Origin of the sequence: Phaeobacter sp. PT47_59 (genome assembly GCF_028890025.1) — a bacterium.
GTDB lineage: Bacteria > Pseudomonadota > Alphaproteobacteria > Rhodobacterales > Rhodobacteraceae > Phycobacter.
Map to the genome: position 1 here is coordinate 112,585 of NZ_JARCJL010000010.1, position 54,430 is coordinate 167,014.

60 protein-coding genes and 1 tRNA gene (2 of these 61 running past the window's edge) are annotated in these 54,430 nt (G+C 64.2%); 32 read left to right on the forward strand and 29 right to left on the reverse strand.

The genetic code is table 11. From position 1 onward, the window contains the following. The 4 genes from PXK01_RS11545 to soxR all read right to left on the reverse strand — a co-directional run. A protein-coding gene (locus tag PXK01_RS11545) for a 4-(cytidine 5'-diphospho)-2-C-methyl-D-erythritol kinase (protein WP_274860132.1) crosses the window boundary here: on the reverse strand, positions 1–28 show its 5' end (the start). Its footprint begins 818 nt before the window's first position; only the first 28 of its 846 coding nucleotides appear in the window; it begins with the start codon at positions 26–28; its stop codon lies off the left edge, out of view. After that, positions 18–1,757 (reverse strand): tetratricopeptide repeat protein, encoded by a 1,740-nt coding sequence (locus tag PXK01_RS11550; RefSeq protein WP_274849108.1) that lies wholly within the window; start codon positions 1,755–1,757, stop codon positions 18–20. The genes PXK01_RS11545 and PXK01_RS11550 overlap by 11 nt, the downstream gene beginning before the upstream one ends. Before the next feature lie 172 nt (positions 1,758–1,929). Next, positions 1,930–3,579, reverse strand: a complete 1,650-nt coding sequence (locus PXK01_RS11555) for an electron transfer flavoprotein-ubiquinone oxidoreductase (protein ID WP_274860133.1) — start codon at positions 3,577–3,579, stop codon at positions 1,930–1,932. Between the two features lie 173 nt (positions 3,580–3,752). Further along, positions 3,753–4,256, reverse strand: a complete 504-nt coding sequence (soxR, locus tag PXK01_RS11560) for a redox-sensitive transcriptional activator SoxR (RefSeq protein ID WP_274860134.1) — start codon at positions 4,254–4,256, stop codon at positions 3,753–3,755. 94 nt (positions 4,257–4,350) lie between these two features. On the opposite strand from soxR, the gene PXK01_RS11565 reads away from it, so the two are divergent. From PXK01_RS11565 to PXK01_RS11580, 4 genes are all read left to right on the forward strand, one after another. Then, positions 4,351–4,731, forward strand: coding sequence for a VOC family protein (locus PXK01_RS11565; RefSeq protein ID WP_274860135.1), 381 nt, complete (start codon positions 4,351–4,353; stop codon positions 4,729–4,731). Then, positions 4,709–4,864 (forward strand): hypothetical protein, encoded by a 156-nt coding sequence (locus tag PXK01_RS11570; RefSeq protein ID WP_274860136.1) that lies wholly within the window; start codon positions 4,709–4,711, stop codon positions 4,862–4,864. Before PXK01_RS11565 ends, PXK01_RS11570 begins: the two co-directional genes overlap by 23 nt. A 192-nt stretch (positions 4,865–5,056) precedes the next feature. Next, a complete protein-coding gene (gene greA, locus PXK01_RS11575) occupies positions 5,057–5,527 on the forward strand; it encodes a transcription elongation factor GreA (RefSeq protein WP_274849103.1) in 471 nt (156 codons plus the stop codon). A 20-nt stretch (positions 5,528–5,547) separates the two neighbouring features. After that, positions 5,548–6,570: a hypothetical protein gene (locus PXK01_RS11580; RefSeq protein ID WP_446728446.1), complete on the forward strand. Its 1,023-nt coding sequence runs from the start codon at positions 5,548–5,550 to the stop codon at positions 6,568–6,570. A 235-nt stretch (positions 6,571–6,805) separates the two neighbouring features. On the opposite strand, the gene PXK01_RS11585 is transcribed toward PXK01_RS11580, so the two are convergent. From PXK01_RS11585 to PXK01_RS11605, 5 genes are all read right to left on the reverse strand, one after another. Next, the gene (locus PXK01_RS11585) at positions 6,806–8,062 is read right to left on the reverse strand and encodes a molybdopterin-binding protein (RefSeq protein ID WP_274860137.1); all 1,257 of its coding nucleotides are present in this window, start codon (positions 8,060–8,062) and stop codon (positions 6,806–6,808) included. Next, positions 8,059–8,871: a molybdopterin guanine dinucleotide synthesis gene (locus PXK01_RS11590; protein WP_274860138.1), complete on the reverse strand. Its 813-nt coding sequence runs from the start codon at positions 8,869–8,871 to the stop codon at positions 8,059–8,061. Before PXK01_RS11590 ends, PXK01_RS11585 begins: the two co-directional genes overlap by 4 nt. Beyond that, positions 8,868–9,359: a molybdopterin-guanine dinucleotide biosynthesis protein B gene (gene mobB / locus PXK01_RS11595; protein WP_274849099.1), complete on the reverse strand. Its 492-nt coding sequence runs from the start codon at positions 9,357–9,359 to the stop codon at positions 8,868–8,870. The genes PXK01_RS11590 and mobB overlap by 4 nt, the downstream gene beginning before the upstream one ends. Then, positions 9,356–9,991, reverse strand: a complete 636-nt coding sequence (mobA, locus tag PXK01_RS11600; RefSeq protein WP_274860139.1) for a molybdenum cofactor guanylyltransferase MobA — start codon at positions 9,989–9,991, stop codon at positions 9,356–9,358. The genes mobB and mobA overlap by 4 nt, the downstream gene beginning before the upstream one ends. A 112-nt stretch (positions 9,992–10,103) precedes the next feature. Beyond that, complete coding sequence (locus PXK01_RS11605) at positions 10,104–11,009, reverse strand: formate dehydrogenase accessory sulfurtransferase FdhD (RefSeq protein WP_274860140.1); 906 nt, start codon at positions 11,007–11,009, stop codon at positions 10,104–10,106. A 63-nt stretch (positions 11,010–11,072) separates the two neighbouring features. Here PXK01_RS11605 and PXK01_RS11610 point away from each other — a divergent pair, with 63 nt between their 5' ends. Then, on the forward strand, positions 11,073–11,795 hold the full coding sequence (locus PXK01_RS11610; RefSeq protein ID WP_274860141.1) for an AzlC family ABC transporter permease: 723 nt from the start codon (positions 11,073–11,075) through the stop codon (positions 11,793–11,795). Further along, the gene (locus PXK01_RS11615) at positions 11,792–12,124 is read left to right on the forward strand and encodes an AzlD domain-containing protein (protein WP_274860142.1); all 333 of its coding nucleotides are present in this window, start codon (positions 11,792–11,794) and stop codon (positions 12,122–12,124) included. Before PXK01_RS11610 ends, PXK01_RS11615 begins: the two co-directional genes overlap by 4 nt. A 1-nt stretch (position 12,125) precedes the next feature. Here PXK01_RS11615 and PXK01_RS11620 read toward each other — a convergent pair whose 3' ends face one another. The 5 genes from PXK01_RS11620 to PXK01_RS11640 form a co-directional block, all read right to left on the reverse strand. Beyond that, positions 12,126–12,707, reverse strand: coding sequence for a hypothetical protein (locus tag PXK01_RS11620; protein ID WP_342456189.1), 582 nt, complete (start codon positions 12,705–12,707; stop codon positions 12,126–12,128). Positions 12,708–12,775: 68 nt separating this feature from the next. Continuing rightward, entirely contained in the window at positions 12,776–12,910 is a 135-nt protein-coding gene (locus tag PXK01_RS11625) for an aa3-type cytochrome c oxidase subunit IV (protein ID WP_274849093.1), read from the reverse strand. 189 nt (positions 12,911–13,099) lie between these two features. Beyond that, positions 13,100–13,585 carry a DUF6173 family protein gene (locus PXK01_RS11630; RefSeq protein ID WP_274860193.1) on the reverse strand — a complete coding sequence of 162 codons (486 nt, stop codon included), beginning with the start codon at positions 13,583–13,585 and terminating at the stop codon, positions 13,100–13,102. A 33-nt stretch (positions 13,586–13,618) separates the two neighbouring features. Further along, complete coding sequence (locus tag PXK01_RS11635) at positions 13,619–14,665, reverse strand: MBL fold metallo-hydrolase (protein WP_274849092.1); 1,047 nt, start codon at positions 14,663–14,665, stop codon at positions 13,619–13,621. After that, positions 14,665–16,368, reverse strand: coding sequence for an acyl-CoA dehydrogenase (locus PXK01_RS11640; RefSeq protein WP_274860144.1), 1,704 nt, complete (start codon positions 16,366–16,368; stop codon positions 14,665–14,667). The genes PXK01_RS11635 and PXK01_RS11640 overlap by 1 nt, the downstream gene beginning before the upstream one ends. Before the next feature lie 154 nt (positions 16,369–16,522). Between PXK01_RS11640 and PXK01_RS11645 the strand changes: the two genes are divergently transcribed. Beyond that, a complete protein-coding gene (locus PXK01_RS11645; RefSeq protein ID WP_274860145.1) occupies positions 16,523–17,473 on the forward strand; it encodes an L-threonylcarbamoyladenylate synthase in 951 nt (316 codons plus the stop codon). Between the two features lie 220 nt (positions 17,474–17,693). Then, the gene (locus PXK01_RS11650; RefSeq protein WP_274860147.1) at positions 17,694–18,140 is read left to right on the forward strand and encodes a DsrE family protein; all 447 of its coding nucleotides are present in this window, start codon (positions 17,694–17,696) and stop codon (positions 18,138–18,140) included. Between the two features lie 214 nt (positions 18,141–18,354). On the opposite strand, the gene PXK01_RS11655 is transcribed toward PXK01_RS11650, so the two are convergent. Next, positions 18,355–18,978, reverse strand: coding sequence for a YqgE/AlgH family protein (locus PXK01_RS11655; protein ID WP_274860149.1), 624 nt, complete (start codon positions 18,976–18,978; stop codon positions 18,355–18,357). Between the two features lie 238 nt (positions 18,979–19,216). On the opposite strand from PXK01_RS11655, the gene PXK01_RS11660 reads away from it, so the two are divergent. Both PXK01_RS11660 and PXK01_RS11665 read left to right on the forward strand, forming a co-directional pair. Then, positions 19,217–20,017 carry a protein-disulfide reductase DsbD domain-containing protein gene (locus tag PXK01_RS11660; RefSeq protein ID WP_446728447.1) on the forward strand — a complete coding sequence of 267 codons (801 nt, stop codon included), beginning with the start codon at positions 19,217–19,219 and terminating at the stop codon, positions 20,015–20,017. Then, positions 20,014–20,466 (forward strand): NUDIX hydrolase, encoded by a 453-nt coding sequence (locus tag PXK01_RS11665; RefSeq protein WP_274849086.1) that lies wholly within the window; start codon positions 20,014–20,016, stop codon positions 20,464–20,466. Before PXK01_RS11660 ends, PXK01_RS11665 begins: the two co-directional genes overlap by 4 nt. Here PXK01_RS11665 and PXK01_RS11670 read toward each other — a convergent pair. The 6 genes from PXK01_RS11670 to PXK01_RS11695 all read right to left on the reverse strand — a co-directional run bounded on the left by PXK01_RS11670 (position 20,409) and on the right by PXK01_RS11695 (position 28,010). Continuing rightward, entirely contained in the window at positions 20,409–23,858 is a 3,450-nt protein-coding gene (locus PXK01_RS11670) for an efflux RND transporter permease subunit (protein WP_274860150.1), read from the reverse strand. The two genes, PXK01_RS11665 and PXK01_RS11670, sit on opposite strands and share 58 nt — an antisense overlap. Before the next feature lie 3 nt (positions 23,859–23,861). Further along, a complete protein-coding gene (locus PXK01_RS11675) occupies positions 23,862–25,325 on the reverse strand; it encodes an efflux RND transporter periplasmic adaptor subunit (protein ID WP_274860151.1) in 1,464 nt (487 codons plus the stop codon). 124 nt (positions 25,326–25,449) lie between these two features. Beyond that, complete coding sequence (moaB, locus tag PXK01_RS11680) at positions 25,450–25,992, reverse strand: molybdenum cofactor biosynthesis protein B (RefSeq protein WP_274849083.1); 543 nt, start codon at positions 25,990–25,992, stop codon at positions 25,450–25,452. A 12-nt stretch (positions 25,993–26,004) separates the two neighbouring features. Next, positions 26,005–26,625, reverse strand: coding sequence for a LysE family translocator (locus PXK01_RS11685; RefSeq protein WP_274860152.1), 621 nt, complete (start codon positions 26,623–26,625; stop codon positions 26,005–26,007). Beyond that, the gene (locus PXK01_RS11690) at positions 26,618–27,220 is read right to left on the reverse strand and encodes a metallophosphoesterase family protein (protein ID WP_274860153.1); all 603 of its coding nucleotides are present in this window, start codon (positions 27,218–27,220) and stop codon (positions 26,618–26,620) included. The genes PXK01_RS11685 and PXK01_RS11690 overlap by 8 nt, the downstream gene beginning before the upstream one ends. A gap of 13 nt (positions 27,221–27,233) precedes the next feature. Then, complete coding sequence (locus tag PXK01_RS11695) at positions 27,234–28,010, reverse strand: uracil-DNA glycosylase (protein WP_274849080.1); 777 nt, start codon at positions 28,008–28,010, stop codon at positions 27,234–27,236. Between the two features lie 156 nt (positions 28,011–28,166). Between PXK01_RS11695 and PXK01_RS11700 the strand changes: the two genes are divergently transcribed. The 5 genes from PXK01_RS11700 to plsY are packed head-to-tail and all read left to right on the forward strand — an operon-like array spanning position 28,167 to position 31,983. Beyond that, on the forward strand, positions 28,167–29,147 hold the full coding sequence (locus PXK01_RS11700; RefSeq protein WP_274860154.1) for an aspartate carbamoyltransferase catalytic subunit: 981 nt from the start codon (positions 28,167–28,169) through the stop codon (positions 29,145–29,147). A gap of 5 nt (positions 29,148–29,152) precedes the next feature. Continuing rightward, on the forward strand, positions 29,153–29,686 hold the full coding sequence (locus PXK01_RS11705) for a hypothetical protein (RefSeq protein ID WP_274860156.1): 534 nt from the start codon (positions 29,153–29,155) through the stop codon (positions 29,684–29,686). A 1-nt stretch (position 29,687) separates the two neighbouring features. Beyond that, complete coding sequence (locus PXK01_RS11710) at positions 29,688–30,071, forward strand: hypothetical protein (protein ID WP_274860157.1); 384 nt, start codon at positions 29,688–29,690, stop codon at positions 30,069–30,071. Continuing rightward, positions 30,068–31,378, forward strand: coding sequence for a dihydroorotase (gene pyrC / locus PXK01_RS11715; RefSeq protein ID WP_274860159.1), 1,311 nt, complete (start codon positions 30,068–30,070; stop codon positions 31,376–31,378). Before PXK01_RS11710 ends, pyrC begins: the two co-directional genes overlap by 4 nt. After that, positions 31,378–31,983, forward strand: coding sequence for a glycerol-3-phosphate 1-O-acyltransferase PlsY (gene plsY, locus PXK01_RS11720; RefSeq protein WP_274860160.1), 606 nt, complete (start codon positions 31,378–31,380; stop codon positions 31,981–31,983). The genes pyrC and plsY overlap by 1 nt, the downstream gene beginning before the upstream one ends. 3 nt (positions 31,984–31,986) lie before the next feature. Here plsY and PXK01_RS11725 read toward each other — a convergent pair whose 3' ends face one another. Beyond that, on the reverse strand, positions 31,987–32,703 hold the full coding sequence (locus PXK01_RS11725) for a GGDEF domain-containing protein (RefSeq protein ID WP_274860161.1): 717 nt from the start codon (positions 32,701–32,703) through the stop codon (positions 31,987–31,989). Between the two features lie 335 nt (positions 32,704–33,038). On the opposite strand from PXK01_RS11725, the gene PXK01_RS11730 reads away from it, so the two are divergent. From PXK01_RS11730 to PXK01_RS11750, 5 genes are all read left to right on the forward strand, one after another. Then, on the forward strand, positions 33,039–33,515 hold the full coding sequence (locus tag PXK01_RS11730) for a YHS domain-containing (seleno)protein (RefSeq protein ID WP_274849073.1): 477 nt from the start codon (positions 33,039–33,041) through the stop codon (positions 33,513–33,515). A gap of 138 nt (positions 33,516–33,653) precedes the next feature. Beyond that, a complete protein-coding gene (locus PXK01_RS11735; protein WP_274860162.1) occupies positions 33,654–34,187 on the forward strand; it encodes a GbsR/MarR family transcriptional regulator in 534 nt (177 codons plus the stop codon). 34 nt (positions 34,188–34,221) lie between these two features. Beyond that, entirely contained in the window at positions 34,222–34,656 is a 435-nt protein-coding gene (locus PXK01_RS11740; RefSeq protein ID WP_274860163.1) for a hypothetical protein, read from the forward strand. Between the two features lie 18 nt (positions 34,657–34,674). Further along, a complete protein-coding gene (locus PXK01_RS11745; RefSeq protein ID WP_274849070.1) occupies positions 34,675–35,076 on the forward strand; it encodes a hypothetical protein in 402 nt (133 codons plus the stop codon). 21 nt (positions 35,077–35,097) lie between these two features. Then, the gene (locus tag PXK01_RS11750) at positions 35,098–35,907 is read left to right on the forward strand and encodes a fatty acid desaturase (protein ID WP_274849069.1); all 810 of its coding nucleotides are present in this window, start codon (positions 35,098–35,100) and stop codon (positions 35,905–35,907) included. A gap of 113 nt (positions 35,908–36,020) precedes the next feature. On the opposite strand, the gene PXK01_RS11755 is transcribed toward PXK01_RS11750, so the two are convergent. The 3 genes from PXK01_RS11755 to PXK01_RS11765 all read right to left on the reverse strand — a co-directional run bounded on the left by PXK01_RS11755 (position 36,021) and on the right by PXK01_RS11765 (position 38,791). Then, complete coding sequence (locus PXK01_RS11755) at positions 36,021–37,391, reverse strand: glutamate--cysteine ligase (RefSeq protein WP_274860165.1); 1,371 nt, start codon at positions 37,389–37,391, stop codon at positions 36,021–36,023. A 67-nt stretch (positions 37,392–37,458) separates the two neighbouring features. After that, positions 37,459–37,986 carry a hypothetical protein gene (locus PXK01_RS11760; protein ID WP_274860167.1) on the reverse strand — a complete coding sequence of 176 codons (528 nt, stop codon included), beginning with the start codon at positions 37,984–37,986 and terminating at the stop codon, positions 37,459–37,461. A 79-nt stretch (positions 37,987–38,065) separates the two neighbouring features. Then, entirely contained in the window at positions 38,066–38,791 is a 726-nt protein-coding gene (locus PXK01_RS11765) for a 16S rRNA (uracil(1498)-N(3))-methyltransferase (protein WP_274860169.1), read from the reverse strand. Positions 38,792–38,803: 12 nt separating this feature from the next. Between PXK01_RS11765 and ubiA the strand changes: the two genes are divergently transcribed. The 3 genes from ubiA (at position 38,804) to PXK01_RS11780 (ending at position 42,142) form a co-directional block, all read left to right on the forward strand. Further along, positions 38,804–39,766 (forward strand): 4-hydroxybenzoate octaprenyltransferase, encoded by a 963-nt coding sequence (gene ubiA, locus PXK01_RS11770; protein ID WP_274860170.1) that lies wholly within the window; start codon positions 38,804–38,806, stop codon positions 39,764–39,766. Between the two features lie 61 nt (positions 39,767–39,827). Further along, on the forward strand, positions 39,828–41,831 hold the full coding sequence (locus PXK01_RS11775) for an OmpA family protein (RefSeq protein WP_274860172.1): 2,004 nt from the start codon (positions 39,828–39,830) through the stop codon (positions 41,829–41,831). Further along, positions 41,828–42,142 (forward strand): hypothetical protein, encoded by a 315-nt coding sequence (locus tag PXK01_RS11780; protein WP_274849063.1) that lies wholly within the window; start codon positions 41,828–41,830, stop codon positions 42,140–42,142. The genes PXK01_RS11775 and PXK01_RS11780 overlap by 4 nt, the downstream gene beginning before the upstream one ends. 92 nt (positions 42,143–42,234) lie before the next feature. Here PXK01_RS11780 and PXK01_RS11785 read toward each other — a convergent pair whose 3' ends face one another. The 3 genes from PXK01_RS11785 to cobG all read right to left on the reverse strand — a co-directional run bounded on the left by PXK01_RS11785 (position 42,235) and on the right by cobG (position 45,759). Beyond that, entirely contained in the window at positions 42,235–43,989 is a 1,755-nt protein-coding gene (locus PXK01_RS11785) for a diflavin oxidoreductase (RefSeq protein WP_274860173.1), read from the reverse strand. Positions 43,990–44,121: 132 nt separating this feature from the next. After that, entirely contained in the window at positions 44,122–44,349 is a 228-nt protein-coding gene (locus PXK01_RS11790) for a hypothetical protein (protein WP_274849061.1), read from the reverse strand. Positions 44,350–44,352: 3 nt separating this feature from the next. Beyond that, the gene (gene cobG, locus PXK01_RS11795; protein ID WP_274860174.1) at positions 44,353–45,759 is read right to left on the reverse strand and encodes a precorrin-3B synthase; all 1,407 of its coding nucleotides are present in this window, start codon (positions 45,757–45,759) and stop codon (positions 44,353–44,355) included. Between the two features lie 915 nt (positions 45,760–46,674). Between cobG and PXK01_RS11800 the strand changes: the two genes are divergently transcribed. The 3 genes from PXK01_RS11800 (at position 46,675) to cynS (ending at position 49,803) form a co-directional block, all read left to right on the forward strand. Next, the gene (locus PXK01_RS11800) at positions 46,675–47,502 is read left to right on the forward strand and encodes a formate/nitrite transporter family protein (protein ID WP_274860175.1); all 828 of its coding nucleotides are present in this window, start codon (positions 46,675–46,677) and stop codon (positions 47,500–47,502) included. 80 nt (positions 47,503–47,582) lie between these two features. Beyond that, positions 47,583–49,313, forward strand: coding sequence for a bifunctional protein-serine/threonine kinase/phosphatase (locus PXK01_RS11805; RefSeq protein WP_274860176.1), 1,731 nt, complete (start codon positions 47,583–47,585; stop codon positions 49,311–49,313). Positions 49,314–49,341: 28 nt separating this feature from the next. Next, the gene (cynS, locus tag PXK01_RS11810; RefSeq protein ID WP_274849057.1) at positions 49,342–49,803 is read left to right on the forward strand and encodes a cyanase; all 462 of its coding nucleotides are present in this window, start codon (positions 49,342–49,344) and stop codon (positions 49,801–49,803) included. A 381-nt stretch (positions 49,804–50,184) separates the two neighbouring features. On the opposite strand, the gene PXK01_RS11815 is transcribed toward cynS, so the two are convergent. Next, positions 50,185–50,259: transfer RNA gene (locus PXK01_RS11815), tRNA-Thr, on the reverse strand. A 34-nt stretch (positions 50,260–50,293) separates the two neighbouring features. Between PXK01_RS11815 and PXK01_RS11820 the strand changes: the two genes are divergently transcribed. The 6 genes from PXK01_RS11820 to PXK01_RS11845 form a co-directional block, all read left to right on the forward strand. Further along, the gene (locus PXK01_RS11820) at positions 50,294–50,500 is read left to right on the forward strand and encodes a hypothetical protein (RefSeq protein WP_274849143.1); all 207 of its coding nucleotides are present in this window, start codon (positions 50,294–50,296) and stop codon (positions 50,498–50,500) included. A gap of 5 nt (positions 50,501–50,505) precedes the next feature. Continuing rightward, entirely contained in the window at positions 50,506–51,774 is a 1,269-nt protein-coding gene (murA, locus tag PXK01_RS11825; protein ID WP_274860177.1) for a UDP-N-acetylglucosamine 1-carboxyvinyltransferase, read from the forward strand. After that, positions 51,774–52,253: a DUF2948 family protein gene (locus PXK01_RS11830; RefSeq protein ID WP_274860178.1), complete on the forward strand. Its 480-nt coding sequence runs from the start codon at positions 51,774–51,776 to the stop codon at positions 52,251–52,253. The genes murA and PXK01_RS11830 overlap by 1 nt, the downstream gene beginning before the upstream one ends. A 100-nt stretch (positions 52,254–52,353) precedes the next feature. After that, on the forward strand, positions 52,354–53,655 hold the full coding sequence (gene hisD / locus PXK01_RS11835; RefSeq protein WP_274860179.1) for a histidinol dehydrogenase: 1,302 nt from the start codon (positions 52,354–52,356) through the stop codon (positions 53,653–53,655). A gap of 110 nt (positions 53,656–53,765) precedes the next feature. Next, positions 53,766–54,245, forward strand: a complete 480-nt coding sequence (locus tag PXK01_RS11840; RefSeq protein ID WP_274849053.1) for a UPF0262 family protein — start codon at positions 53,766–53,768, stop codon at positions 54,243–54,245. A 3-nt stretch (positions 54,246–54,248) separates the two neighbouring features. Continuing rightward, on the forward strand, positions 54,249–54,430 hold the 5' end (the start) of the coding sequence (locus PXK01_RS11845; RefSeq protein WP_274849052.1) for an arsenate-mycothiol transferase ArsC. It continues 277 nt past the right edge of the window; 182 of the gene's 459 nt are visible here — the first part of the coding sequence; it begins with the start codon at positions 54,249–54,251; its stop codon lies off the right edge, out of view.

A 54,430-nucleotide genomic window follows, 5' to 3' on the forward strand; every position in this document is an offset into this window, starting at 1 on the left:
TGGCCGGGGCGAAAGCCTCAACCGCCATTGGCCACCTTCAAGGGCTCGGCGCCTTCTTCATGCAGCACCTGATCCAGCCCGACTTCCAGCTTGCGACGGATCCGGTCGGGATCGGCCTCACCATCGCCTTCGCCCGAGCGGATGAAGGACAGGGCGCGTTTCCACTGGAATTCCGCCTCCCGCTTGCGCCCCACCGCCCAGAAGACATCGCCCAGGTGATCGTTGACCACTGGATCCACCGGCATCAGCTCCACCGCGCGCTCCATATGGCCGACGGCCTCGTCGTAGCGGCCCAGACGGTAGAGGACCCAGCCCAGCGAATCGACGATATAGCCGGAGTCGGGCCGCGCCGCGACGGCGCGCTCGATCATGTCGAGGGCCTCATCCAGGTTCTTGCGCTTTTCCACCAGGGAATAGCCGAGATAGTTCAACACCTGCGGGCGATCCGGCTGCAGCGCGAGAGAGGCGCGGAAATCCGCTTCGGCCTTATCCCAGAGATCCAACCGTTCATGCGAGATGCCACGCGCATAATAGAGGAACCAGCGGCTGCTGGCCGCCTCGGGCGTCAGCGACAGGGCCTTGTCATAGGCGGCAACGGCGCCTGCATAATCCTCTTCCTGACGCAGCAGATCGCCGAGGCTGACATGAACCTGCGGCAGGTCCGGGTAGCTGTCGGTCAGCTGGGTCAGCACCTCTGCGGCGGCATCCGGCTTGGCCGAGCGGCGCAGCGCCTCAGCCCGCCCCATTTCCGCAGCATAGTAGTCGGGATGATCCCGCGGCACCTGTTTGTAGGTGGCAATCGACAGCGGGAAACGCCCCAGATCATCCAGCAGCTCCGCCGAAAGCAGTACCGCATCCACATGGGCCGGGTTCAGCGCCGCCGCCATGCGGGCATACATCAGCACATAGTCCCCGGGCTGCTGACCATTGAGCGCGGATCCCATGGTGAAAAACACCTCGGCAATCCCCTCCACCGGAGTGGCCGCCATGGTAAAGCCGAGGGGATCTCCGGCTTCCAACCGGGCGCGGATATCGGCCAGGGCGGGATCGAAGGCGGTGCCGAAGGCATCGTTCAAGACCTCCAGCGCCCTTGCGTTCTCTCCCAGTTGCGACAGGATCTGCAACCGCGCCAGAACCGATTGCCGCGACAGCCGGGTCAGTTGGCCATCATTGGCCGCGAACATCTCCTCGGCGCCCTTGTAATCCCCGACAGAGGCCAGGGCGAGCGCCTGATGATAGTGCACATAGGGGCGCAGGTTCTGATCCTCGGCCAAGGCGTCAAAGCTCTGCATCGCCGCCGAGACCGCGCCCTCTCCCATATGCGCCCAGGCGTTCAGCAGCCCATCCACCAGCGGGTGGATATCGCGGATCGCCAGATCCCGCGCCAGGATATCGACAAAGGCGCCCCGCTGGGCGAAATCCCCGACCATGACCATATTGGCGGCCTGGCTGCGCAGCTCCATCTGCCAGAGCCGCTGCGCCACCGGAATGGCTTGTTTCATATGCCCCTGCACCAGCTGGGCAAAGACAACATTCTCCATCAGCACCGGGTTCTGCGGATCGCGCACCAGGGCGCGGGTATAATACTCCGCCTGGGCCGAAAAATCGCTGTCATAAGTGGCAGCGCGCCCGGCAAGATAGGCGCCGGCCAGACCGTCCGCCTTGAGCGGTGCCGCAAGGGCCAATGGGGAGGTCAGCGTCACCGCAAGCGCGACCAGCGCTGTGGAGGACAGGGAACGAAGAGTGTGAACCGGCACCGGGATCTCCCCAAGAGTATTTGGTAGCAAAAGGCGTGTTGTTGAGAACAAAGCTAGTCCGCAGGGTCCCGACACGCAATGGGGCGCCCGTCAGGGCGCCCCAATTTTACGTTATTTCCAAGCAGAATGGAGCCTATTCCCGCATCCATGACCGGGTTGTCCCCATCCCGGCTTACATGTTCGGGTAATTCGGCCCGTCACCGCCCTGCGGCGTGGTCCAGGTGATGTTCTGGCTCGGGTCCTTGATATCGCAGGTCTTGCAATGCACGCAGTTCTGGAAGTTCACCACGAACTCGGGCTTGCCGTCCTTTTCCACCACCTCGTAGACGCCGGCCGGGCAATAGCGCTGCGCCGGTTCGTCGAACTTGGGCAGGTTGACCGAGATCGGCGTATCCGCATTGCCAAGACGCAGGTGGCAGGGCTGGCTTTCCTCGTGGTTGGTCATCGCAAAGGACACGTTGGTCAGACGATCAAACGACAGGGTGCCATCGGGTTTCGGGTAATCGATCGGCTTGTGCTTGCTGGCCTCTTCGGTCGCCTCGGCGTCATTCTTGCCATGGCTCAGGGTGCCGAACAGGGACAGGCCCAGAATGTTGTTGGTCCACATGTCCAAGCCACCGAGCATCAGCGAGGCGGTGAGGCCCCACTTCGACCACATCGGCTTGACGTTGCGCACCATCTTCAGGTCCTTGCCGATGGCGCCATTGCGCACCTCGGCCTCATAGGCGGTCAGTTCCTGATCGGTGGTCTCGGCCTTGATCATCTCATAGGCGGCTTCGGCGGCTGCCTTGCCCGAGAGCATGGCATTGTGGTTGCCCTTGATGCGCGGCACGTTGACCATGCCTGCGGAACACCCCAGCAGAGCGCCGCCGGGGAAGGTCAGTTTCGGCAGCGACTGGTAGCCGCCCTCGGTGATGGCACGGGCGCCATAGGCGACGCGCTTGCCGCCCTTCAAGAGCTCGGCCACCATCGGGTGATGCTTGAAGCGCTGGAACTCCATGTAGGGGTAGAGATGCGGATTCTTGTAGTTCAGGTGAACCACGAAACCGACGTAAACTTGGTTGTTGTCCAGGTGATAGATGAAGGAACCACCGCCCGCATTGGAGTTCAGCGGCCAGCCCATGGTGTGGGTGACGGTGCCTTGCTTGTGCTTGGCCGGGTCGATCTCCCAGATCTCTTTCATGCCGACGCCGTATTTCTGCGGATCCTTGCCGTCAGACAGGCCGTATTTGGCGATCACCTCTTTCGACAGCGACCCGCGCACACCTTCCGACAGGAAGACATACTTGCCGTGCAGCTCCATGCCCGGCTCGGTGTTGGGGCCATAGGAACCATCGGCTTCCAGCCCAAAGACACCGGCGACCACGCCTTTGACTTCACCCTTGTCGCCGTAGACCAGCTCGGAACAGGCCATGCCCGGGAAGATTTCGACGCCCAGCTCTTCGGCCTGTTCGGCCATCCAGCGGCAGACATTGCCCATGGAGACGATGTAATTGCCGTGGTTGTTCATCAGGGGCGGCATCGGGAAGTTGGGGATACGGACCTCGCCCGCCTCGCCCAGCATGTAGAAGTTGTCTTCCTCGACGGGCACGTTCAACGGTGCGCCCTTGTCCTTCCAGTCCGGGATCAGCGCATCCAGGCCACAGGGATCAAGCACGGCGCCGGACAGGATATGGGCGCCCACTTCGGAACCCTTTTCCAGCACCACGACATCCAGGTCGCTGTCCAGCTGTTTCAGACGGATCGCCGCCGACAGGCCAGCAGGGCCGGCCCCGACGATCACAACGTCGTATTCCATCGCTTCGCGTTCAATCTCGGCCATAGATGTATGCTCCTTGGCTATCGTTTTTGTCTGTCCCTGATGGACAGAGGGTCCTGGGCGCAATTTTCTTTCGCGGTTGCTTAGCGGCTGCAGAAAGGCAAGGTCAATGGATACTCTGCGTTACGTCCGCCAAGAACGGGATTTTCAGTGCAAATTGTGCCCGTTTCCAGGGTTCACCCCTCATTTTCCACCTCTGGCCCCGTCTCAGGCCCCGCTTCCGGCCCCGCTTCCGGCCTGTCTCCCATCAGGTAGCGCGGCCCAGAGCCCTTTTCTGCCGCCTGGTCCTGTGGATTATAGAGCGCGCACCGGGGCAGGGACAGGCAACCACAGCCGATACAGCCGTCCAAATTGTCGCGCAGCTTCATCAGCGTTTCGATTCTGCGGTCCAGATGATCACGAAATTCGGTGGAAATCGCTGCCCAGTCTTCCTGCGTGGGTGTGCGCCCTCCCGGCAGGCTTTTGAGAAAGCCGCGGATGTCGGGAAGGGAGAACCCGAACTGCTGCGCGATCATCACGAAGCTGAGCCGTCTCAGGTCGGAGCGATGAAACCGCCGCTGCCCGCCTGCGTTGCGCCAGGGTTCCACCAACCCCTGCGCCTCGTAGTAACGGATGGCGGAAACGGCGAGCCCGGTGCGCTCTGCCAGGTAGCCAATCGAAACACCCGCCGATTTTGCCATTTGGGATCCCTCCTGCCGGTTGCAAAAAATAGCTTGATCTAAAGTTAGGTTTAGAAATTACACCGGGATCACTGGATAGCAAAGGAGATTCGACATGACCGCCATTCTGGAACACGCCAACGTCTGCGTCGCCGACCCCCACGCCACTGCCGCCTGGATGGAAAAGGTCTTTGGCTGGCACATCCGCTGGGAGGGACCCGCGATCCATGGCGGCTATGCGGTCCACGTCGGATCCAAGGACAGCTACATGGCGCTCTATTCCCCGCCCGAAGATCTGAAAGAGCCGCTGCCCCGCTACGGCAACAAGGGCGCGCTCAACCACCTGGCCCTGACCGTCGATGATCTGGACCGTGCCGAGGAAGCCGTGAAGGAGGCGGGCTTCACCCCGATCAACCACGCCGATTACGAACCCGGTCGGCGCTTCTATTTCCTGGACAATGAAGGAGTGGAATATGAGCTTGTTCAATATGATTGAGTTGATGGACCTGGACGCGCGGCGCGCACCCACAGCCCGCGTAAAAGGGCACGAGGAAGCCCGTTTCTGGCGGATCGAAACCCATGTCCCGGTGCCGGACACGCTGCCGCACCGTCGCCTGCCGAAGCGCTGAATCAGGCGTCAAGTCTCGGTGCAGGCAGCAAAACATCGCCCGCTGCCCCTGGTCCCTCTTGCATTTGGTCCCGCGATTGGGTCAGGTAATTGCCAGCACGAGCCGATGCCCCGTCGCACCAGCGGCGGGGCTGCGACGTTCAAAAGACAAGAACCATAAACAACGAACGACCAGACGAAAGCGGACCAGACCATGGAAAAGATCCCGATGACGCCCAGGGGCTTTCAGGCCCTCGAAGCGGAATTGAAAAACCTGAAATCCGTCGAACGCCCGGCCATCATCCAGGCCATCGCCGAAGCCCGTGAACTGGGCGACCTGTCGGAGAATGCCGAATACCATTCGGCGCGCGAGAAACAGTCCTTCATCGAGGGTCGCATCAAGGAGTTGGAAGGGATCATCAGCCTTGCCGATGTGATCGACCCCGCGAAACTGTCGGGAGCGGTGAAATTCGGCGCCAAGGTCACCGTGGTGGACGAGGACACCGACGAAGAGAAGACCTGGCAGATCGTGGGCGAACATGAGGCCAATATCGAGGCAGGCCTCCTGAATATCAAATCCCCCATTGCCCGGGCCTTGATCGGCAAGGACGAAGGCGACAGTGTGGAGGTGCGCACTCCCGGTGGAGAGCGTGCCTATGAGATTTTGAGTATCGTCTATTCCTGACAAGGGAGCCCCTGCCCGCCATGACCGCACAGGATCCCAGCAAGAAACCCGTCACCGGCCAGTCTTTTGGCACGATGGAGCAATCGGCGCCCCCGGCCCTTGGCGGCGCCGAGACGATCGCCATCCTGCTGGCGGTGCTGTGGCTTCTGGCTGCACTGGCGGCCTACCTGCTGATCCCGCAAGATGGCGCGGGCATCGGCGCCTGGACCAACTGGGTGCTGGGCGCGCTGGCCGTGGTCCTGCCGGTGGCTCTTTTGTGGGTGGGCGCCATGCTGCTGCGCTCGGTGCGGATCATCCGCGCCGAGACCCAGCGCCTGCACTCGGCCATTGACGGGCTGCGCCACAGCTACCTGACCCACGCGCAACAGGCCTCGGCCGTGGCAGAGCCTTCGGTGGCCAAGAAGCTTGAGGAAATCGCCGAGGCGACGCGCAAGACCGAAAGCGCGCTGGCCACCTTCCAGAGCAGCCGCCGAAGCGCGCCGCGCCCGGCGATCCCCGCCGAAGCCGCTCAGATGGCCGCCGCCGATCAGGGCACGCTGGCGCTTGGCACGCCCTCGGACGAGATGAGCCCGCCGCTGGCCTTGGACCAATTCATCCGCGCGCTCAATTTCCCGGAAACCGCCGAGGACGAAGAAGGGTTCTCCGCCCTGCGCGCCGCGCTCAGGGATCGCAAGGCGGCCCAGGTCATTCAGGCCGCGCAGGACGTGCTGACCCTGCTCAGCCAGGACGGCATCTACATGGATGACCTGCGCCCCGACATGGCCCGCCCCGAGATCTGGCGCCAGTTCGCGCAGGGCGCCCGTGGCCGGGCAGTGGCGGCCCTTGGCGGCATCCGGGACCGGACCTCGCTGGCGCTGACAGCGGCCCGGATGAAGCAGGACCCGATTTTCCGCGATGCGGCGCATCACTTCCTGCGCCGCTTTGACCAGATGTTCACCGAGTTCGAGACCGAGGCCAGCGATAGCGAGATCTCGGCCCTTGGCGACACCCGCACCGCCCGCGCCTTCATGCTGGTGGGCCGTGTCGCGGGCACCTTCGACTGAACCTTTTCACCGCAATCGCCGACATAGGCGTCTTGCCGACAATCGGCAGGCTCCCGCCCGGATCGCAGCAATCAGGTGATTGCCGCTCTCCCGTTGGGCCCGGCGCCGCGCGATGCGCGGCGCGGCTGCAACCGTCCCACGCCCTGCACCGCAGGGCGCCCGGCCCAACCGTGAAGGTCATTGCCTGCAATGACGCTGAACGGGCGGGAGCGCCCCGCCAAACGGACACCGCTCTCTAGAGGGCAAAACTGCCATAGGGGAGGAAGCGCACCGGATCATCGGGCCGGATATGGGCCGCCCCATCGCCGATCTCCACCAGCCCCTCGGCCCAACTGAGACCGCTGATCCGTCCGGAACCTTCGGATTTGAACACCTCCGCGCGGCCATCGCGAATCCGGGCACGCAGGTACTCCCGCCGCCCCGGTTTCTTGCGCTTCTCAAAACCCGCAGGCACCTCGAAACCTTGCGGTTCCTGCCATCCGGCGCCCGCCAGCAGCCCCATGGCGGGGCGCGCAAAGATCAGCGTGCAGACCAGCGCCGCGACCGGATTGCCCGGCAGGCCGAAGACCGGCACCCCCTGCCACAGACCCAGCGCCAGCGGGCGGCCGGGCTTCAGGGCAATACGCCACTCCTGCATGGCGCCCGCCTCGCGCAGCAGCGCCGACACATGATCCTCATCCCCCGCCGAGGCCCCGCCACTGGTAAGGATCAGATCGACCCGATCCGAGGCCGCATCCAGGCGGACCCGCAGAGCGGCGCGATCATCGCCGACACGCCCCAGATCGACCGGCACCACTCCCATCTGCCCTAGCAGCGCCAAGAGCATGGGGCGGTTGGCATCATAGATCTGGCCCAGACCGGCGGCCTCCCCCGCCTCGCGCAGCTCATCCCCGGTGGAAAGAACGCCGACACGCAACGCCTTGCGCAGAGGCAGCTCCGCAAGGCCCGTCGCGGCCGCCAGAGCCAGATCGGCCGGTGTCACCACCCGACCCGCAGGCAGGATCACATCGCCCGCCGCCACATCCTCGCCAGCGCGGCGCGTGTTGGCGCCCCGCTTCAAGGGACCATGAAAGGCGACCTGCCGCCCGTCACTTGTGACATCCTCTTCCAGGATCACCGTATCGACCCCTTCGGGCAGGGCGGCGCCGGTTAGGATACGGATCGCCTGGCCTGCAGGAACCGCCCCCGCATAGGGCACGCCCGCGGCGGCCCGGCCATCCACGAGGTCCATCACCTGGGCGCCCTCGGGCACGGGGCCGGCAAATCCGTAGCCATCGACGGCCGTATTGGGTTGCGGCGGGTTCGAACGCCGCGCCACCACATCCTGCGCCAGTACCCGGCCCACCGCCTGATCCAGCGACAGGATCTCTTCGCCGGTGACCGGCTGCAACCGCTCGCGCAGCAGGGACAGCGCCTCGTCCACAGGGGTCCACTGCACCCCGGCCGGCAGGGCGAAGCAATCATCCCGCAAGGGGGGCGGTTTCAAGGTCATATCGGCTCCACTCCCAGGATCCAGCCCTCTTCGGGCGCTGTGACATCAAGCATCCGGTTCAGTTCTGCCACAGGGCGGCGGGCGAGTTCCAGTGCCACCTGCTGCACCTGCCAGGCATCCTTGATCCAATGATCCGGCGCCTTTGAAACCGTCAGGGATGGCCAGATCTCGACCAGGGCCACGGGGCTGTCCAAAGGCTCGAAAGGCCAGGCAGCGACATGGCCCGCAAAGCGGCGGCGCAGACGGGCCAGGACAGGCAGCCCCATCATCACCTGGCCACCCACGGATCCGGCCCCGGACATCTGCCAGCAGGTGGAGGTTCCCCGTGTCACCTGTTCCACCCGGCGCCGCTCGGCAAAGGGGTTTCGGTAGCTGCGCTTGGTGCGCGGCAGCCCGTCTATGTCGCGCTTGAGCCCATTGCCCCAGAACGGCCCCTGCCCGCCAAAGCGGCGATTGATCTCACCTGCGATATCAAAGCGGTTGTTGGCCCCCGGCGCATCCTCGATCCGCGCCTCGAACCAGTCCCACAGGGCCAGCGGATCCGTCTGCCCGGTCAGGGCCTTGGCAAAGCCCGCCGGATAGGCAAAGGGGAAATCAAAGCCCAGGCAGAGCCGCTCGTTGAGATGCAGTGCAGTTTCGATACGATCGCACAGCCAGTCCTCGACCAGCTGGCGGTTGCGAAAATACCGAGGGTCGTCAGCGCCCCCGGAATTGGCCGCACAGGCCCAGATGGCATCCTTGCCCGGGGCGGCTCCGGTATCGTTGCCGCCGGACCAATCCACCATCGCGAAGGTATCAAACCCCGTCACAAGCCCAGTTCACCGGCGATGAAATCGGCAATCGCGCCTGTGTCATCCAGGTCGAAGACAGGCCGGTCCAGATCAAGGGAGATATCAGCGGCCACAGCCCGGATCGTAGGATCACCGGGAGCGATCAGCGGGTTGCCCGCACTGGTGCGATAGGCTTCGATCTTGGGGTGCGGCTCGCGCTTGAAGCCTTCGACCAGCACCAGATCGACGGGGCGCATCCGGGACAAGAGCTCGGTGAACGAAGGTTCCGGCGCGCCGCGCAGCTCCTGCATGATCGCAACCCGGTTGGGCGAGGCCAAGAGCACCTCCGAGGCACCCGCTTCGCGGTGGCGGTGACTGTCGGTGCCGGGCCGGTCCACCTCGGTGCTGTGATGGGCATGTTTCAGGGTGGAAACCGTCAGGCCGCGGGCACAGAATTCGGCCACCAGGCGCTCCATCAGGCCTGTTTTTCCGGCGTTCTTCCAGCCGGTCACTCCGTAAATCTTCATGTCAGAAATCTTTCCGCACGCGCCAGATCCTCGGGCGTGTTCACGTTGAAAAAGGGATCAAAAGGGTCGGCGTCAAACAGCGCCTCGCGCCCGCCGTGGGCATCGGTCCACAAGACAACCTTGCGCAGACCATCCGTCAGCGCCGCGCGCAGATCATCGCGCAGGGCCACCGGCCAAAGGCCAAATGTGGGGTGGCGATTGACGCGGCTGCGCCCGCCGGATTTCAGCTCCTCCCCGGTGCGCGGCGTGGTCGCCAGCACCAGCGGATACGCCTGCCCCGCCGAGGCTGCAACCAGCCGCTCCACCAGATCGGTCGGGAAGAAGGGCGTATCGGCGGCAGCGGTCACGATGGCCTCGGCGCCTTGTTCGGCGGCCCAGTCGAGCCCCGCCAACACGCCCGCCAGTGGCCCGGCAAAGCCTTCGATGCTGTCGGCCACCACCGGCAGACCGAGATCGGCAAAGCGGTCCGGATCGCCATTGGCGTTGAGCGCGACGCCCGCCACCTGCGGCGACAGCCGGTCGATCACGCGGGACAGAAGGCTATGCCCGCCGATGTGCAAGAGCCCCTTGTCACCACCGCCCATACGGGTGGCCAGACCGCCTGCAAGGATTACGCCAAGAGGTTTGGTCATGCCGGTATCCTCTTCCATTTTGCTCGGCCGACAGGCCGGGCAGCGCCCGTCCGCCCCCCATGGGCGGGCGCTTCGCTTCCGCCCGCGGACGGTCCCTGCCCTCTCGTTGCCCTCATCCCGCGCTCTTCCTGCGATGTTTCCTGTCTTCCTGCGGCATGGATGCCGGGTCCACGTCGCGCTCCAGACGGTCCTCGCCCGACAGGCAGATGAACCGCTGCCCGCGCATCCGGCCAATGAGGGTGAGACCAACCTCGCGGGCGATCTCTACCCCCCAGGCGGTAAAGCCCGAGCGGGAGACCAGCACCGGAATGCCCATCATCGCCGTCTTGATCACCATCTCCGAGGTCAGCCGCCCGGTGGTGTAGAGGATCTTGTCCGACGGATCGCTGCCCGTCGACAGCATCCAGCCCGCGATCTTGTCCACCGCGTTGTGGCGGCCCACGTCCTCCATATAAACCAACGGGCGATCCTGGTGGCACAGCACCGTGCCGTGGATCGCGCCCGCCTCAAGGTACAGGGACGGCGTGCGGTTGATCTTATGGGCCAGCGCATAAAGCCAGGAGCTGCGCACGGGCGTGGCGGGCAGGCGCACCTCCTCGAGCCCCTCCATCATGTCGCCAAAGACAGTGCCCACCGCGCAGCCCGAGGTGCGAGTCTTCTTCTGCAGCTTTTCCTCGTAGGAGGTTTCCACCTCGGTGCGCACCACCACGGTTTCCAGCTCTTCATCGAAATCGACGCGGGTGATCACATCGTCGTCGCGCAGCATGCCCTGATTGCGCAGAAATCCCAGCGCCAGGTATTCCGGGTAGTCCCCGATGGTCATTGCGGTGACGATTTCCTGCCGGTTCAGGTAGATGGTGAGCGGGCGTTCCTCGACCACGGAAATCTCGCTGGTGGCGCCGGTGTGGTCAACGCCGGTCACGGCACGGGTCAGCCGCGCGTTCTGCGGCGCAGGCGCGATGATATAGTCTTCGTGTTCTTTGGCTTTTGCCAATTGCAAACCTCCCCGATCCCCCATAGGCCTGTGCGGCAGCCCATTGGTGCGGCGCACTTCAGGACGGCCACAAGTTAGGACGGGCACATGGCGACCACCACAGTGAAATCAGCCTTTTGGAGAGGTCTGCGCGATGGCGCGCCTTTTGTCCTGGTGTCGGGACCTTTTGGGCTATTGTTCGGGGTGCTGGCAGCCGAAGCGGGACTGATTGTCCCTGAGGCACTGACCTTCTCGCTGGCGGTCTTCGCCGGATCGGCCCAATTTACCGCCCTGCAGCTGATGCAGGAGAATGCACCGATTCTCATCGTGCTGATCTCGGCGCTGGCGGTGAACCTGCGGGTGGCGATGTATTCGGCCTCGCTCACGCCCTATCTGGGGTCGGCGCCGCTCTGGCAGCGCGCCATTGCCGCCTATTTCACGGTGGATCAATCCTATGCCCTGTCGATCGTGAAATTCGAGAGCGAACCGGAGATGTCGGTGCCTGAGCGGATGGCCTATTTCTTTGGCACCAACGGGCTGGTGGCGCCGGGCTGGATGGTGGCCACGATCATCGGCGCCCTGATCGGCGCGCAGGTGCCTGAAAGCTGGGGTTTGGATTTCGTGCTGCCGCTGGCCTTTCTGGCGATGATCGGGCCGATGCTGCGCACGCCTGCCCATCTGGCAGCCTGTTTCGTTGCCGTGGTGACCGCCCTGCCCGCCGCCGCCCTGCCCTATAACCTGGGCCTGATCGTTGCCGGCCTTGCGGGCATGATGGCTGGCGCTCAGGCCGAGCTGTGGCTGGAACGGCGCCTGAAAGAGGACCGCGCATGAACACCCTGGACCCGACAACGCTGTGGACCGTCATCATCGGGCTGGCCGTGGGCAGCTACCTGCTGCGCTTTGCCTTTATCGGGCTGGTCGGCGGTCGCGCCATGCCGGACTGGCTGATGCGGCACCTGCGCTATACCGCCGTGGCCATCATCCCGGCGCTGGTGACCCCGCTGGTGGCCTGGCCCGCGCCGACGGGCGGCACGCCCAGCCTGCCCCATGTGGCGGTGGCGGCGATCACATTGGCAGTGGGGTATTTCACCAAACACGTGCTCCTGGCGATGGGCACCGGAGCGGCATCTTTCGTTCTGCTGCTTTATTTCAGCGGCTGATCTAACCGCCGTTCAGGATCGCATTGTTGCGCGCAAGGCCCACCTGCAGGTCGGCGCTGTCGTTCTCATAGTAGCGGTTGGTTTCCACGCCGGGCAACCGGGCGATCTGATCGGCCAGTTTCACCGGGTAGAAGGTGACCTGAATATCCTCGAAGCCGGGGATCTTCTTCAGGACCGAGGCGGTCGCATTGGCGCAATAGGCACCGGGCACCCGACCATTGCTGACCACCAGATTGTAGGCCAGCTGCGCCTGCTCTGCCGTCACCGGGATCTCCTGCACCATCACGTGGTGGGTGCTGCGCGCGTGAGACCCGCGATAGGCCCGCTCCACCGCCGGGGTGATCCCGTAAAGCACATCGTTCCGCTCAGGCACGACATCGGCATAGAAGGATCCGGCGGGATCAAAAATCACCCGCTCGGAGGCATTGACCATCAAGGATGTATGCCCGCCTGCCCCGGTGCGATTGTTCACCATCGTATAAAGGGTCAACGAAGGCGGAGCAGGATGGCTATAGGCGACCCGCTGAAGGGTCGCATCGTCGGCATTGGGCTGGGGCTGCTCGGAGCAGCCCGCCAACATCATGCTACTTCCCGCGACTGACGCGAGACACGCCAGACGCAGCACCGATTTACGCATGAAACTGCCCTGGATCAGGTCGCAAAAACGGCCAGGAAGACCGCAAAGATTGCGAGAAAGATGCAGAAGCGGACCGTGAAGGTGATGAAGCCGGAGTAGGTCTGCTCCTGAACGGTGGTATCCATGGAACCGTGTTTGTGCTCAGCCATGTGTCGATGTCCTATTCGCGTATGTTTTGCCCGTGGATACTGGATTTCATTCGCCCTGTCACGACGTCAATCGGGCGCATCCCTGCGAAAATCATCGCCCCTGCGGCGCATTTGCCATGCAATCGCCTTGGCACGAGCCTGACAAAAGGCGGGCACAAGACCGAGATCCGGTGCCGTGGCAGGCTGGGTTCAGCCTTGCGAATCGCGCCCGTCTTCCGGATCGCGGTGCTCTTCCAGATCGCGGGCCAGCCGGAACCCGATGCGGGTGGCCGGGGTTTCGGGGCGTGCCTTGGGCAGGGCGCGCAGCATCACGTTCAGCTGCGTCACATGCTGCACCAGCTGGGTGCGGGTGCCCGCGCTGTCCGAACCGTAGAAGGTCACGATATCGGGGTCGAAATAGCCCATACCTTCGATCCGCATGACACCGGCCTCGCCGCCGGCAAAGCCCATGGCGACTTCCTGTTCGCTATCGAGCTGCTCCTCGAAGTTCTTGATATAGAGGATGATCCGCTCATAGGCCCAACGCGCCGGGCTTTTCGCCTCGGCCGGTTGCTGCATCGCCTTGGGCAGCTTCGGGCTGCTCTGTCCTGGCCTCGGGTCGCAATGGACCTCATGCACCTGCGGCAGGACCGCCGCCTCGGCCATCTCGGCGCTGGTCTCGATGCTGCTGTGGATCTTGCGTTCCATCAATGCCCGCCTTTTCTGGGCCTAGCCCTTACGCTGATAAAGCCAGGCGCCATCCTCGCGCTGGTCACGGCTCACCTGGCCCGTGTGGTAGAGATGGTTGACATGGGCCACCGCCTCGACCAGCGCAAGCCCGTATTCGCCCGCGCCGATTTTCCGCTTGAACAGCGGCGCAAAACATTCGGCGGCGGTGCGCGGCGTGTCGAGGTGATCCATCAAGCGCTCCAGCGCGCCATGGTGGTTGTCAATGAGCTGGCGCATGCGCAGCGGCAGGCGCGAGAACGGCAGCTTGTGCCCTCCCAGCGCCAGATGGTCGTGACGCGCCAGCGGCGCCAGCCGTTCGCAGGCCTCCAGCCATTCCCCCAAAGGATCGGCCATCGGTTCGGTGGCATAGACACCGATATTGGGGCTGATCGAGGACAGGATCTGATCGCCGGTGATCACCAGATTGTCGTCGCGGCTCCAGAAGGTGGCATGTTCGGGCGAGTGGCCATTGCCCATATGCACGTCCCAATCGCGCCCGCCCATGCGGAAGACATCGTCCTGCTTGATCCGGGTAAAGCCCAGTGGCATCGGATAGACCGTATCGGCAAAGTTGAAGGGCCGCTCGGCGACGCGCTGGTCGTAGATCTCCTGATCCATGCCTGCGCTGCGGTAATAGGCGAGGGTTTCCTCGGGCCAGGTTTCCTGCACGTCCAGGGTCAGCATGCGGGCGAACAGCCAGGCGGTGCGGGTGGTGACCAGCTCCGCGCCGTATTGCGACTGGAACCAGCCCGCCAGACCGATGTGATCAGGATGATGGTGGGTCGCCACCACGCGCGAAATCGGCTTGCCCTTCAAGGGACCCGCCATCAGGCTTTCCCAGATCCCGCGGCTTTTCTTCATGTTGAAACCGGTATCGACCACCGTCCAGCTGTCGCCCTCGTCGAAGGCGTAGACATTGACGTGATCCAGCTTCATCGGCAGCGGCTGGCGCATCCACAGGACACCCTCGGCCACTTCGATCGCCTCACCCAATGCGGGCGGCTCTTCCCAGGGGGTGCGCGGGCCGACTTCGGGAACCGAGGCCATCAGTTTGCCAACTCTTCAAGCGTGAGCGCCATGACACCTTCGATGCCTTCCTGTGCGTGTTGCAGCAGACCTGCATGCTCGGGCAGCATCCGCTTGACGTAGAAGCGCGCCAGTTTTTCGCGCGCGCCGCCCTGATCGGCCATCGCCGCCATCAGGTGGAAATGACCGCCCAGAACGCGGGCAAAGGCGCGCAGGTAGGGCACCGCCCCGGCAAAGCGGTTCTGCAGATCCTCCTGCGCCACCAGCCAGTCGGTCGCCTCGCGCAGGCTTTCGCAGGCCTGCCAGACGGCTTCGGCCATATTGGGATAGACCTGGCGGGCGCGTTCGGCCTGCTCTTCGATCTCGTCCATCAGGCGGTTGGCCATCTCGCCGCCATCCATCATCTTGCGCGCCACCAGATCCATGGCTTGGATGCCATTGGTGCCCTCGTAGATCGAGGTCACCCGCACATCGCGGCAGAACTGCGCCGCGCCGGTTTCCTCGATGAAGCCCATGCCGCCATGCACCTGCACCCCGGTTTCGGCAACCCGGATCCCGGTATCGGTGCCAAAGGCCTTGGCGATCGGCGTCAGGAAAGCGGCGCGGGCGGCGCACTCCGGCTCCTGTGTCGCCGCGGCCATGTCGATGGCCTGGGCGCAGGACAGCAGGATCGCGCGGGAGGCAAAGACATCCGCCTTCATCTCCATCAGCATCCGGCGCACATCGGCATGATCGGCGATGGTCCCCGAGGGCGTCTTGCCCTGCTTGCGCTCTGTCGCATAGGCCAGTGCCTGCTGATAGGCAGCTTCGGCCACGCCGACACCCTGCCCGCCGACACCAAGGCGCGCGTTGTTCATCATGGTGAACATGGCCGCCATGCCGCCATGTTCCTTGCCCACCAGCCAGCCGGTGGCACCGTCATACTGCATCACGCAGGTGGGGCTGCCGTGGATGCCCAATTTATGTTCGAGGCTGACCACCTTGAGACTGTTGGCCTTGCCGGGCACGCCATTCTCATCCGGCAGATACTTGGGCACCAGGAACAGTGAAATCCCCTTGGTGCCCGGCGCGCCGTCGGGCAGCCGTGCCAGCACCAGGTGGCAGATGTTCCCGGCGAAATCATTGTCGCCCCAGGTGATGAAGATCTTCTGGCCGCTGACCGCATAGGTGCCATCGCCATTGGGTTCCGCCTTGGAACTGAGCGCCCCCACATCCGATCCGGCCTGCGGCTCGGTCAGATTCATGGTGCCGGTCCATTCGCCCGAGATCAGTTTCGGCAGGTAAAGCTCCTTCAGCGCATCCGAAGCGTGGTGATCCAGCGCCTCGATCTGGCCCTGGCTCATCAAGGGCGCCAGCTGCAGCGAGAGGCAGGCCCCCGACATCATTTCATTGACCGCCGAGGTCAAGGTCATCGGCAGCCCCATGCCGCCATGTTCCTGCGGCGCGCTCATGCCGATCCAGCCGCCCTCGGCGATGGCGTTCCAGCCCTCGGCAAAGCCGGGCGAGGTGCGCAGGACACCGTTCTCCAGATAGGCCGGGTTGAGATCGCCCGGCCGTTGCAGCGGCGCCATCACCTCGTCGCACATCTTGCCCGCCTCGTTCAGGATGGCAGAGACCATGTCGTCCGAGGCCTCGCTAAACCGCTCGGTCGCGGCGACCCGGTCGAAACCGATGATATGGTTGAGCAGGAATTCATACTCGCTAACGGGGGAACGGAAGGTCATTGGCGTCCTCTTGGGGTCCTCTTGGGTGCTCTCATCTGCGCAACAGTCTTAACCCAGACTTGGCAACACATACGAGGCCCCTTATATCTCGCGGCCTGTTGGATTACCTATCCACTCGCCCTTTTCAATCAACCAAAACGCCGCGTCACCCGCCATGTGCAGCCAAATCACGGAAATCCTCGGCCCCTCGGATCAGGATCTGATCCATGCCGCCGAGCTGTTGAAGGCGGGGCAATTGGTGTCCTTCCCGACCGAGACCGTCTATGGCCTGGGCGCCGACGCGCGCAATGGCACGGCTGTGGCAGCGGTCTATGCGGCCAAGGGGCGCCCCAGCTTCAATCCTCTGATTGCCCATGTGCACTCGGTCGCGGCGGCGCAAGAGCTGGTACAGTGGAGCGATATGGCCGAACGGCTGGCAGCGGCCTTCTGGCCCGGCCCGCTGACCCTGGTGCTGCCCCTGCGCGCGGGCCATGGCGTTTCCAGCCTCGTGACGGCGGGGCTTGAGACCCTGGCGGTACGGGTGCCCGCCCATCCCACCGCCCTGCGCCTGCTTGCCCATGTGGGCGGACCGGTGGCGGCGCCCTCTGCCAACCCCTCCGGTCGCATCAGCCCGACAACGGCAGCCCATGTGCTGGCCGGTCTGAAGGGCAAGATCGCTGCCGTGGTGGATGATGGACCCTGCGGTGTTGGGGTGGAATCGACCATCCTCGGCCTGGCCGGACCGGAACCTGTCCTGCTGCGGCCCGGCGGTCTGGCGGCAGAGGAGATCGAAGCGGTCATCGGCCAGCCCCTTGCGCAGCGCAATGCGGCCGACCCCTTGACCGCGCCGGGGCAGCTCCTGTCGCATTATGCGCCAAAGGCCCGCGTCCGGCTTGAGGCGCAGACGGCCCTGGAGGGAGAAGTCCTGCTGGGCTTTGGTCCCATGGCCTGCGATCTCAACCTCTCGGAAACCGGAGACCTGTCCGAGGCGGCGGCCAATCTCTTTGATCACCTGCACCGGCTGGACGCCCTGAGCCAGCCGATTGCCGTCGCCCCTGTCCCCGATCGCGGGCTGGGTGTTGCGATCAACGACCGCCTGCGCCGGGCCGCGGCCCCACGGGACTGACGGCACTCCATTCCAGATCGGACTGCTCCCGCCCCTTGCGGGACATATGAGATATGCCCCTCAGGGTTGGGCCCGGCGCCGCGCGGGCGCGCGGCGCGGTTCCGCCACAGGCGAGGGCAGCCCTTAGAACCCGTCACGAAGAATGCATTCACATATTCGTCAGTCTCTATGCATAAAGCCAGAACCGGACTACCCTAGCTTCACTATACGGAGGAACATCATGAAACATCTACTGGCGGCTGCGGTCCTAGCAGCCGGACTTGGCACGGGCTGGACAGGCGAGGCCCTGGCCGAGGGAAAGATCCATCACGTCGCGGTTCACGTGAACCAGAACGACCCCAAGGTCATGAACATGGCGCTGAACAACGTGCAGAACCTGACGAACTACTACACGTCCCAAGGCGATACTGCCGTGGTCGAAGTGGTTGCCTATGGCCCCGGCCTCAACATGCTGATCCCAGGCAAAAGCCCCGTCGCGGATCGCATTTCCGCCATGAGCCTGGAAATCGATCAGCTCTCCTTCTCGGCCTGCGGCAACACCCACCGCAAGATGAGCGAGAAGGCCGGCAAGGAGGTTGCCCTCATGGATGAGGCTTCGATCGTACCCTCCGGTGTTGTCCGCCTGGTGGAATTGCAGGAGCAGGGCTTCTCCTACATCCGCCCCTGACAGGTGCCTTCAGGTGACCTTTGGCTCCGCCGCCGCAAAGCTGTGCAGCCGTGTGCAAAGGCCGGTGATCCGGTAGCGATCAGGCAGCGGGCCGCCCAGAAACGCAACCGCGCCGCGCATCAGCGCGGCGCCAGGCCCAAGGCGTGTCCGCCCATCTGTGATGGGTGTGACAAGGCGCGGGAGCGCGCCCCTTGCGGTCGACCTCCCTGCCCGATCAGGCGGTCCCGGCACTGGCCGAGAGGGATACCGGATCAACCCCCAGCGACCTCAGCGCCGCTTCCCACTTGTCCAGATCCGCCATATCGAACAGCAACTCGCTACTGGCCTCAGCCGTCAGCCAGCCATTGGCGACGATCTCGCCCTCCAGCTGCCCCGGCCCCCAGCCTGCATAGCCCAGCATCACCGTCAGCTTGTCCGGGCCACGCCCCTCGGCGATATCCTCCAGAATGTCCAGCGTCGCCGTCATGGCGAATCCCCCGGGTATTTCCAGCGAATTTACCCGCGATTCATACTCGTCCGAGTGCAGCACAAAGCCCCGCTGTGTCTCCACCGGGCCACCGAAACGCACCGGCAGCGCCGCCGCTTCGGGGTCCGCCTTGATCTCCAACTGCTCCAAAAGGCTGCCCAGTTTTACCTCCGGCGCCGTCTTGTTCACGATCAGCCCCATGGCGCCCTCCTCGCTGTGCGAGCACAGAAACACCACCGAATGTTCAAACCGCGGATCGCCGATGCCGGGCATGGCGATCAAGAGTTTACCTGTAAGATCCATTTCGTTTGTCTTTCTGTCTGCGTGCTGTGCGGACCGGCCGGTTCGACCCAAACGGCATGGGGCCAGCATGCAACCCGCGGCCAGTTGGTGCAAGGGCGCGGCTCGGCAAAGACCCGCCTGCGACATTGGTGCAGCCCGGCCAGGCACATTCTGACCGCTTCGTGACTTGGCATTTACTCATAGAATACGCATCTATGGTATTATGATGATCATGCAACCTCCCCACGCTCCTGAACGGCCTTCCAGCGCCGCGCCCCTGCTTCGCCGTGCCCTGAACACGCCACTCAGGCGCCGCGCCGCTGCGACCTTGTTCGCCCTTCTTGCGCTGGCGCCCTTGGGACATGCCGCAGAGGCCACAGAGGCGCTGGCGCCGTCGGATCTTGTGCAGATCGAAATCCTTGATGGCGGGCTCACCAGCCGGGGCACCTATATGGGGGCCCTGCGGTTGACCCTGTCGGAGGGCTGGAAGACCTACTGGCGCACGCCAGGCGATGCGGGCATTCCGCCGCGGTTTTCCTGGCGGGGGTCGCGCAATATCGGCGCGGTCGAGATGACCTGGCCCGCGCCCGAGGTCTTCATGTCTGCGGGGTACCGCACCATCGGCTATCACGACCAGGTCATTCTGCCGGTCGAGATCACCCCGAAACAGCCCGGCAAACCGGTCCGTCTCAAGGGGCGCATGGAACTGGGCATCTGCAAGGATGTCTGCGTGCCCTCCGAATTGAAGTTCGACCACCGGCTCCAGCCCGAGGCCCGGCGCAACCCGGCCATTGTGGCGGCTCTGGCCTCGCGCCCCTATTCGGCGGCCGAGGCGGGGGTCACCTCCGCCACCTGTTCGCTGACGCCCGGCCGCTACGGGCTGAAGGTCGAGGCGCGCATCCAGATGCCCAGCGCCGGCGGAGAGGAGCTCGCCGTGATCGAGCCCGGCACCCCTCATCTGGTGGCCGGAGAGACCAGCGCCCGGCGCAGCGGCGGCTTCCTTCTTGCCAGTACCGAGTTTCTGCCCGCAACCCAGAACAGCCCCGCAGCCATTGATCGCTCCAACCTGCGCATCACCGTGCTGGGCCAAAACCATGCGGTCGATATCCAGGGCTGTGACGCCGGATGAGCCGCCCGGTCTTGGGCGCCTTGGCGGTCGTGTGCCGCCGCGTTGCGGGCCGTGACAGCGTCATCCTGGTTCAGCGCCGCAATCCCCCCAGCGCGGGCTGGTGGGGTTTTCCCGGCGGCCATGTGGAATGGGGCGAAACCGCGCTGGAGGCCGCTGCGCGTGAATTGCACGAGGAAACCGGCGTGCAGGCCCGCCCGCTGGAATATCTCACCAATGTGGATGTGATCCTGCCCGACCCTGCGGGCGGAGCCGAGGGTATTTCCCATCACTACCTGCTGACGGCGGTTCTCTGCGATTACGTGACCGGCACGCCGACGCCCGACGACGATGCCTTGCAGGCCGATTGGGTCGCCGTCGACAGCCTCTCTGCCAGCGGGCTGGAGCTGATCGATCAGGTGGCCGAGGTCGCCCTGCTGGCCCGGTCTCGCTGGCGCGATCTCATGGCGTGAATGAGCGCCCCCACGAGATAGGTCACCAGCGCCAGCACCGCCGATCCGATCAGGAACAGGACCAGCCCCGCCTTGATGGGATCCATCCCTGCAAGGGCGGGGGCGACGCCCGACAACACACCGCGCAGCATCGGATGCAAGGCGCCTGTTGCCATGGCCCAGCCCATCGTCACGGCCAGCCAGCCCAGCTGCGCCAGACCAGACCCCACGATCAACCCGCGCAGACCCCGCGTATGCGCCCGCCCGCGTGAGCGCAGCGCCCGCCGCAGCGAGGCCAGCGGGTGCGAGGCGTCCCGCTGCACGGCCACCAGCGCAGGCACCACCAGCAGCACCAGGAACATGCCAAAGCCAAGCCCGTAGACCAGGGTGATTACCGTCGGTTTCAGGAACTGCGCCTGTTGCGAGCTTTCGTACATCAAGGGCGCCAGCCCCAGCACCGTGGTCAGCGTGGTCAGCATCACCGGCCGCAACCGGTCCGCCGCGCCGTCGATGATCGACGGCACCAGCCCGCGCTCTTTGGCGTAGTCGTCGATGGTGGTCACCAGCACAATGGAATCGTTGATGATGATCCCGGTCATGCCCAGAAGGCCCACCACCGTGAACATGCTGAGCGGCACCTCCCAGATGTAATGGCCCCAGATCGTGCCCACCAGGCCAAAGGGAATGATCGCCATCACCACCAGGGGCCGCGTCCAGCTGGCAAAGATCCAGGCCAGCACCAGGTAGATGCCCGTGAGGCACAGGATCAGACCGGTGCCCGCCTCCGACAGGAAGGTGTCTTCCTGTTCGCTTAGACCGGACAGACGCCACTCGACCTGCCGTTCGCTGGCGATATTGGGCAGAATCTCTTCTTCCAGCGCCTTGATCACCGCTTCGGCGCGCGCCGGGTCGTCCTCGGAAATGTCGCCTGTGACGCTGATCACCCGAATGCCGTTTTCCCGCCGCACGGTGGAAAAGCCGCTGCGCTGGCTGACCGAGACGATATCGGCCAGGGGCACGTAGCTGCCATTCGGCGCCCGCATCAGGGTGCGTTCGAGGAAATCCGCCGTCAGCTCGCCTTCCGGCAGCTCCACGCGGATGGTGGCGCTGCGCGGCCCCTCCGGATAGGTGGCCGCCTCGATGCCGTTCAGGCGCGCGCGCAGGGCCCGGCCCAGGCTGTCGATGGTAAAGTTCAGCGCCTGCCCCTGCGGGGTCAGATCCAGGATCAGCTCTTCCTTGTCATAGGCAAGGTTGTCCTCCACCGCCGAGACCTCGGGGAACCGCAGGACAGCGGTTTTCAGATCCTCGGATGCGGCTTTCAGGGTCTGCACCTCGGCGCCGTAGAACTGCACATCCAGCGCATCGCCCCCCGGCCCCGAGCGCCAGCTGCGGAAGGAGATCGTCTCGACCATCGGGTGGCGTTCCACCCGGTCCTGCAACTCGGCAACAAAGGCAAAACTGGAATACTCGGGCCGCAGATCCGCGTCGATCAACTCGATCGAGATGCCACCCAAGAGATCCTCGTCCTTGGCATCGACGCCCGACAGGCCGCGCCCGGCATTGCCGCCGACCTCGGCCATGACGAAGTCCAGCGGGTTGCGGCCATAGCGTTCGGCATATTCGGCGCCCAGCGCCTCGGTCGCGCGCTGCATCTCGCGCATCATCGCCAGCGTGTCTTCGCGGGTAGCACCTTCCGCCATGGCAAAGTTGCCGGTGACCGATCCCCGCTCCGGCGCGTTGAAGAAGCGCCATTTCACATCGCCGCCGATGAACAACGCCAACTGGCTGGCCAGGATCACCGCAGCCCCCGCCAACACCACGTAACGCGCCCGCACCACCAGGCCCATCAGCGGGCGGAACAGGGTGTCTCGCAGCCAGCGGAAACCGCTGTTCACCGCCCGGTTCGGCCAGTCGTACCAATGCCGCTGCTGTCCATGCGCCAGGGCATGGGCCATGTGATTGGGCAGGATCAGGAAACACTCCACCAAAGAGGCCGCCAGCACCGCGATCACCGTGAAGGGGATGTCGCGGATCAGATCGCCAAACCGCCCGCCGATAAACGTCAGCCCGAAGAAGGCGATGATCGTGGTCAGCGTCGCGGCAAAGACCGGCATCGCCATGCGCCGGGCGGCGTTTTCGGCCGCCTGCACCGGGGGTTCGCCGAGACGACGCACCCGGAAATCGGCGTGCTCCCCCACCACGATGGCATCATCGACCACGATACCAAGCGTGATGATCAACCCGAAGAGGGAGACCATGTTGATGGTCAGCCCGGCCGCATACATCAGCGCCACGGCGGCAAACATCGCCGCCGGTATGCCCGCCGCCACCCAGAAGGCGATGCGCACATTGAGGAACAGGAACAACAGGACCAGCACCAGGCCCAGCCCCATCAGACCGTTGTCGACCAGGATGTTCAACCGGTCCGAGATCGCCTCTGCCCGGGTGCGGATCAGGTCGGCACTGACGCCCTGCGGCAGGCTCTGCTGCAATTCGCCAACGACCTTTTCCACGGTGTGCTGAATGCCGATGGCATCGCCCTGATCCGAACGGTCCACCCGGATCGACATGGCCGGGCTGTCGCCCACGAAGTAGGATCGCGCGCGATCCACGCCTTCGACCCGGACCCGCGCCACATCGCCGATGGTCAGCACAGATCCATCCGCATTGGTGCGCAGCACGATCCCGGCGATTTCATCGGGGCTGCGTTTCTCGCGCCCAGTGCGCACGCGGGCATTTGCGCCCGTCACGTCTCCTGCGGGATCGGCAGTCACTTCAGCCGCGATTGCCGTGGCGATCTCGGACATGCTGACATCATGGGTGATCAGCGAAGCCGAGGGCACCTCGACAATGGTTTCGGGCGCGGCGACGCCCCGAATGGTGGTGCGGGTGACGCCAACCTCGAACAGGCGCACGACCAGCTCATCGGCAAACAGGCCCAGCTGCGCCGGGCCGATATCGCCGGTGATCACAACGTCCGTCACACGATCCCGCCAGGCGCCGCGTTTGACAGTCGGTTCCTCGGATTCTTCCGGCAGGGTGGTGACCAGGCTTACGGCGGTCTGCACGTCATCGGCGGCGCGCGACATGTCCCAGCCCGGTTCGAAGTCCAGCGTGATGGTCGCCAGCCCTTCCCGCGAGATCGCGCTGCTTTCCTCGACCCCGTCAACCGCCAATAGGGCAGGCTCCAGCGCCTGCACGATGGCGCTGTCCACATCCTCAGGCCCGGCGCCGTCCCATTGCACCCGCACGGTGACATTCTCGACGATCACATCCGGGAAGAACTGCGCCCGCATGTTCGGGATCGCCGCAGCGCCCAGCACCAGCAGGATCACCAGCAGGAGGTTCGCCGCCGTGCGGTGACGGGTGAAATAGCTCAGGATACCGCCCGCGGGCCGGGACAGATCGCGCATGGATCAGCCCCCCATCCGGGTTTCGATACGGTTCACCAGCTGCGCGGGCACCGAAGGTTCCGCAAGCTTAGCCAGCACCCGCTTGCGCGCCTCCTCTGGCATGCGCGTGTTGCCCTCCACAAAGGCGACAAGTTTGGCGCGGCGATCCTCTGTCAGTTCGATCAGCTCCGGTTCCGGCGCCACGACCTGTGCATCGGCCCCCAGCCGCAGCGGCCGCACCCGGATCCCCGCACCCAACAGGGGCGTGCGCCCCATAACCACGTCGCGCCCGGCAAGCCCCGCGCCGCGGATCAGCACATCGTCGCCCTGCCGACGCACCAGGTCCACCGGAAGCGTCTCCAGCCGGTCATCCGCGCCCAGGACCAGAACCGCACCATCGCTGCCCAGCGCCGAGGCGGGCACGCGCACCACGCGTTCGACCGGCGGCTCGGTCACGGAAACGGTGACGAAATCGCCCGGTTTGAAGCCCGGCGCCGCATCCAGACGGGCATAGACCAGGCGCCCGGTCTGCCCATCCCCCGCCGCGCCGCTGACACGCGACAGCGTGCCCGTGGCCGACAGCGCCGCCCCCGCGGCATCCAGCATCACCTTCACCGGCGCTTCAATCAGGCGGCCCGCCTCATCCAAAAGCCGCGCATATTGCGAGGTGGAGACGCGAAAGGCGACCTCCAGCCGGTCCGGATCCACCAACTCGGCCAGTTTTTCATTGGCAGAGACCAGCCGCCCTTCCACCAGGGTCACCGCTTGCAAGGTGCCGCTGAAGGCCGCCGTGATGGTGGTATCGGCCAGATCACGCCGCGCAGTCTCCAGAGCGATCTCGGCCCGGGCGACGCGGGTCTTGGCCTGATCGACACGTGCCTCGGCCTGCGACACCGCCTGCCTGCGCGAAATCACCGCCTGGCGCGCCTGTGCTGCCGCAAGGGCCGCGGTTTCCACGGTCGCGGCGGTGCCGACACCGCGTTCCTCCAGGTCCAATTGCCGCTGATAGGCCTTCTGGCGCAGCTCCGCCTGATCCTGCGAGGCGGCGAGTTCATCATTGGCCAGTACCAAGGCCCGGCCCGCATCGCGCTCCTCGGCCTCGGCATCCAGCATGTCCGCCTCGGCCCGGTCCAGTGCCGCCTGCGCATCCGCCGGGTCGATCTGCACCAAAAGCGCGCCTTCATCGACGCGCCCGCCCTCTTCGAAATGGTCGGAAAGATGGATCACCCGGCCGCCCAGCGCGGTGCGCAGTTCCAGGGTGCGGCGGCTTTCGATGCGGCCAAAGGCGATGAGTTCAGGCGCGATGGTCTGTTCATCCGCCGTCACCACGCGCACCGCAAAGATGCGTTCGCGGGCAGGCGGCGTGCGCGGCTCGGCATTCATCCGTGCCTCAATCGCGCCCATCACCAGCGATCCCGCCCAGGCCAGCAGGCCCAGCGTCAGCGCTGCCAAAAACAGGCCCATCAAACTATGCCGCAGAAACCGCATGTCTTTTCCTTCCGGTGGCAAATGCTGCCGATATTTCCCAAACCAACACCCAGGCAGGGGCGATCGCCCACCTGAAAAGATAGCAACTGAACATACCCTTTACGAGCTTACACGCAGGCGCGGATCACTTCCGTCGCAGATGTTCATCCAAACGGGGCATTATTTCGACGAAATTGCAGGGGCGGTGGCGGAAATCGAGCTGCTTGCCCAGGATTTCGTCCCAGCCATCCTTGCAGGCGCCAGGGCTGCCGGGCAGCGCGAACAGATAGGTGCCCCCTGCAACACCGCCCGTGGCCCGCGACTGCACCGCCGAGGTGCCGATCTTCTGCATGGAAACTATGGTGAACACCGTGCCGAAGGCGTCGATCTCTTTTTCATAGACATCCCGGTGCGCCTCCACCGTAACGTCGCGCCCGGTGAGGCCGGTGCCGCCAGTCGAGATCACAACATCCACCTCCGGGTCGGCCACCCAGGCGCGCAGCTGATCGGCGATCTGGTCCCGCTCATCCGGCAGGATCTTGCGATCCGCCAACACATGACCCGCCTCGGTCAAACGGTCCACCAGCACCTGCCCCGAACGGTCCTCTTCCAGGGATCGGCTGTCAGAGACGGTCAGGATGGCGATGCGGACGGGGATGAAGTCCTTGCTCTCATCGATACGGGACATGGCTTATGAACCTCATGCTTTTTCAAGAATGGCGAGCCGCAGCGCGAGGCCCGCGAAGATACCGCCAGAGATACGCCCCAGCCAGCGCCCGGCCACGGGGTTGGTGATCAGCCGCCGCCCGGCCTGGCCCGCAAAGATCCCGACCAAGCCGTTGATCACGAAACCGCCAATGGAAAGGATCGCGCCGAAGACCAGGAACTGCATCAGGACCGGTCCGGCCTCGGGCACCACGAACTGCGGGATGAAGGCCAAAACGAAGAGGATCACCTTGGGGTTGGTGAGATTGACCAGAAAGCCAGAGCGGAAGGCGCGCGCGGCGGGCACCGCCGGGGCATCGCCCGTTACCGGCCCGCTGCGAAAGGTGGTCCAGGCCAGGTACAGGAGATAGGCCACCCCGATCCAGCGGATCACGTCGAACAGCCCCGGCACCGCCGCTACGGCAGCCCCCAGGCCGAGGCCCGCCAGCACCACATGCACGAAACAGCCCGCCGTGATCCCGGCACTGGCCGCCACCGCGGCACCACGTCCGGATCGCAAGCCCTGGCCAAGGCAGAACATCATATCCGCCCCCGGCGTGAGGTTCAGCGCCAGCGCTGCGGGCACAAAGGCAAGAAGGGTCAAAGGATCAATCATTGTCTACCTCGAAGAAATTGGCCGTGGGTCCAAGGTTGGCAAAGGCGGTGCGGCCAATCTGCCCCCTGGCACCCCAGGCCTCGTGCACGTGCCCAAAAAGGGCCAGCTGCGGCTGCAGCCGTTCGATCGCGGCCCGGATCGCGGTAGAGCCGACCGAGAGGCCGGTGGAGGTCAGATCGCCAAGCCCCTTGGGCGGCGAATGGGTGACCAGAACATCCGCCTGCGTGCAGGGCGCCAGCAGCGCCTCGGCCGCCGCCTCGGGTAGATCCCAGGACCAGGCGCCAAAAGGCGTTTCCGGCACGCCGCCGCCCAGCCCCCAGAAGGTCACGCCCTCGATTGTCACACCTTCCCCGTGCAGCACATGGGCGTTTGCGGGTGCTACGGCGCGCAGCTCATCGGCGCTTTCGGCATTGCCTGCCACCATCACCATGGGCGCGGCGATGCCCGAGAGCAGCTCCATCGCCTCATCCAGACCCTGCCGCGCGTTGCAGAAGTCCCCGGCGCCCACCACGAGGTCAGCGTCGCCACTGGCGGCAACCAGATCGGCGGCGCGGGCGCGGGCCAGGTGCAGGTCGGAGAAGGCAAGGATTTTCATGGGCGAATTCTCATCACAGGGCCGTCAGCCGCGCCTTCAGCTCCAGAAGATCGGCCCAGGCGGCGCGTTTCTGGGCGGGCTGGCGGAGCAGATAGGCCGGGTGGAACATCGGAATGACCGGCTTTCCCCAGACCTGATCCCACTCCCCGCGCAGACGGGTGATGCCGCGTTTGCCTAGCACCGCCTGACAGCTGATATTGCCCATCAAGACCAGCACTTCGGGTTCGGCCAGCTCAACGTGGCGTTTCAGGAAAGGCACCATCATCGCGATTTCAGCTGGCAGCGGATCGCGGTTCTGCGGCGGGCGCCAGGGCAGCACATTGGTGATATAGACGTTCTTGTCGCGGGCCAGATCAATGGCGCCCAGCATCTTGTCCAGAAGCTGCCCGGCGCGGCCCACGAAAGGACGTCCCTCGCGATCCTCATCGCGGCCCGGCGCCTCTCCGATGATCATCACGCGCGCGCCGGCCTGACCGTCCGAGAACACCAGGTTGCGCGCGCCGCGTTTCAGCTCGCAATGATCGAACCCCGCCATCGCCTCGCGCAGGGCAGGCAGGGCGGTCGCCCCGCGCGCAGCCTTTTGGGCAAGCTCCACCGGGTCGACCTTGGGCGGGCGCTGGATCTGGCCGGGCTTCACCGCATCGGGCCGCGCATCGCTGGCGGCTTTGGGCGCCTGCTGCTCCAGCTCGTAGCGATTGACAGGCTCTTCGCACAGGGCCTCGGTTGCGCCCAGTTCGATCTGCCAGGCCAGCAAAGCCCGGGCGCTGTAATAGTCCAATGCCGATTCCATGGCGCAAAGCTACTCTGCCCAGACGCCAAGCGGAACCACAGACTTGCGCGCCGGGACAAGAGGTAACAGGCGCGCGGGCTGCAGCGATACAGGAGCGCCTTGCCGGACCTTGCCGCCCCGCCTATAAGGGCGCGCAAACAGCGCGGAGCCCGCCTCATGTCTCATGTTTCCCCAGCAGCCCCCGGCCCCAGTTTTGCAGCCCGTCATCTTTTGGGGATCGAGCACCTGAAGCCCCATGAGATCACCGAGATCCTGGATCTGGCCGATACTTACGTGGATCTGAACCGCCGCCCCGAAAAACACTCGGACGTGCTGGCGGGGCTGACGCAGATCAACATGTTCTTTGAGAACTCCACCCGTACCCAGGCCAGTTTCGAGCTGGCCGGCAAGCGTCTTGGCGCGGATGTGATGAACATGGCGATGCAGGCGTCCAGCATCAAAAAGGGTGAAACGCTGATCGACACGGCGATGACGCTGAACGCCATGCATCCCGATCTTCTGGTGGTGCGCCACCCCCATTCTGGCGCCGTGGACCTTCTGGCGCAAAAGGTGAACTGCGCGGTGCTGAACGCGGGCGACGGGCGGCATGAGCACCCGACGCAGGCCTTGCTCGATGCGCTGACGATCCGGCGTGCCAAGGGGCGGCTGCATCGGCTCAACATCGCGATCTGCGGCGACATTGCCCATTCCCGCGTGGCGCGTTCGAACCTGATCCTTCTGGGCAAGATGGAAAACCGCATCCGCCTGATCGGTCCGCCGACCCTGGTGCCTGGTGATTTCGCCGAATTCGGCGCCGAGATCTATGACGACATGCGCGAAGGCCTGAAGGATGTGGACGTGGTGATGATGCTGCGCCTTCAGAAAGAGCGCATGGACGGCGGCTTCATCCCATCCGAGCGCGAATACTACCACCGCTACGGGCTGGACGCCGAAAAACTGGCGCTGGCCAAGCCCGATGCCATCGTCATGCACCCCGGCCCGATGAACCGCGGGGTGGAGATCGACGGCACCATCGCCGATGACATCAACCGCTCGGTCATCCAGGAACAGGTGGAGATGGGCGTCGCCGTGCGCATGGCGGCGATGGACCTGCTGGCCCGCAACCTTCGCGCCGACCGCATGGAACAGGCGGGCTGACCCGGATGGAGGGCGTCATCCATATCCCGGCGGGCGAACATGGCGCGATCCGTCTGTTCCGGCTCGATATGCGCCCCGAACAGGCGGCCTTCCTGAAAGAGCCCGGCGCCCTGGCGCAGGTGCTGGGGATCGACATGCTTGACATGGAGCAGGTCGATATCTTCCCGGTGAGCGACCTGGAGGAGATCGGCCTGACAGGATACCTGACCGAGGGCATGGGCGTGCCCGAAGAACAGGTCGCGGCGGACCGGGAGCGCCTTGATGCGCTCGACGGCCATGTGATGGCGATCCGCTCGCGTGCCTTTGGCGGGCGCGAGATGCGGCTGACGCCCGCCGATCAGATCCAGCTTTTTGCCACCTATGGCATCCCCGGCACCACCTGGACCGCGCCGCCGATCAAGACCGACAGCGCCAAGCCCTATTCCGCGCCCAAACTGCCGCCGCGCCAGGCCCGCGCCGAGGCGCGCCGCATCGGCGCCACGCTCTTTGCCGTGGTGATGGGGCTGATCTTCCTTGTCCTCTACCTGCTGGTGGCCTGATATGGATGAGATCACCTTCACCCCCGACCGCAGCGCCTATATCCGCGCCCATGCCTGGATGGCCGCCTTTGCCATGGCGGCGGGCATGGGGGTCCTCTGGGCCGCAGGCAATCCGCATATCTGGACCGGTGCCATCGGCGGACTTGCCGCCATCTCCTTTCGCGGCTGGTATCTGGCGAGCGAGGAACTGGCCGTCGTCTGGCGCATCGCGGATGGGGAGCTGACCGGCCCGGCCGAACGCCGCGTGCCGCTGCCTGAGATCGAAACGCTCCGTTCCATGGGCGGCTATGTGCAGGTCATCACCACGGGTGGCGACAAGCACCTGATCAAATACCAGGCCGATCCGGCCTCTACCCTCTCAGCCATCGAAAGAGCCCGCGCATGACCACTCTTTTCCTCAATGCCCGCCTGATCGCCCCCGAGGCCGGAACGGATGCGCCGGGGGCCGTTCTGGTAACGGACGGTCAGATTGCCGAAATCCTGCCCGAGGGTACGCAGGCAGAGCAGCTGTTTCGCGCACGAAACATTGACCCCGAAAAGGCCGAGGTCGTCGATTGCGGCGGCAAATGCCTGGCGCCCGGTATCGTCGATATCGGCGTAAAGGTCTGCGAGCCGGGCGAGCGCCACAAGGAAAGCTACAAGACCGCAGGCCTTGCGGCGGCGGCGGGCGGGGTCACCACCATGGTGACGCGGCCGGACACCAGCCCCGCCATCGACAGCCCCGAAACGCTGGAATTCGTCACCCGCCGCGCCCAGGCGGATGCGCCGGTCAATGTGTTGCCCATGGCCGCCCTCACCAAGGGGCGCGAGGGGCGCGAGATGACCGAGATCGGCTTTCTGATGGATGCGGGCGCCGTTGCCTTTTCCGACTGCGATCACGTGGTGGCCAATACCAAGGTGTTTTCCCGCGCGCTGACCTATGCCCGTAGCTGCGGAGCGCTGGTCATTGCCCACCCGCAGGAACCGGTCCTGAGCGCAGGTACTGCCGCCAGCAGCAGCAAGTTCGCCACCCTGCGCGGCCTGCCTGCGGTTTCCCCGATGGCGGAACGTATGGGGCTGGACCGCGACATCGCGCTTCTGGAGATGACCGGCGCGCGCTATCACGCCGACCAGATCACCACCGCCCGCGCCCTGCCCGCGCTGGAACGCGCCAAGGCCAACGGACTTGATATCACCGCTGGCACCTCGATCCATCACCTGACACTGAATGAACTCGATGTTGCCGACTACCGCACCTTCTTCAAGGTGAAGCCGCCGCTCAGATCCGAAGAGGACCGGCTGGCGGTGATCGAGGCAGTGCGCACCGGGCTGATCGATACGATCTCTTCGATGCACACCCCGCAGGACGAGGAGAGCAAGCGCCTGCCCTTTGAGGAAGCCGCCGCCGGCGCTGTCGCGCTGGAGACCCTGCTGCCCGCGGCCTTGCGCCTTTATCATGCCGAACTCTTGGATCTTCCGACCCTGTTCAGGGCCATGTCGCTGAACCCGGCGAAACGCCTGGGCCTGCCCTCTGGCCGACTGGCGGCGGGGGCTCCTGCGGACCTGATCCTGTTCGATGCCGATGTGCCCTTTGTGCTCGATCGCTTCACGCTGAAGTCGAAATCGCAGAATACCCCCTTTGACGGGCAGCGGATGCAGGGCAGAGTGCTGGCAACCTATGTGGCGGGCACGCCCGTCTTCCGGAGAGACTGATGCCGAACCTTGAAACCTCCCTCGTGCAACTCTTGCTCTGGGCCGTTGTGGGCTATGGGCTGGGGTCCATTCCATTCGGTCTGGTGCTGACCCGCCTGATGGGGCTGGGCAACCTGCGCGAGATCGGATCGGGCAATATCGGCACCACCAATGTGCTGCGCACAGGCTCGAAACTGGCTGCACTCCTGACGCTCTTGCTGGACGGCGGCAAGGGCGCCGTCGCCGTGGTTCTGGCCCGCCTGATGGCTGGCGAGGATGCGGCGCAACTGGCCGGTCTTGCGGCCTTTCTGGGGCATTGCTTCCCGGTCTGGCTGGGGTTCAAGGGCGGCAAGGGGGTTGCAACCTTCCTGGGGCTGATGCTGGCGCTGGCCTGGCCCGTGGGCGTGGCAGCCTGTCTGACATGGCTGGCGGGCGCGGCGGTGACCCGCATGTCCTCGGCCTCGGCGCTGCTTTCGGCGCTGGCGGCGCCAATCTGGGCTATGATGCTGGGCGCGCCACAGGTCGTAGCCCTGACCATTGCGCTGACAGCGATCGTCTTTTGGCGCCATTCCGAGAATATCGCGCGCCTTCGCGCGGGAACCGAGCCAAAGATCGGCCAGAAATAGGATCTAGGCCGCCTCCTGCCGTGGCAGGCTGACCCGGTTGCGGCCCTGCTTCTTGGCGGCATATAGCGCTTCATCGGCGCGTTTGAGGACCTCTTCAACCGTCTTGCGGCCATCGGCATAGCCAAGCCCGATGGAGATCGTACAGCCAAGGTTCGCCCCCGAAACCTTCACGGTCTTCCGTTCCACCGCCTGGCGTATCTCTTCGGCGCGCTTGACCGCCTCCTCCATGTCCTGTTGCGGCAGGCAGACCACGAATTCCTCGCCCCCGTAGCGGGCCGCCAACCCGTCCCGGCGCACATGATCCTGGATCACCCCGGCCACTTGGCGGATCACCTCATCCCCGACCAGATGGCCGTAGGTATCATTCACCTTCTTGAACAGATCGATATCCAGCATCAGGAAGCTACCCCTGAAATCCGACTCCATCTCATGCATCTGACGCATGAAATGACTGCGGGTCAGCAGGTTGGTCATCTGATCATGGGCCAGGAGATGCTCCAGCCGCTGGTTGAGACGATAGATCTCCAGCGATCGGCGGGCGGACATCAGGCAGGCGGGCGGCGCAATCAGCAAGGGTCCGAGAATCGCCGCGCGCAGCATATCGACCGTCAGATTGTCCCCCAGCAGCACCCAGGTCAAAAGCACGGAGAGCACGGTCGCCATGGCGGATACGGCGATGATGTACCGCCATTTTTCGGCATCAGTGCGGATCTTCAACATGGCTACTCTTGCTCGAACACTCAGGCAGAACCCTAGCATCCATTGGTTAACCCTCTCTTCAGGTTTGGCAGAACCTTGTCCGTTCAGGCGACAATTTTGGCCGTTCTGCGGAGTTTTCACCGGGGTGCTCACGACCGTCGCGCGGCCTTGTGATGTGCGGACATGAACAAGTCAAATGGACGTCAGGCGCAGTCAAAATGAGTTGTTTTGAACGTGAGCGCCTCTGCCTCCACATGGGTGCTGTGACAGCCGCAACAGGTTGCACACAGAATAACGACCCCTGGGCCAGAATAGGGAGCATTACGTCCCTGGCCTCTTTTGAAAAGGATGGAACCATGAACACTTTCAAGACCCTCGTGAGCGGCGTTGCACTCTCGGTTGCCCTGGCGACGTCGGCCATGGCGGCAGGCGTTGAGCTCAATGCCTCCTCCACCGGTCTGGCGCTGCAGGGCTATGACCCGGTTGCCTATTTCACCGTTGGTGAGCCGACCCCCGGCAACTGGAAAATCACCTCGGTCCACAATGAGGCGCTATATCGTTTCGCCTCCGAGGAAAACAAAGTTGCATTTGAAAAGAACCCCGAAGCCTACCTGCCGGAATACGGCGGATACTGCGCCTTCGGTGCGGCCATGGGCTTCAAGTTCGACGGCGACCCGACCCTGTGGAAAATCGTCGACAACAAGCTGTACCTGAACCTGGCGGAAGACATCCAGAAGCGCTGGGAAGGTGATGTTGCGGGCTTCATCGAGAAGGCCGACGCCAACTGGGACGACATCGCCGACAAGGACCCGGCAGCGCTGCAGAACCAGTAAGGTTCCGACACCTCCCAAAACGCGACCTCACTCACGGACGCGCAAGACCCGGCGGCAGGATTTCCTGCCGCCGTTTTTCATTGACACGACTCGCAATCCTGTATTTTCTGAAATTACAGAAATTTCAGGACCGATCGAATGCACCTCACCCCCGCTATGCAGAACTTCATCCTCCACTGGGGGGAAATGGGCTCCAAATGGGGCGTCAATCGCTCGGTCGCTCAGATCCATGCGCTCTTGCATATCTCACCCGAGGCGCTCACGGCCGAGGAAATCTGCGGCACGCTGAACCTGGCGCGGTCAAATGTCTCCAATGGCCTGAAGGAGTTGCAGGCGCAAGGGCTGGTCAAATCCTCCCGGCAACTGGGGGACCGGCGCGATCATTTCACCTCGATCCGCGACATGTTCGATCTGGTGGATGCGGTGGTGGCCGCCCGGCGCGAGCGCGAATTCGCCCCCACCTTGCGCGCCCTGGAACAGATCATGGCCGAGGCCGAAGAGGACAACACCCCCAAGGTCATCAAGGCGCGCATGGGCGAGACCCTGCGTGTGATGCAGATGTTTGATGACTGGTACATGGACTTCTCCCGCCTGCCCCGCGCGGTGCATCTGGCGGTTCTGAAAATGGGATCGAAACTGGTGCGTTTCCTGCCCGGCGGAAAATCCGACTAGATCCGCCAAAAAATTTTGCCCGGAGATTTCACAAATGACAGAAATAACTGCAAGTCAGAAAACTCCATTCCCTCTAAAGGCGGCAAACCGCCATCTGGTAGACCCGGTCGCCTTCTTCATCGCCATGATTGGTGGGCCGCTGCTGCTGGGGATCGCCGGGTTACCAACCATCATAGCGCCCTTTGCCACCGTAATGGGCGGGCCTGTCTATCTGATCGTCGGCATCCCGGTGATGTTGGTCTACATGGCACAGCACAGGGTGACGCCCTACGACTGGGCTTGGCTTGCCTTTGTCACCCATCTGGCAGTCTTTCTGCCGATCTTTCTTATTGCTGTCCTGACCAAAGGCAACGTCGACGGCTCCAGCATCTACCTTATCTTCGGCTGTTTCTTTGCCCCCGTCTGGGGCTGCATCAGCGGCGTGCTCTACGCCCGGCTTGAACGCGATTTCTACAAACAAACCCTCTGATCCGAAAGGACCCCCACCATGCTGTTTCAAATCGCAACCTACCTCACCCTTGCCCTTCTCATGGTCACCGCCATGACCCTGATGATCCTCAAGATCGCCAGCATCTTGGGCGACTGTCCGCAGTCGGGCCGCGCCGCGCGGGCGGCGGGCGTCACCATCGCCACCGGCTATGCCATGATCGCCGTGGGCGGCGTCGGGCTGATCGGTGCAGCGCTCCCGTTGCTGACGAGTGGAAGCCGGGGCCTGCTGCCCGCGATGGGCATCGCGAGCCTTTTGCCTGCCCTCGGCTTTGCCGCGATCTGCCTGGGCCTTGGCTTTACCCATGCCGTCGCCACCCTGCGCGCCGTGGTCCGCGAGGCCATGACTGCGGCTCGGCCGACCCAACCCGCCCCGCAGCCCCCTGTCCCAAGCCCCGCATAGGTCCTGAAGAAAGGAAAAGACATGCACCCCCGCGAGACCGCTCCCGTCCACGTGCCGTGGCAAGACCTCTTGGACCTGCGCCCATGGCAAAAGGGGATCGAACTCACCCTGCCGCTGCCGTGGCTGGCGCTGTCCTGGGCGCTCTATGCCTCGCCGCTCTGGCCCCTGGGCGCCTTGGCAAGTTTCATGTTCTTTCTCTGTGCCCTGCGCCTGAACCACGAGGCGATCCATGGCAATCTCGGCCTGTCCCGGCGGTTTGATATCGCGTTGTTGCATCTGCTCAGCGCTCTGATGCTGGGGTGCAATTCCTCGGTCGCCTGGAGCCATATGCAACACCACCGCCACGCCATGGGTCCCGGCGACCTTGAAGGCCACTGCGGCCACATGAGCGCCCGTGACGTGCTGCTTTACGGTCCGCGCTTTCCGCTCGATCTGATCCGCCACTGCTGGCAGGGCGGCGGTCGCAAATGGCGGTTGCGGATGCTGCGCGATGGTCTGGGGGTTGCCCTGGTCCTTGCGCTCTTCGTCTCAAGCGGCGCTGGTTTCCTGATGTTGCACCTTGCGGCCATGGCCGTGGCGCAATGTCTGACCGCCTTCTTTGCAGTCTGGATCACCCATCAGGGCACGGCCAGGACCGGACAGGCAGGACGGAGCCAACGCGGGTTCCTGGCCCGCCTCGCCTATCTGATGTTCTACCATCGCGAACATCACCTCTTTCCCAAGGTGCCGGTCAGCCGACTGCCGGATCTTGCAGCCCGGCTGGATGCACAGGTCCCCGGCTACGCCCAAGCCCGCCAGCCGGTGGTTCCCTGGCTTGATCAGGCGCCCTAGACCGCAAGCGGCAGCGCCACCCGCGCCAGCGTTGCAGGCGCCGCAAGAGCCGAGACAACAGGAAAAAGGGGCGTCTCAGCGGCGCCCCCTTCCAATCCTTCGGCAGTTTCCTGTCAGTAGCTGTATTCGGCGTAGATGCGCGTGAGATCGCCGTTCCAGTCGCCGTGGTAATGCTCCAAGAGCTCATCCGCCGGGACCTTGCCGCTGTCGATGCTCTCCTTCAGCGCGCTCAGGAAATGCGTCTCGTCCGGCACCATGCCGCCTGCACCGGCGCGGGCGCGGGCCTTGAGGCCCGCCTCGGAGATTTCCAGAACCTGCCGTGCCAGATCGTGCATCTTGATCGCGCCCACCTCGGCCTGCAGCGCCTGTTCGGCAGCGCCCACGCGCAGGGCCTCGCGGGTCTCTGCATCCCAGCCCTTCACCAGATCCCAGGCCGCATCGAGGCTGCTTTGCTCGTACATCAGGCCAACCCAGAAGGCGGGCAGCGCGCAGAGCCTGCGCCAGGGGCCGCCATCGGCGCCGCGCATCTCCATGTATTTCTTGATCCGCGCCTCGGGGAAGGCGGTGGTCAGGTGATCGGCCCAATCGCTGAGCGTCGGAGTTTCCCCGGGCAGCGCGGGCAGCTCGCCCTTCAAGAAGTCGCGGAAGGACTGGCCCAGCGCGTTGATGTACTGACCGTCGCGGTAGACAAAATACATCGGCACATCGAGCGCATAGTCCACGTAGCGCTCAAATCCCATGCCCTCCTCGAAGACGAAGGGCAGCATGCCGGTGCGCGCATCGTCGAGGTGGCGCCAGATGGTGCTACGCCAGGATTTCTGGCCGTTGGGCTTGCCCTCGAAGAAGGGAGAGTTGGCGAACAGCGCGGTTGCCACCGGCTGCAGCGCCAGCGCCACGCGCAGTTTCTGCACCATGTCGGCTTCGGAGGCGAAATCGAGGTTCACCTGCACCGTGGTGGTCCGGCGCATCATGGCGCGGCCCATGGTGCCGACCTTGGTCATGTAATCGTTCATCAGCCGGTAGCGCCCCTTGGGCATCAGCGGCATTTCCTCGTGGCTCCAGATCGGCGCGGCGCCCAGACCGATGAAACCCACACCGATCTTGTCGGCGATCTCCTTCACCTCGCGCAGGTGGGCGTTCACCTCGTCGCAGGTCTCGTGGATGGTCTCCAACGGGGCGCCGGAGAGCTCCACTGCACCGCCGGGCTCAAGGCTGACGTTGGCGCCATCCTTGGTGAGACCGATCAGATTGCCGCCCTCGGTCACCGGCGACCAGCCATAGCTGTCGCGCAGCCCTTCCAGAACCGCCAGGATCGAGCGCGTCCCCTCGTAGGGCAGCGGCTTCAGAGTGTCCTTGCAATAGCCGAACTTCTCGTGCTCGGTGCCGATGCGCCAATCGGCGCGCGGCTTGCAGCCGGAAGCCAGGTATTCGGCCATCTGTTCGTGGCGTTCGATCGGCCCGCCGCCGGACTGGGGAATGGACATGCCGGACACTCCGTCCTGTTGTTTCGCTCGTTTCGGCGGTCAGGAGTGAGGGGAAAAGCCGCCGGTGTCAATGCAGCCTTTGGTTCGATGGGCGGCTTGGGCTGCGCTCCCAGATCACGACCTGGTGAGCGCCGACCTTGCGCAACTCTGTCAGCATCCGCTCTGTTTTGAGGCCCGGAAGCGCGGCGAACACATCAAACAGCGCCTCATGGCCTTCGGCATTCACAGGGATCGCCAGCGGTGCCTGACCGGGTTGTTCCAGCACCCAATGCGGCGGTTTGGAGGTGTGATCAAGCCTGAGCCGCTCGATCTCGGACGCGGCCACCGCGCCGCCCGTCAGCGGGCCGAAATAGGCGATCTGCCCCTCATCCACCTGCACGACGCCGGGTCCGCCTGCACCCAGCCGAAACCTGAGCCGCTGCGCACCGATCACCAATAGCACCAGGCCGACCAGGATCAGCGCCCAGCCGGTCACCGCCGTAAACCCATAGGATGTGTAGGCCCATTTGAGACCGATCAGCAGCATCAGCACCGCCACGATCAACTCGCGCCAGCGCCACAGGGTGGCCCGCGCCTCAGGTCGGATGAAACTCATGTGCAGCTCTCCGCATTGCCTGTGCACAGCGGCACAGTGAACCCGCGCCGATGTTTTGCCGTCCGGACCCGCTTATCCATCACCAATCCCCCAGAGCCTGCTGCCACAGGGTCATTGCCGCCACCGCTGCCGTATCCGCCCGCAGAATGCGCGGGCCAAGGCTGACCACATGGGATTGCGCCATGGCATGGAGGCGCTTGCGCTCGGCTTCGGAAAACCCGCCTTCGGGACCGATCAGGATGGCCCAGGGCGCGCCCTTGTGGCTTGCGGCGGCCAGTTGCAGCGCATTGCCCACCTCGGCCTCGTCGCAGAACATCAGCTGGCGTACTTCCGGCCAGTGATCCAGCAGGCGCGACAATTTCTGCAGGTCGGCGACCTCGGGCACGAAGGTGCCGCCGCATTGCTCGGCCGCCTCTACCGCATGGGCCTGCAAGCGGTCCTGGCGGATTCGCTCGGAATTGGTGAACTCTGTCTGCACCGGCAGGATGCGCGCAGCCCCCATCTCGGCGGCCTTTTCGACGATGAAATCGGTGCGCGCCTTCTTGATCGGCGCAAACAGCAGCCACAGGTCCGGCGGCATCTGCAAGGGGCGGCTCTGCTCAAGGCAGATCAGCGCGCCGCCACGCTTGCCCGCCTCGGCAACCTCGGCCAGCCATTCGCCATCGCGCCCGTTAAACAGGGCGACCCTGGCCCCCACCCCCTGCCGCATCACGCCGAACAGGTAATGGGCCTGGTCACGGTCCACAGGAATGGTTTGCCCTGCCCCCAAGGGGTGCTCTACATACAGTCTGATCTTCGCAGTCATGAGGTCCTACATATGCAAGGGCAATCGCCAACACCAGATGGTCAAGTCGCGGATGCGGTCAAGGGCAATTGGGTCGACACCCATGCGCCCGCCTGGAGCCGCCCCTATCTGCGCCTCAGCCGGGCCGACCGGCCCATCGGCACCTGGCTGCTGCTGATCCCCTGCTGGTGGGGGCTGGCGCTGGCGATCCTCTGGGATGAAACCCCGGTTTGGCAGGACGCCTGGATCTTTGTCGCCTGCGGCTTTGGCGCCTGGCTGATGCGCGGGGCGGGCTGCACCTGGAACGATATCACCGACCGCGATTTCGATGGCGCGGTCGAGCGCACCCGCTCGCGCCCGATCCCCTCGGGGCAGGTCACGGTAAAGGGCGCCGTGATCTGGATGGGGCTGCAGGCGCTGGTGGCCTTTGCCATCCTTCTCACCTTCAACTGGGCCGCCATCGCCATGGGCGTGCTGGCGCTTCTGCCCGTCGCCGTCTACCCCTTTGCCAAACGCTTCACCTGGTGGCCGCAGGTGTTTCTCGGCCTTGCGTTCAACTGGGGCGCCTTGCTGGGCTGGGTGGCCCATACCGGATCGCTGGCCTGGCCACCGGTGGTCCTTTATCTGGCCGGCATCGCCTGGACGCTGTTCTACGACACCATCTACGCCCATCAGGACACCGAGGATGACGCGCTGATCGGGGTGAAATCCACCGCCCGCCTGTTTGGCGACAACAGCCCGCGCTGGCTGCGCCGCTTCATCGTGGCCACCGTCAGCCTGATGGCGCTTGCTGTCGTGATGGCCGCACGCAAGGACGCCAGCCTTGTCACCCTGCTGCTGGCGCTTGCCGGTCCCTGGGCAATGGGCTGGCACATGACCTGGCAGCTGAGGGCCTTTGATCCCGACAACAACCCACGCCTGCTGCAACTCTTCCGGCTCAACCGCGATACCGGCTTGATTCCGCTCATCTTCTTTGCCGCAGCCAGTTTCGCATGATTGAACCGACCAGCCTGGGCCTGTATGACAATGCCCAACCTTCTCGCGGAATGCTGTCTCAATGCGCCTGTCGTCCCTTCTGATCCCGACCCTCTCCTTCGCTGCAGCGGCGGGATTGAGCCTGGTGGCCGCCAGCTTCGCCGTCACTGCCGTGGAACGTGGCAGCGAACGTGAGGTGCGCCGCACCCTGGATGTGACCGGCATGCACTGGGCCGAGGTGACCGCCGACGGGCTGCGCGTGACTCTGCAGGGCACCGCCCCGGACGAGGCCACCCGATTTGCCGCCATTTCCCTGGTCGGCAGCGTCGTCGATGCGGCGCGGGTGATTGACGACATCACCGTCCCCCCGGCCGCCGGTCTGGCACCACCGCGCTTTTCCGCCGAGATCCTGCGCAACGACAGCGGGATCTCGATCAGCGGCCTGATCCCGCTCTCCATCTCTCGCGAGGACCTGGTCGAGGACCTGCAGGACTTGGCCCGAAAGGACAGCCAGAAGGTCCGCGATCTTCTGGAGGCCGCCGATTACCCCGCGCCGGGAGAGTGGGAAGCCTCGATGCGTTTCGCGCTTGAAGCCCTGGCTTTGCTGCCGCGCGCCAAAATCTCGGTCACGGCGGGGGCGGTTTCGATCACGGCCATCGCCGACAGTGTCGCCGAGCGCAGCAGCTTTGAACGGCAACTGGCCCGCATGGCACCGCCGCAGATCCGCATCAACCTGGACATCACGGCACCGCGGCCGGTGATCACCCCCTTTACCCTGCGGTTCCTGATTTCCGAGGACGGCGCCCATTTCGATGCCTGCTCTGCCGAAAGCGAAGAAAGCCGCACCCGCATCCTGGCCGCCGCCCGTGCCGCCGGACTTGAGGGAGAGGCCACCTGCGTGATCGGTATGGGGGTTCCCTCGCCCAAATGGGCCGAGGCCGCCGAACGCAGCATCCAGAGCCTGGCCGCGCTGGGTCAGGGGTCTGTCACCATCGCCAATGCCGATATCACCCTGGTTGCCGCCGAAGGCACCCAGGAAGCGCAGTTCGACAAAGTGGTGGGAGAGCTGGAAACGGCCCTGCCGCAGGTCTTTGCCCTGCATGCGGTGCTGCCCGTGCCGGAGACCGCCGCCGCAGCGGGGGCGCCGGAGTTCACCGCAACACTCAGCCCCGAAGGGCAGGTGCAACTGCGCGGGCGCATCACCGACGCCAGCACCCGCACCATCGCCGACAGCTATGCCCGGGCGCGGTTCGGCTCGGACAACGTCTACACGGCCACACGGATCGCCGAGGGGCTGCCCGCCGACTGGCCGGTGCGGGTCCTGGCGGGCCTTGAGGTGCTCTCTTACCTGCAACGGGGTGCCGTGACCGTGACCCCGGACAACCTGGATCTGCGCGGCATGAGCCATCGCGAGGACGCCCCGGCAGAGATCGCCCGGTTCCTGTCGACCAAGCTCGGCGAGGCAGAGACCTACGCGCTGGATGTCACCTACGAAGAGCCCCCCGCGCCGGAAGACCAGCCCATGGCACCGGAGCTCTGCCAGGCGGAACTGGCCGGCGTGCAGATGAAAGCGGGCAAGATCAGTTTCGAACCCGGCTCGGCCACGGTGCAGGCCGACAGTGGCGTGATCCTCGATCAGATCGCCGCGATCCTGGAGGAATGCGGCCCGATCCGGCTGGAAATCCAGGGCCATACCGACAGTCAGGGCCGCGAGGAGATGAACCAGAACCTGAGCCAGGCGCGGGCGCAATCGGTGCTGAACGAACTGCGCGCCCGGCGGATCCTGACCTCCACCTATGTGGCGCGCGGCTATGGCGAAAGCACTCCCATCGCGCCCAATGACACGGAAGAAGGGCGCGAAGCCAACCGGCGCATCGAATTCCGCCTGATGCTGCCCACGACGGGCACCACCGAGAGCGACCAGGAAGAAACCTTGCTGGACAGCGCCGCCGAAAACCCGCCGGCCACCGTGGATCTGGAAGAGAGCCCCGATGAGGCAAGCCCCCCGGAAGGCCCGCCTGAGGGGCTTCCCGAGGAAGACGCGCCGACAGATGATGACACGCAACAGGAGACATCGGACCAATGAACAGAACAGAGTTCATCCTCACCACCGCCATCATCCTGTTTGCCGCCTTTGCCATGGGCTGGTTCGCAAACTGGCTGGTACATCGCTTCACCCGCGTGCGCCAAAGCGATGTCGCCGATCTGGACCGCATGAGCCAGGAGCTGCACGAGGCCGAGGAAACCCGCGATCAGGCCATCACCTACCTGCAGCAGCGTGAAGCGGAGCTGACCAACCAGCTGACCCAGACCGAGGCAGAGCTGAACGCCGCCATGGAGGGGCTGCGCGACGCCCGGCGCGAAGCCGAAGAGCTGCGCGCCCACCTCAATCACTAGGGTCCCACCTCAGTCATCACGGTCACTGTCGGCCACCACTGGCCATATAGTGGCCGACACGTGGTCGCGACACGACCTACCTGATCCTCAGCCTAGTAGACATCCCGCTGATAGCGGTGCGATGCGGCAAGGGCCTCCATATAGGCGGCGACCTCCGCATCGGATTTGCCGCCCTGTTGCGCAATGATCTCCCGCAGGATGCGATCGACATCCGCCGCCATACGGCTGGCATCACCGCAGATATAGAGTGCGGCACCCTTCTCCAGCCAGTCGTAGACCTCGGGGCCGTTCTCCTTCAGCAGGGTCTGCACATAGACCTTTTCAGCCCCGTCACGGGACCAGGCCAGGCTGACCCTGTCCAGAACACCGCTTTCGCTCCAGGCTTCTATCTGTTCGCGGTAGAGGAAATCGCAAGCCTCGTGCTGATCTCCGAAGAACAGCCAGTTCCGCCCCTCGGCGCCGCGCGCCGCGCGCTCTTCAAGGAAGGCGCGGAAGGGGGCAATTCCGGTGCCGGGTCCAATCATGATCAGCGGCACCCCGTCGTCATCGGGAAGGTGGAAATGGGCCGATTTCTGCACATAGACGCCGATGCTGCCGCCTTCGGGCAGCCGCTCCCCGAGATAGGTCGATGCCACGCCCTTTCGGTCGCTCTCATGCATGGCGTAGCGCACTTCGCCCACAGTCAGATGCACCTCGCCCGGATGCGCCTTGGGGCTGGAGGAAATCGAGTAGAGTCGCGGCTGCAAGGCGCGCATCCCGTCGACCAGCCCCTGCGCGTCCAGCGCCAGCCCGGCTTTCAGCAGGTCGATGAGATGGACATCCCCCGCTGATGGCTCGACGCCCCAGGTCTCGAGCGTTTTCGGCGTCACGGTCTGCACGTCACGCCGCGTCAGCAAGGCCGCGCGCAGCGGCGCCGGGCCGGTTTTCAGCTCGACGACCTCCTTCCCGCTCAGGCCGGTGGCGGTCAGGATCTCCTGCACCTCCCTGGGGCAGTTCATCGGCCAGACACCCAAGGCGTCGCCAACGGCATAATCCAGATCCGCCCCGGCGCCGGCCAGCGACAGTTCGATATGATTGACGCATTTGGCCGATCCCGCACCGCTCAACCGCTCTGATACCGTCAACGTGGCCATGAACGGATGGTTCTTGTCAAAGGCGGGGCCTGCGGTAACCGGCTCCGGCGCCGAGGCGGCGCCAGCGGCGCTCTTGAACGGATCGCTGGCAAGGGCGGCCTCGCGCCAGGCAGCATAGCCATCGTCGAAATCCACATCGCAGAACGCGGCCTCGGCCGCCCGGGTCGCGCCCAGCTCGCCCAGGCGACGGTCGATGTCGCTGGCCGTCTTGTTGAAATCCGCATAGCTGGAATCCCCCAACCCAAGGACGCTGTAGTTCAGCGTCGCGGGCAGATCGGGCGCGGCGTCGTCCAGCAAGGCAGCGCAGAACTTGACCGCATTGTCGGTGGGCTCGCCCTCGCCAAAGGTGGCCGCCACGATCAGCAGGTGATTGATCGCCGCAAGGTCCGAGATCTGCAGATCATCCAGCGCCGCCACCGTCGCCTCGAATCCTCGGGTTTTCGAGACCCTGCGCAGATCCTTGGAGAGCGCTTCGGCATTGCCCGACTGCGAGCCATAGAGAATGGTCAGCGCGGTGCCCACCTCGGCCTCCGGACCGCCGCCAGCCACCGCCGAGGCAATCGCGTGCAATCCGCTGAGCAGGCCATTCAGCCAGTGGCGCTGCGCCTCGTCAAAGGGGGCATCCTCGGGGATGAATGTCGCCGGGGCGGTGCCGTGAGCCTGGCCAATCGCGGTTGCCAGGTTTTCCAGAATTTTGGGGTCTTGAGCAGTCATGATGGGATATCCGGTTCAGTCACTCTGTTAACTGGCGATCGCAAAGCCCTGCGGCACCAGGCGCTTCAGCTCCTCGTCGCTCAAGCTGCGGGTGAAATCGAGAAAGCTCTGCTGCGAGCGACGCTCGGCCATTTAGCGGCCCACCACGTGATCGAGAATGTCACGGACCGCGGCGCTGGGCACCGGACCACACAGCGGCCGGGCAAGCCCCTGATCGGTATCCGACCCGCCGCCCAGCACGATGTTATAGCCCTCGCCGCCCCCCGGTGCGGTCGTGCCGACCAGGCCGATATCGCCGATATAGTGCTGGGCGCAGGAATTCGGACAGCCCGTGAGGTGGATGTTGATCGGAGTGTCCAACCTTTATTTGCTTTGCAGATGGCATACGATGGATTGCGCATCGGCCTTTGTGTAGGCCAGCCCCAGCTTGCAGGCCCATTTGCCCGTGCAGGCCACGGCACCCGCGGCAAAGGCACTGGCCGCATCGCTGAGACCGATTGCGGCAAGATCCCGCTGGACCTCGGCCACCGCAGTGTCTGGCACGCCCAGGATCAGCGGGTTCTGCCAGACCGTCAGGCGCATGTCATTGCAGCCATGGGTCATCGCAATCCGGCCCAGCGCGTGCATCTGCTCGGCGGACATGCGGCCCAACTCCAGGGCGACACCGATGTAGTTCAAGCCGTCCTTCAGCTTGTGGACGCCGATATGGGCCTGACGTGCCACCGGCATCCGGGGGGCCTCGATGCCGTCCGGCAAGCGGGTAAGCACCACACCCCGCTCCTGTGCGTCCAGCTTCTCCTGCGCCATCTGGCAGAACCAATCGACACCCTTCCCTTCCAGCAGATATTTCAGGCGCGCCTTGCCGCGATTTGTACGGTTGCCATGTGCGACAAAGACGCGCAACATTGCCTCGGCCACATCGACCGCTTCTTCGGGACGGCAGGCCAGCCCGGTACGGCGCGCAAAATCCTTGTGGCCGGTGATCCCGCCCAGCGCGATGCGCAGCCAGATCCCCGGCGCGATCCCGTGATCGTTCTCGCCGATCTCGACGGCCTGAAAGCTGATGTCATTGGTATCGGAAACGCAGGAGATATAGCCCGCCCCGTCGAAGGAGATGTTGAACTTTCGCGGGATGCCCTGCAATTGCCGCGTGCGCAGAATGCGCAGACTGAGCCGAGACACCTGCTGGCGCAGATCGATCAGCTCCAGCGGATCGAAACCGGCAAGCGGCGACAGGGTCAGGTTGCGCGCGCTGTCAGCCCCGGTGCCCTGCGCGGTCAGCCCTACGCTTTGCATCTTTTCAATAATCGGGATGACGTTGCCGGGCATGATTTCGCGCAGTTGCAGGCTGCCCCGTGTGGTTACATGTGCATAGCCACCCGCGTGATCCTTGGCGATGTCGCCCAGTACCATTATCTGGTCGCCCCGTATGATGTTCCCGGGGCAGCGCATCCGCATCATATAGCCCTCCTGCGCGGGCCGAACGTCAAAGAAGCCCAGGTGGCGCAGCAGAAAGTTATCGAGACCGGCGGCCTGATGGCCCTCGGCCTCCCATTTCTCGACCATGTGCCACATGTCCAGCGGATGCATGTTGAATTTCGCGACCTCTTCCTTTGCTAGGTCGTCCAGCGGCACACCGTAAACGCTGATCTCTTCGTGTTCGGAGGGGCCGCCACCCGACTGAAAGGCCTGATTGAGGTTGAGCCTGGTGAGAACGTCGATCAGGTAGCGTTGCTGTTCATCGGTAAATCCTGTCGCGGCTTGAGACATTTTCCTGGTTCCATAATCCACGAACACTGCGGTCCAGCCGCATGAACGGTTGTTTCTGAAGGTCGCGCATGCGCGCGGGGAGAGATCTGCAATGCTGCTCGCCCGAAGGCCCGAGGCACTTGCCAACTCATTCACCGGACGGCGCTGTCCGACTGGGGCAGGCCGCATCACCTCTGCTGCGTCGGACCTCGTCGTCCGGGATGCTGAGCTGTGCGTTTATTAGGGCAAGCAAAGCACAGCCCGCGGCTGAGGCAAGCAGCGGATGCAAAATCCCGGTCAGATACGTGCTTTCTGCCTGTGGGCGGCTGAATAATACGCAGATGCGATCGGAATGGGGGCAATCCCTGCTCCTGCCCGCTCCGCAAACGGCCATCTCCTGACGCCCTTCGCGCCGCGCAAGCCGATAAATACCGGCGCCCAGTGTCAGCGATCCGTCCCGACGATTCTGCACCGCAGCATCAAACTGCGGTACTTTTTGTACATCCAGCGGCAAAACTCGCACAAAATGTCACCAAATCGCGTATGGGCGGCAAAAACTGCCGGGGCCACTTTGGCAAAATGGTTTGACAGACCTTATCTCCACGCGCTCTGCTTGATCTGCGACTGGCGATGAAGTCAGCGTCACACTGCCAGAACCAGGCCCGCGTATTGTTGCGCACGGGCCCGGTCTGAACTCCGCAGCAACGGCGCTGCGTGCCAGAAACACATGTAGCATCTGCGTTTGCACCCTAGTGTGCGGCCCGTTTCCCCTGCGCGAGCTGTCGTCTCGTTCAGCGGGCTCAAGATCTGCGTGTTCTGTCACCGATGAAATCGTCCTGAACCGTCTGAAGCGCGGCCCCCTGTCATTCAGACACGTCATCCAAACCTGAACCTGCCTTTAGGCCAGGACACCCAGACAAGAGGAACTGAACCGAAATGTCATATGTAACACCTGCCGAGTTCTCTGCTCAAATGGTGGATGCCGGCGCGAAAAAGGCGCTGATGTCCACCAAGGATACGCTGATCCGTGCATATATGGCAGGCGCTATCCTGGCGCTGGCTGCTGCCTTTGCCGTCACCATTGCCGTTCAGACCGGTCATTTCATAATCGGCGCGCTGCTGTTTCCGGTCGGTTTCTGCACCCTTTACCTGCTGGGCTACGATCTTCTGACAGGGGTCTTTACCCTTGTGCCCCTGGCGGTGATCGACAAGCGCCCCGGCGTCGACATGAAGGCGCTTTGGCGCAATTGGGGCCTGGTGTTTGTCGGCAACTTTGCCGGGGCCTTCACCACGGCCGTCTTCATTACCGTCACGCTGACGATGGGGTTCACCACCGAGCCGAACGCGGTCGGGCAAAAGCTGATGGCCATCGGGCACTCGCGGACCGTAGGCTATGCCGAAGCCGGTGGCGGTGGCATGCTGACCCTGTTCATCCGTGCGGTCATGTGCAACTGGATGGTCTCGACCGGGGTTGTGGCCGCCATGATGTCGACCTCCACCTCGGGCAAGATCATGGCAATGTGGATGCCGATCCTGATCTTCTTCTACATGGGCTTCGAACACTCCATCGTGAACATGTTCCTGTTCCCGATCGGCATACTGATGGGCGCGGATTTCACCTGGGGCGACTACCTGCTTTACAATGAAATCCCGACCGTTCTTGGCAACCTCGTTGGCGGCCTGACCTTTGTCGGCGCGATGCTCTACTCGACCTACTACAAGACCAGCCCTTCACGTGACCCCAAGGGCGTCCCGGCTGAATAAGTCGGGCGATCATGCCAACCGGCCGCACGGATCGCCCTCCGTGCGGCCAAGCTGATCCGATCCAGATGCAGAGCCTTGCCATGCCCAAAGACGGAAACCAGACATCCACGCTTTGCGTGCAACTCGGCCAGTTTTCTCAGGCCGGGTTGAAAGGAAAGCGCAACCAGGACTTCTTTGGCGCCAGCGTTCCCGAAGGCAAGGCGCTGCGGCTGAAGGGCGTGACCCTGGCGATTGCAGACGGGATAACGCCCAGCCCAGTCAGTCACGAAGCCTCGGAGATCGCCGTCAAAAGCCTGATGACCGATTACTACGCCACCTCCGATGCCTGGGGCGTACAGACCGCCGCGAGCAACGTGATCTCGGCAACCAATGCCTGGCTCCATGGGCTGAACCGCCGATCCATGCCGGAGCGGACCGAACTGGGCCATATCTGCACCCTCACCGCGCTGATCCTGAAAGGTCACCACGCGCATATCCTGCATGTCGGAGACAGCCGAGCCTGGCGCATTTCCGGCATCAGCCTGGAGCCGCTGACACAGGATCATGTCATCCCGGTGCCCGGCGCCGGACCCCAGTTGAACCGGGCGCTTGGGCTTGATCACACTCTGGCCGTGGACTACCGCCAGGTGGAGCTGCGGCCGGGTGACATCTTCCTGTTGAGCACCGATGGCGTGCATGATCACTGGGACCCCGATGGGGTGATCACCACGATCAACGGCGCCGACACACTGGATGACGCCGCGGCCAGCATTGCCGCAGCCTCCCGCAAGGCGGGCAGCCGCGACGACCTGACCCTGCAGATCCTGCGCGTGGACGCCCTGCCCGAGACCGACCCGCTGGCCGATCTGGTTGACGGCGACCTGCCACTGCTGCCCTTGCCAGAGCCGGGTGATACGCTTGATGGATTTCGGATCGTCCGCAAGATCCACGAAAACAACCGCAGCCATATCTTCTTGGCGATCGCCCCCGATGGTCAGAAGGTAGCCCTGAAAATGCCCGCCAGCGAGACGAAATCGGAACCGGTGTTGCTGCGTCGCTTCCTGATGGAAGAATGGATCGCCCGCAGGCTGTGCTCGCCCCATGTGCTACGCGCGGCCCCGGCCCCCGAGAACCGCTCTGGTCTCTATGTGGTCACCGAGTTCATCGAGGGACAGACCCTGCGCCAATGGATGAACGACAACCCGCAGCCGTCCATCGCAGAGGTGCGCAGCCTTGCCCGCCAGATGATCCTTGGACTGCGTGCCTTTCATCGCAAGGACATGTTGCACCAGGATTTCCGGCCGGAAAACATGATGATAGACACAGAGGGCACCCTGAAGATCATCGATCTTGGTGCGACCCGCGTGCAGGGTGTCGAAGAGGGCAAGGCCGACCCCGCAGAGGCTATCCTCGGCACGCTGCAATACACCGCGCCCGAGTATTTCGTCGGCGATCAGATCGGCCCCTATTCGGACCAGTTTTCCCTGGGCGTGATCATCTACGAGATGCTGAGCGGTCGCTTGCCTTTCGGCGCCGATGCCGCCCGTGTCTGCAATCGCCGCGACAGGGCGCGGCTGCGCTATCGCCCGGCGGTCGATGGTGAAAACGCGGTGCCCTACTGGATCGACGACACGCTGCGCCGCGCCACGCATCCGCTTGGCCACAGGCGATTTGCCGCCCTGTCAGAGCTGGATGCGGGCCTGACCGCGCCGCCGCCGGGACGCCGCAGCAGCGCCCAACGCCCCCTGGCGGAACGCGATCCGACGCGGTTCTGGCAGACCATTTCGGCTCTGCTTTTTGGCCTCGTGCTGGTCCTGCTGGCCACTCGATGACACCCTCCCCCAACCGAAAGGAAAACTCATGGACATAGTAGCAACCACGATGACCCGCGAAGACGTCACCGCGATGATCATCCAGGCCAAGAAACAGGGCGGATTGACCTGGGAAGGCATCGCCGAGGCGATTGGCATGTCTGCGGTCTGGACCCACTCGGCGGCGATGGGCATGAACGCCATGCCCGCGGAAAAGGCCGACGCTCTGGTCAGCGCGCTTGGCTTGCCACCCGAAGCCTCGGCCGTTCTGCAGGAAAGCCCGACCAAGATCTGGGAGCAAGCGGTGCCGACCGATCCCTGCATCTACCGATTCTACGAGATTGTCGGCGTCTACGGTCCGACGCTGAAAGCCCTGATCCACGAAAAATTCGGCGACGGCATCATGTCTGCGATCGATTTCGACATGACCGTCACCCGCGTCGAGAATCCGAAAGGCGACCGGGTGAAGGTCGAGATGTCCGGAAAATACCTGGCCTATAACGCCTGGTAGGACCGAAGCTCAGGACTCATTACTCCTGCACCACTGGTTTGACAGAATTTTTGCCTACTCACGAGCAATACTGCAGCAATAGTGGTTCTATTTCAACGCATTGAGAGGCAAGCAGGCGGAAATTCCGTCACATCCGAAGGACGTCAAATCCACTTCATCTCAGTGGCTTCTAACGCTTGCGAATAGAGCCACCATGCACGGAGCGCGCCAAACCCCTGATATCTCGTGGATTTGGCGCCAGTGGTGCAGGGTAAATGAGTCCTGTGACTAGGGGCTCCGGCCCCGTTCCCGTCGGCTATCCCCGACCTATGCCGCAAACCGCGGCATGGGGCACCCATCGCGCTTGGCGCCGGGCATATCATTCACATACATAATGGAAAATGGTGCTGCTGGAGAGAATCGAACTCTCGACCTCTCCCTTACCAAGGGAGTGCTCTACCTCTGAGCTACAGCAGCGCCGGTGAGGGGGCTTTTAGGGATAAACGCAGAGGTGCGCAAGACCATTCTGGACGGTTTTTTCGCACTAAGTTACACAAGGTTTATGGCAGATAAAAAATCACCAAAAACCAGTGGTCAGTCCACAAGTCGTGAGGACCGCCTGAAGGCGGCGCTGAAGGCCAACATGGCCCGCCGCAAGGCGCAGGCCAAGGCACGTGCGACCAAACAGGACTCTGGCGCAGGCAGTTCGGAAGGGTAAGGCAGATGGATTCGATTCTGGTAACGGGCAATGGGCCGCTCAGCGGTCAGATCCCGATCGCAGGGGCCAAGAACGCCTGTCTGACGCTGATGCCCGCGACACTTCTGAGCGAAGAACCGCTGACGCTGACCAATGCGCCGCGCCTCAGCGACATCAAGACGATGACCGAGCTGTTGCGCTCCCTTGGCGCCGAGGTCTCTGCCCTGCAGGATGGGCAGGTGCAGGCGATGTCGAGCCATGACCTCGACAATCACGTGGCCGACTATGACATCGTGCGCAAGATGCGCGCCTCCAACCTGGTGCTGGGGCCGATGCTGGCGCGGTTGGGTCAGGCGGTGGTGTCGCTGCCGGGCGGTTGCGCGATTGGTGCGCGCCCGATGGATCTGCATATCTTCGGCCTGGAAAAGCTGGGCGCCGAGATCGACCTGCGCGACGGCTACCTGCATGCCAAGGCACCGGGCGGGCTGAAAGGCGCGGTGATCGATCTCTCCTTTGCCTCGGTCGGCGCGACAGAGAACATCCTGATGGCCGCAACACTGGCCAAGGGCACCACCGTCATCAACAACGCTGCGCGCGAGCCGGAGATTTCCGACCTGGCCGACTGCCTGCGCAAGATGGGCGCGCAGATCGAAGGCGACGGCACCTCGCGCATCGAGGTGCTGGGCGTCGATCGCCTGCATGGCGCCACCCACCAGGTGGTGACCGACCGGATCGAGCTGGGGACCTATATGCTGGCGCCGGTCATCTGCGGCGGCGAGGTAGAGCTTCTGGGCGGACGCATGGATCTGATCGGGTCCTTTGCCGAGAAACTGGACGAGGCGGGCGTCGATATCACCGAAACGGATGCAGGGCTGAAAGTGCGCCGCCGGGGCGACCGGGTGAAGGCCGTGAATGTCACCACCGAACCCTTCCCCGGTTTCCCGACCGACCTGCAGGCGCAGATGATGGCGCTGATGTGCACCGCCGATGGCGTCAGCGTTCTGGAAGAGAAGATCTTTGAGAATCGCTTCATGCATGCGCCCGAGCTGACCCGCATGGGTGCGCGCATCGATGTGCATGGCGGCACCGCGACCGTGACCGGGGTGGAACGCCTGAAGGGCGCGCCGGTGATGGCCACCGATCTGCGGGCTTCGGTCTCTCTGATCCTTGCCGGTCTCGCTGCCGAGGGGGAAACCCTGGTCAACCGGGTCTACCACCTGGATCGCGGCTATGAGCATGTGGTCGGAAAACTATCTGGCGTGGGCGCCAAGATCGAACGGATCAAGGGGAACTGATGGCTGACGCAACATTTGAAGAGGGCCGCGAGGCGCCGCTGAACCTGGGCGCCCAGGAGGAGGAGGATCTGAAGGTCCTTTCGGCCCTGGTGCAGGATTCGGTCTTTCCGGTCACCGAAATGCGCTGGCAGGCCGCCGAGCGCCGCTTTGCCCTGTTGATCAACCGCTTCCGCTGGGAAGACCGCGCCGCCGCCGAACGGCGCGCGCGCGCCTATGAACGGGTGCAGTCGCTTCTGGTGGTGGACAATGTGCTGGGCGTTGCCTCGCAGGGGTTTGATCGTGGCGACAAGGATCTGGTGCTGTCGCTTCTGTCCCTGTCATTTGAACCCGGCGAGGATGGCGCGGGCCATCTGGTGCTGACCCTGGCCGGCGATGGCGCCATCCGCCTGTCGGTGGAGGCGCTGGAGCTGCATCTGCGCGATGTGACGCGGCCCTATACCGCGCCCTCGGGCAAGGCACCTGATCACGGCGAGGGCTAATCCTCCTTCGCCCTCAGGGCAAAATGCTGCACCCAGCCCCTGCGGCTTGTCCCGCTGCCCGCCGCCCTATATGTCCCCTGCGCAAAGCCGGAGAAACCAGATGCCCGTTTTCCTTGATACATCCGATGCCGATTTCGAAACCGCCTTTGCCGCGCTTCTCAGCGCCAAGCGCGAGGACAGCCCGGATGTGGATGCCGTTGTCGCCGATATCATCGCAGATGTCCGGGCACGCGGCGATGCGGCGCTGATCGAGCTGACTGCAAAGTTCGACCGACTGGAGCTAAACGCCGACAAGCTGGCGATCTCCGAAGCCGAAGTGGATGCCGCCATCGCTGGCGTGCCCGCAGAGGAACGCAAGGCGCTGGAACTGGCTGCCGAACGCATCCGCGCCTATCACGAACGCCAGATGCCGCAGGATGACACCTGGACCGATACGGCGGGCGCGACCCTTGGCTGGCGCTGGTCGGCGGTCTCGGCGGCCGGCCTATACGTGCCAGGCGGGCTTGCCTCTTACCCCTCCTCGGTGCTGATGAACGCCATTCCGGCCAAGGTCGCCGGGGTGGAACGCCTCGCCATCACCGTGCCGACGCCCGATGGGGTGCTCAATCCACTGGTTCTGCTCGCCGCGCGTCTGGCCAGCGTGGATGAGATCTACCGCATCGGCGGCGCCCAGGCGATTGCAGCGCTGGCCTATGGCACCAAAACCATCGCCCCCGTGGACAAGATCACCGGCCCCGGCAACGCCTTTGTCGCCGCCGCCAAGCGGCGCGTCTTTGGCAAGGTGGGCATCGACATGATCGCCGGCCCCTCCGAGATCCTGGTGATCGCCGACAAGGACAACAATCCGGACTGGATCGCGCTGGACCTGATGAGCCAGGCCGAACACGACGAAAGCGCCCAGTCGATCCTGATCACCGACGATGCCGCATTTGGCCGCGCCGTGGCCAAGGCCGTGGACAAGCGGCTTGAAACCCTGGACCGCCGTGCCATCGCGGGCGCCAGCTGGCGCGACTTCGGCGCGGTGATCACCGTGCGCGATCTGGATGAGGCGGCAAAGCTGTCGAACCGCATCGCGCCCGAGCACCTTGAACTCTGCGTCGGTGATCCCGAAGGGCTGAGCCAGCAGACCATTCACGCAGGCGCCATCTTCCTTGGCCAATACACCCCCGAGGCCATCGGGGACTATGTGGGCGGCCCCAACCACGTGCTGCCCACGGCGCGCTCGGCGCGCTTCTCCTCCGGCCTGTCGGTGATGGATTTCCTGAAACGCACGACGCTGGCCCGGATGACCCCCGAGGCCCTGCGCGCCATCGGCCCTGCCGCCGAAACCCTGGCGCAAAGCGAAAGCCTGGAAGCACACGGCCTGTCGGTCACGGTGCGGCTGAACGCGCTCAACGACTGATCCCACCTTTCACGCGTGGTGACGCAGCGCGGCGGCCTCTCTCAGATCATTGCCGCGCCGCGCCCCATGGGCTAGTGAGGATGCGAACAAGGATAAGAGGTCTCGCTTCCATGAGCCGCATCAGTCACATTGAGCTGGACGACAGCAACCTGCCGCCCCCCACGCCAGAGATCGAGCAGGAACGCAAGGTGGCGCTGTTTGACCTCATCGAGGAAAACTCCTTCACCCTCCCCGACCGCGACGACCGCGAGGTTCCGCCCGGCCCCTATCACCTGGGGCTGGCAATCCGCGACAAGCGGTTGGTCTTCGACATCACCACCGAAGACGGGCAGAAGGCGGCGGAATTTCACCTGTCGCTGTCGCCCTTCCGGCAGGTGGTGAAGGATTACTACCAGATCTGCGAGAGCTATTTCACCGCCGTCAAAACCATGCCCCCCAGCCAGATCGAGACCATCGACATGGCCCGGCGCGGCATCCACAACGAGGGCAGCCGCGTCCTGCAGGAGCGGCTGGACGGCAAGGCCGAGATCGACACCGATACCGCCCGCCGTCTGTTCACCCTGATCTGCGTCCTGCATTTCGGAGGCTGACGGGTGGAGCAGTTGCCGCAGTCCATCCTGTTCTGCTGTGACCACAACGCGGTCCGTTCCCCCATGGCCGAGGGGATCATGAAGAAATTCTACGGCACCGGCACCTATGTGCAGTCGGTCGGTGTCCACAATGACATGGAGATCGACGGCTTCTGCATCGCCGTCTGCCAGGAAATCGGGGTCGA

Excerpts from the sequence above, each read along its gene's own strand:
- PXK01_RS11555 (WP_274860133.1), bottom strand. The coding sequence starts at position 3,579 with ATGGCCGAGATTGAACGCGAAGCGATGGAATACGACGTTGTGATCGTC.
- soxR (WP_274860134.1), bottom strand. The coding sequence starts at position 4,256 with ATGGCAAAATCGGCGGGTGTTTCGATTGGCTACCTGGCAGAGCGCACC.
- PXK01_RS11565 (WP_274860135.1), top strand. The coding sequence starts at position 4,351 with ATGACCGCCATTCTGGAACACGCCAACGTCTGCGTCGCCGACCCCCAC.
- PXK01_RS11570 (WP_274860136.1), top strand. The coding sequence starts at position 4,709 with ATGAGCTTGTTCAATATGATTGAGTTGATGGACCTGGACGCGCGGCGC.
- greA (WP_274849103.1), top strand. The coding sequence starts at position 5,057 with ATGGAAAAGATCCCGATGACGCCCAGGGGCTTTCAGGCCCTCGAAGCG.
- PXK01_RS11580 (WP_446728446.1), top strand. The coding sequence starts at position 5,548 with ATGACCGCACAGGATCCCAGCAAGAAACCCGTCACCGGCCAGTCTTTT.
- PXK01_RS11585 (WP_274860137.1), bottom strand. The coding sequence starts at position 8,062 with ATGACCTTGAAACCGCCCCCCTTGCGGGATGATTGCTTCGCCCTGCCG.
- mobB (WP_274849099.1), bottom strand. The coding sequence starts at position 9,359 with ATGAAGATTTACGGAGTGACCGGCTGGAAGAACGCCGGAAAAACAGGC.
- mobA (WP_274860139.1), bottom strand. The coding sequence starts at position 9,991 with ATGACCAAACCTCTTGGCGTAATCCTTGCAGGCGGTCTGGCCACCCGT.
- PXK01_RS11605 (WP_274860140.1), bottom strand. The coding sequence starts at position 11,009 with ATGGGGGATCGGGGAGGTTTGCAATTGGCAAAAGCCAAAGAACACGAA.
- PXK01_RS11610 (WP_274860141.1), top strand. The coding sequence starts at position 11,073 with ATGGCGACCACCACAGTGAAATCAGCCTTTTGGAGAGGTCTGCGCGAT.
- PXK01_RS11615 (WP_274860142.1), top strand. The coding sequence starts at position 11,792 with ATGAACACCCTGGACCCGACAACGCTGTGGACCGTCATCATCGGGCTG.
- PXK01_RS11620 (WP_342456189.1), bottom strand. The coding sequence starts at position 12,707 with ATGATGTTGGCGGGCTGCTCCGAGCAGCCCCAGCCCAATGCCGACGAT.
- PXK01_RS11625 (WP_274849093.1), bottom strand. The coding sequence starts at position 12,910 with ATGGCTGAGCACAAACACGGTTCCATGGATACCACCGTTCAGGAGCAG.
- PXK01_RS11635 (WP_274849092.1), bottom strand. The coding sequence starts at position 14,665 with ATGGCCTCGGTTCCCGAAGTCGGCCCGCGCACCCCCTGGGAAGAGCCG.
- PXK01_RS11640 (WP_274860144.1), bottom strand. The coding sequence starts at position 16,368 with ATGACCTTCCGTTCCCCCGTTAGCGAGTATGAATTCCTGCTCAACCAT.
- PXK01_RS11645 (WP_274860145.1), top strand. The coding sequence starts at position 16,523 with ATGTGCAGCCAAATCACGGAAATCCTCGGCCCCTCGGATCAGGATCTG.
- PXK01_RS11650 (WP_274860147.1), top strand. The coding sequence starts at position 17,694 with ATGAAACATCTACTGGCGGCTGCGGTCCTAGCAGCCGGACTTGGCACG.
- PXK01_RS11655 (WP_274860149.1), bottom strand. The coding sequence starts at position 18,978 with ATGCTGGCCCCATGCCGTTTGGGTCGAACCGGCCGGTCCGCACAGCAC.
- PXK01_RS11665 (WP_274849086.1), top strand. The coding sequence starts at position 20,014 with ATGAGCCGCCCGGTCTTGGGCGCCTTGGCGGTCGTGTGCCGCCGCGTT.
- PXK01_RS11670 (WP_274860150.1), bottom strand. The coding sequence starts at position 23,858 with ATGCGCGATCTGTCCCGGCCCGCGGGCGGTATCCTGAGCTATTTCACC.
- PXK01_RS11675 (WP_274860151.1), bottom strand. The coding sequence starts at position 25,325 with ATGCGGTTTCTGCGGCATAGTTTGATGGGCCTGTTTTTGGCAGCGCTG.
- moaB (WP_274849083.1), bottom strand. The coding sequence starts at position 25,992 with ATGTCCCGTATCGATGAGAGCAAGGACTTCATCCCCGTCCGCATCGCC.
- PXK01_RS11685 (WP_274860152.1), bottom strand. The coding sequence starts at position 26,625 with ATGATTGATCCTTTGACCCTTCTTGCCTTTGTGCCCGCAGCGCTGGCG.
- PXK01_RS11690 (WP_274860153.1), bottom strand. The coding sequence starts at position 27,220 with ATGAAAATCCTTGCCTTCTCCGACCTGCACCTGGCCCGCGCCCGCGCC.
- PXK01_RS11695 (WP_274849080.1), bottom strand. The coding sequence starts at position 28,010 with ATGGAATCGGCATTGGACTATTACAGCGCCCGGGCTTTGCTGGCCTGG.
- PXK01_RS11700 (WP_274860154.1), top strand. The coding sequence starts at position 28,167 with ATGTCTCATGTTTCCCCAGCAGCCCCCGGCCCCAGTTTTGCAGCCCGT.
- PXK01_RS11705 (WP_274860156.1), top strand. The coding sequence starts at position 29,153 with ATGGAGGGCGTCATCCATATCCCGGCGGGCGAACATGGCGCGATCCGT.
- PXK01_RS11710 (WP_274860157.1), top strand. The coding sequence starts at position 29,688 with ATGGATGAGATCACCTTCACCCCCGACCGCAGCGCCTATATCCGCGCC.
- pyrC (WP_274860159.1), top strand. The coding sequence starts at position 30,068 with ATGACCACTCTTTTCCTCAATGCCCGCCTGATCGCCCCCGAGGCCGGA.
- plsY (WP_274860160.1), top strand. The coding sequence starts at position 31,378 with ATGCCGAACCTTGAAACCTCCCTCGTGCAACTCTTGCTCTGGGCCGTT.
- PXK01_RS11725 (WP_274860161.1), bottom strand. The coding sequence starts at position 32,703 with ATGTTGAAGATCCGCACTGATGCCGAAAAATGGCGGTACATCATCGCC.
- PXK01_RS11730 (WP_274849073.1), top strand. The coding sequence starts at position 33,039 with ATGAACACTTTCAAGACCCTCGTGAGCGGCGTTGCACTCTCGGTTGCC.
- PXK01_RS11735 (WP_274860162.1), top strand. The coding sequence starts at position 33,654 with ATGCACCTCACCCCCGCTATGCAGAACTTCATCCTCCACTGGGGGGAA.
- PXK01_RS11740 (WP_274860163.1), top strand. The coding sequence starts at position 34,222 with ATGACAGAAATAACTGCAAGTCAGAAAACTCCATTCCCTCTAAAGGCG.
- PXK01_RS11745 (WP_274849070.1), top strand. The coding sequence starts at position 34,675 with ATGCTGTTTCAAATCGCAACCTACCTCACCCTTGCCCTTCTCATGGTC.
- PXK01_RS11750 (WP_274849069.1), top strand. The coding sequence starts at position 35,098 with ATGCACCCCCGCGAGACCGCTCCCGTCCACGTGCCGTGGCAAGACCTC.
- PXK01_RS11755 (WP_274860165.1), bottom strand. The coding sequence starts at position 37,391 with ATGTCCATTCCCCAGTCCGGCGGCGGGCCGATCGAACGCCACGAACAG.
- PXK01_RS11760 (WP_274860167.1), bottom strand. The coding sequence starts at position 37,986 with ATGAGTTTCATCCGACCTGAGGCGCGGGCCACCCTGTGGCGCTGGCGC.
- PXK01_RS11765 (WP_274860169.1), bottom strand. The coding sequence starts at position 38,791 with ATGACTGCGAAGATCAGACTGTATGTAGAGCACCCCTTGGGGGCAGGG.
- ubiA (WP_274860170.1), top strand. The coding sequence starts at position 38,804 with ATGCAAGGGCAATCGCCAACACCAGATGGTCAAGTCGCGGATGCGGTC.
- PXK01_RS11775 (WP_274860172.1), top strand. The coding sequence starts at position 39,828 with ATGCGCCTGTCGTCCCTTCTGATCCCGACCCTCTCCTTCGCTGCAGCG.
- PXK01_RS11780 (WP_274849063.1), top strand. The coding sequence starts at position 41,828 with ATGAACAGAACAGAGTTCATCCTCACCACCGCCATCATCCTGTTTGCC.
- PXK01_RS11785 (WP_274860173.1), bottom strand. The coding sequence starts at position 43,989 with ATGACTGCTCAAGACCCCAAAATTCTGGAAAACCTGGCAACCGCGATT.
- cobG (WP_274860174.1), bottom strand. The coding sequence starts at position 45,759 with ATGTCTCAAGCCGCGACAGGATTTACCGATGAACAGCAACGCTACCTG.
- PXK01_RS11800 (WP_274860175.1), top strand. The coding sequence starts at position 46,675 with ATGTCATATGTAACACCTGCCGAGTTCTCTGCTCAAATGGTGGATGCC.
- PXK01_RS11805 (WP_274860176.1), top strand. The coding sequence starts at position 47,583 with ATGCCCAAAGACGGAAACCAGACATCCACGCTTTGCGTGCAACTCGGC.
- cynS (WP_274849057.1), top strand. The coding sequence starts at position 49,342 with ATGGACATAGTAGCAACCACGATGACCCGCGAAGACGTCACCGCGATG.
- murA (WP_274860177.1), top strand. The coding sequence starts at position 50,506 with ATGGATTCGATTCTGGTAACGGGCAATGGGCCGCTCAGCGGTCAGATC.
- PXK01_RS11830 (WP_274860178.1), top strand. The coding sequence starts at position 51,774 with ATGGCTGACGCAACATTTGAAGAGGGCCGCGAGGCGCCGCTGAACCTG.
- hisD (WP_274860179.1), top strand. The coding sequence starts at position 52,354 with ATGCCCGTTTTCCTTGATACATCCGATGCCGATTTCGAAACCGCCTTT.
- PXK01_RS11840 (WP_274849053.1), top strand. The coding sequence starts at position 53,766 with ATGAGCCGCATCAGTCACATTGAGCTGGACGACAGCAACCTGCCGCCC.